The 45,899-nt window shown below is 38.0% G+C and carries 45 protein-coding genes, 1 tRNA gene, 1 other RNA gene and 1 pseudogene; 13 read left to right on the top strand and 35 right to left on the bottom strand.

The annotated features are described in order from the left end of the window. Positions 1–123 precede the first annotated feature (123 nt). The 5 genes and pseudogenes from CBF29_RS11565 to ftcD form a co-directional block, all read right to left on the bottom strand. Positions 124–594 (bottom strand): annotated as a pseudogene (locus tag CBF29_RS11565) (amino acid permease); the annotation flags it as partial. Positions 595–876: 282 nt separating this feature from the next. Further along, on the bottom strand, positions 877–1,437 hold the full coding sequence (locus CBF29_RS11560) for a HutD family protein (RefSeq protein WP_170170066.1): 561 nt from the start codon (positions 1,435–1,437) through the stop codon (positions 877–879). A gap of 1 nt (position 1,438) precedes the next feature. Next, a complete protein-coding gene (locus tag CBF29_RS11555; protein ID WP_126809881.1) occupies positions 1,439–3,115 on the bottom strand; it encodes a formate--tetrahydrofolate ligase in 1,677 nt (558 codons plus the stop codon). A gap of 17 nt (positions 3,116–3,132) precedes the next feature. Beyond that, the gene (locus CBF29_RS11550; RefSeq protein ID WP_126809880.1) at positions 3,133–3,759 is read right to left on the bottom strand and encodes a cyclodeaminase/cyclohydrolase family protein; all 627 of its coding nucleotides are present in this window, start codon (positions 3,757–3,759) and stop codon (positions 3,133–3,135) included. An 11-nt stretch (positions 3,760–3,770) separates the two neighbouring features. Continuing rightward, on the bottom strand, positions 3,771–4,670 hold the full coding sequence (ftcD, locus tag CBF29_RS11545) for a glutamate formimidoyltransferase (RefSeq protein WP_126809879.1): 900 nt from the start codon (positions 4,668–4,670) through the stop codon (positions 3,771–3,773). Positions 4,671–5,322: 652 nt separating this feature from the next. Between ftcD and glmL the strand changes: the two genes are divergently transcribed. Further along, positions 5,323–6,708 carry a methylaspartate mutase accessory protein GlmL gene (gene glmL, locus CBF29_RS11540; protein ID WP_170170065.1) on the top strand — a complete coding sequence of 462 codons (1,386 nt, stop codon included), beginning with the start codon at positions 5,323–5,325 and terminating at the stop codon, positions 6,706–6,708. A gap of 172 nt (positions 6,709–6,880) precedes the next feature. Here the strand turns inward: glmL and CBF29_RS11535 are convergent, their stop codons facing one another. Together CBF29_RS11535 and hutI are read right to left on the bottom strand one after the other, a co-directional pair. Further along, positions 6,881–9,916, bottom strand: coding sequence for an ATP-binding protein (locus CBF29_RS11535; protein WP_126809877.1), 3,036 nt, complete (start codon positions 9,914–9,916; stop codon positions 6,881–6,883). Between the two features lie 173 nt (positions 9,917–10,089). After that, a complete protein-coding gene (gene hutI / locus CBF29_RS11530) occupies positions 10,090–11,355 on the bottom strand; it encodes an imidazolonepropionase (protein WP_126809876.1) in 1,266 nt (421 codons plus the stop codon). Between the two features lie 216 nt (positions 11,356–11,571). Here hutI and CBF29_RS11525 point away from each other — a divergent pair, with 216 nt between their 5' ends. After that, positions 11,572–13,596 (top strand): urocanate hydratase, encoded by a 2,025-nt coding sequence (locus CBF29_RS11525; protein WP_126809875.1) that lies wholly within the window; start codon positions 11,572–11,574, stop codon positions 13,594–13,596. A 251-nt stretch (positions 13,597–13,847) separates the two neighbouring features. Here the strand turns inward: CBF29_RS11525 and CBF29_RS11520 are convergent, their stop codons facing one another. From CBF29_RS11520 to spxA, 5 genes are all read right to left on the bottom strand, one after another. Further along, a complete protein-coding gene (locus CBF29_RS11520; RefSeq protein WP_126809874.1) occupies positions 13,848–14,414 on the bottom strand; it encodes an NUDIX hydrolase in 567 nt (188 codons plus the stop codon). A 60-nt stretch (positions 14,415–14,474) separates the two neighbouring features. Then, a complete protein-coding gene (locus tag CBF29_RS11515; RefSeq protein WP_126809873.1) occupies positions 14,475–15,116 on the bottom strand; it encodes a uracil-DNA glycosylase in 642 nt (213 codons plus the stop codon). Between the two features lie 31 nt (positions 15,117–15,147). Continuing rightward, on the bottom strand, positions 15,148–15,831 hold the full coding sequence (locus CBF29_RS11510; protein ID WP_126809872.1) for a YjjG family noncanonical pyrimidine nucleotidase: 684 nt from the start codon (positions 15,829–15,831) through the stop codon (positions 15,148–15,150). A 65-nt stretch (positions 15,832–15,896) separates the two neighbouring features. Then, the gene (locus CBF29_RS11505) at positions 15,897–16,568 is read right to left on the bottom strand and encodes an adaptor protein MecA (protein ID WP_126809871.1); all 672 of its coding nucleotides are present in this window, start codon (positions 16,566–16,568) and stop codon (positions 15,897–15,899) included. Between the two features lie 120 nt (positions 16,569–16,688). Next, on the bottom strand, positions 16,689–17,087 hold the full coding sequence (spxA, locus tag CBF29_RS11500; RefSeq protein ID WP_126809870.1) for a transcriptional regulator SpxA: 399 nt from the start codon (positions 17,085–17,087) through the stop codon (positions 16,689–16,691). A 276-nt stretch (positions 17,088–17,363) separates the two neighbouring features. On the opposite strand from spxA, the gene trpS reads away from it, so the two are divergent. Both trpS and CBF29_RS11490 read left to right on the top strand, forming a co-directional pair. Beyond that, positions 17,364–18,374 (top strand): tryptophan--tRNA ligase, encoded by a 1,011-nt coding sequence (trpS, locus tag CBF29_RS11495; protein ID WP_126809869.1) that lies wholly within the window; start codon positions 17,364–17,366, stop codon positions 18,372–18,374. Positions 18,375–18,443: 69 nt separating this feature from the next. After that, positions 18,444–19,013: an ATP-dependent Clp protease proteolytic subunit gene (locus CBF29_RS11490; RefSeq protein WP_126809868.1), complete on the top strand. Its 570-nt coding sequence runs from the start codon at positions 18,444–18,446 to the stop codon at positions 19,011–19,013. A gap of 69 nt (positions 19,014–19,082) precedes the next feature. Here the strand turns inward: CBF29_RS11490 and lplA are convergent, their stop codons facing one another. The 3 genes from lplA to CBF29_RS11475 all read right to left on the bottom strand — a co-directional run bounded on the left by lplA (position 19,083) and on the right by CBF29_RS11475 (position 22,159). Further along, complete coding sequence (gene lplA / locus CBF29_RS11485; protein WP_126809867.1) at positions 19,083–20,087, bottom strand: lipoate--protein ligase; 1,005 nt, start codon at positions 20,085–20,087, stop codon at positions 19,083–19,085. A 29-nt stretch (positions 20,088–20,116) separates the two neighbouring features. Then, positions 20,117–20,854 (bottom strand): MBL fold metallo-hydrolase, encoded by a 738-nt coding sequence (locus CBF29_RS11480; protein ID WP_126809866.1) that lies wholly within the window; start codon positions 20,852–20,854, stop codon positions 20,117–20,119. Between the two features lie 219 nt (positions 20,855–21,073). Continuing rightward, positions 21,074–22,159: a M42 family metallopeptidase gene (locus tag CBF29_RS11475; protein ID WP_170170064.1), complete on the bottom strand. Its 1,086-nt coding sequence runs from the start codon at positions 22,157–22,159 to the stop codon at positions 21,074–21,076. A 211-nt stretch (positions 22,160–22,370) separates the two neighbouring features. Between CBF29_RS11475 and CBF29_RS11470 the strand changes: the two genes are divergently transcribed. Next, complete coding sequence (locus tag CBF29_RS11470; protein ID WP_126809865.1) at positions 22,371–23,039, top strand: hypothetical protein; 669 nt, start codon at positions 22,371–22,373, stop codon at positions 23,037–23,039. Positions 23,040–23,084: 45 nt separating this feature from the next. Here the strand turns inward: CBF29_RS11470 and nrdG are convergent, their stop codons facing one another. From nrdG to CBF29_RS11450, 4 genes are all read right to left on the bottom strand, one after another. Next, on the bottom strand, positions 23,085–23,687 hold the full coding sequence (gene nrdG, locus CBF29_RS11465) for an anaerobic ribonucleoside-triphosphate reductase activating protein (protein WP_126809864.1): 603 nt from the start codon (positions 23,685–23,687) through the stop codon (positions 23,085–23,087). A 37-nt stretch (positions 23,688–23,724) separates the two neighbouring features. Continuing rightward, complete coding sequence (nrdD, locus tag CBF29_RS11460; RefSeq protein WP_126809863.1) at positions 23,725–25,917, bottom strand: anaerobic ribonucleoside-triphosphate reductase; 2,193 nt, start codon at positions 25,915–25,917, stop codon at positions 23,725–23,727. 477 nt (positions 25,918–26,394) lie between these two features. Then, positions 26,395–27,489 carry an ABC transporter permease gene (locus tag CBF29_RS11455; RefSeq protein WP_126809862.1) on the bottom strand — a complete coding sequence of 365 codons (1,095 nt, stop codon included), beginning with the start codon at positions 27,487–27,489 and terminating at the stop codon, positions 26,395–26,397. Beyond that, positions 27,486–28,403, bottom strand: coding sequence for an ABC transporter ATP-binding protein (locus CBF29_RS11450; RefSeq protein WP_126809861.1), 918 nt, complete (start codon positions 28,401–28,403; stop codon positions 27,486–27,488). Before CBF29_RS11450 ends, CBF29_RS11455 begins: the two co-directional genes overlap by 4 nt. 476 nt (positions 28,404–28,879) lie before the next feature. Here CBF29_RS11450 and CBF29_RS11445 point away from each other — a divergent pair. Continuing rightward, positions 28,880–28,952, top strand: a tRNA-Thr gene (locus CBF29_RS11445). 113 nt (positions 28,953–29,065) lie between these two features. On the opposite strand, the gene CBF29_RS11440 is transcribed toward CBF29_RS11445, so the two are convergent. The 10 genes from CBF29_RS11440 to CBF29_RS11395 form a co-directional block, all read right to left on the bottom strand. Next, complete coding sequence (locus tag CBF29_RS11440) at positions 29,066–30,283, bottom strand: sensor histidine kinase (protein WP_126809860.1); 1,218 nt, start codon at positions 30,281–30,283, stop codon at positions 29,066–29,068. A 245-nt stretch (positions 30,284–30,528) separates the two neighbouring features. Continuing rightward, positions 30,529–30,888: a 50S ribosomal protein L20 gene (gene rplT / locus CBF29_RS11435; protein WP_126809859.1), complete on the bottom strand. Its 360-nt coding sequence runs from the start codon at positions 30,886–30,888 to the stop codon at positions 30,529–30,531. Between the two features lie 37 nt (positions 30,889–30,925). Then, entirely contained in the window at positions 30,926–31,129 is a 204-nt protein-coding gene (gene rpmI / locus CBF29_RS11430) for a 50S ribosomal protein L35 (protein ID WP_126809858.1), read from the bottom strand. Positions 31,130–31,155: 26 nt separating this feature from the next. Then, on the bottom strand, positions 31,156–31,677 hold the full coding sequence (gene infC / locus CBF29_RS11425) for a translation initiation factor IF-3 (protein ID WP_126809857.1): 522 nt from the start codon (positions 31,675–31,677) through the stop codon (positions 31,156–31,158). A gap of 286 nt (positions 31,678–31,963) precedes the next feature. Further along, the gene (locus CBF29_RS11420; protein ID WP_126809856.1) at positions 31,964–32,899 is read right to left on the bottom strand and encodes a metal ABC transporter substrate-binding protein; all 936 of its coding nucleotides are present in this window, start codon (positions 32,897–32,899) and stop codon (positions 31,964–31,966) included. Further along, the gene (locus CBF29_RS11415; RefSeq protein ID WP_126809855.1) at positions 32,896–33,747 is read right to left on the bottom strand and encodes a metal ABC transporter permease; all 852 of its coding nucleotides are present in this window, start codon (positions 33,745–33,747) and stop codon (positions 32,896–32,898) included. Before CBF29_RS11415 ends, CBF29_RS11420 begins: the two co-directional genes overlap by 4 nt. Further along, a complete protein-coding gene (locus CBF29_RS11410; RefSeq protein ID WP_126809854.1) occupies positions 33,731–34,480 on the bottom strand; it encodes a metal ABC transporter ATP-binding protein in 750 nt (249 codons plus the stop codon). Before CBF29_RS11410 ends, CBF29_RS11415 begins: the two co-directional genes overlap by 17 nt. Positions 34,481–34,614: 134 nt before the next feature. Beyond that, positions 34,615–34,797, bottom strand: a complete 183-nt coding sequence (locus CBF29_RS11405; RefSeq protein WP_126809853.1) for a hypothetical protein — start codon at positions 34,795–34,797, stop codon at positions 34,615–34,617. A gap of 12 nt (positions 34,798–34,809) precedes the next feature. Next, positions 34,810–35,484: an NAD(P)H-dependent oxidoreductase gene (locus CBF29_RS11400; RefSeq protein WP_126809852.1), complete on the bottom strand. Its 675-nt coding sequence runs from the start codon at positions 35,482–35,484 to the stop codon at positions 34,810–34,812. An 8-nt stretch (positions 35,485–35,492) separates the two neighbouring features. Then, positions 35,493–36,065, bottom strand: coding sequence for an LOG family protein (locus tag CBF29_RS11395; protein ID WP_211334291.1), 573 nt, complete (start codon positions 36,063–36,065; stop codon positions 35,493–35,495). Positions 36,066–36,520: 455 nt separating this feature from the next. On the opposite strand from CBF29_RS11395, the gene CBF29_RS11390 reads away from it, so the two are divergent. The 3 genes from CBF29_RS11390 to CBF29_RS11380 all read left to right on the top strand — a co-directional run bounded on the left by CBF29_RS11390 (position 36,521) and on the right by CBF29_RS11380 (position 38,138). Beyond that, a complete protein-coding gene (locus CBF29_RS11390) occupies positions 36,521–36,952 on the top strand; it encodes a LysM peptidoglycan-binding domain-containing protein (RefSeq protein ID WP_126809851.1) in 432 nt (143 codons plus the stop codon). A 403-nt stretch (positions 36,953–37,355) separates the two neighbouring features. Next, the gene (locus tag CBF29_RS11385) at positions 37,356–37,736 is read left to right on the top strand and encodes a YxeA family protein (protein WP_126809850.1); all 381 of its coding nucleotides are present in this window, start codon (positions 37,356–37,358) and stop codon (positions 37,734–37,736) included. A 96-nt stretch (positions 37,737–37,832) separates the two neighbouring features. Beyond that, on the top strand, positions 37,833–38,138 hold the full coding sequence (locus tag CBF29_RS11380; RefSeq protein ID WP_126809849.1) for a DUF898 family protein: 306 nt from the start codon (positions 37,833–37,835) through the stop codon (positions 38,136–38,138). Positions 38,139–38,409: 271 nt separating this feature from the next. Here CBF29_RS11380 and ffs read toward each other — a convergent pair. From ffs to lepB, 4 genes are all read right to left on the bottom strand, one after another. Then, an RNA gene (gene ffs, locus CBF29_RS11375) (signal recognition particle sRNA small type) lies at positions 38,410–38,507 on the bottom strand. A 34-nt stretch (positions 38,508–38,541) separates the two neighbouring features. Beyond that, positions 38,542–40,200 carry a MutS-related protein gene (locus CBF29_RS11370; protein ID WP_126809848.1) on the bottom strand — a complete coding sequence of 553 codons (1,659 nt, stop codon included), beginning with the start codon at positions 40,198–40,200 and terminating at the stop codon, positions 38,542–38,544. Further along, entirely contained in the window at positions 40,201–40,704 is a 504-nt protein-coding gene (gene tadA, locus CBF29_RS11365; RefSeq protein ID WP_126809847.1) for a tRNA adenosine(34) deaminase TadA, read from the bottom strand. A gap of 3 nt (positions 40,705–40,707) precedes the next feature. Then, complete coding sequence (gene lepB, locus CBF29_RS11360) at positions 40,708–41,277, bottom strand: signal peptidase I (RefSeq protein WP_126809846.1); 570 nt, start codon at positions 41,275–41,277, stop codon at positions 40,708–40,710. A gap of 301 nt (positions 41,278–41,578) precedes the next feature. On the opposite strand from lepB, the gene CBF29_RS11355 reads away from it, so the two are divergent. After that, the gene (locus CBF29_RS11355; protein ID WP_126809845.1) at positions 41,579–42,445 is read left to right on the top strand and encodes a PucR family transcriptional regulator; all 867 of its coding nucleotides are present in this window, start codon (positions 41,579–41,581) and stop codon (positions 42,443–42,445) included. A gap of 34 nt (positions 42,446–42,479) precedes the next feature. Next, positions 42,480–43,259, top strand: a complete 780-nt coding sequence (locus CBF29_RS11350; RefSeq protein WP_126809844.1) for a PHP domain-containing protein — start codon at positions 42,480–42,482, stop codon at positions 43,257–43,259. Positions 43,260–43,307: 48 nt separating this feature from the next. Here CBF29_RS11350 and CBF29_RS11345 read toward each other — a convergent pair whose 3' ends face one another. Both CBF29_RS11345 and CBF29_RS11340 read right to left on the bottom strand, forming a co-directional pair. Continuing rightward, positions 43,308–43,673, bottom strand: a complete 366-nt coding sequence (locus CBF29_RS11345) for a hypothetical protein (protein ID WP_126809843.1) — start codon at positions 43,671–43,673, stop codon at positions 43,308–43,310. Positions 43,674–43,741: 68 nt separating this feature from the next. Then, positions 43,742–44,431 carry a zinc metallopeptidase gene (locus CBF29_RS11340; RefSeq protein ID WP_126809842.1) on the bottom strand — a complete coding sequence of 230 codons (690 nt, stop codon included), beginning with the start codon at positions 44,429–44,431 and terminating at the stop codon, positions 43,742–43,744. Positions 44,432–44,880: 449 nt separating this feature from the next. Between CBF29_RS11340 and CBF29_RS11335 the strand changes: the two genes are divergently transcribed. Beyond that, a complete protein-coding gene (locus tag CBF29_RS11335) occupies positions 44,881–45,090 on the top strand; it encodes a hypothetical protein (protein ID WP_126809841.1) in 210 nt (69 codons plus the stop codon). A gap of 69 nt (positions 45,091–45,159) precedes the next feature. Then, positions 45,160–45,789, top strand: coding sequence for an AcpB/EbpR/MafR family transcriptional regulator (locus CBF29_RS11330; RefSeq protein WP_126809840.1), 630 nt, complete (start codon positions 45,160–45,162; stop codon positions 45,787–45,789). Positions 45,790–45,899 lie beyond the last annotated feature (110 nt).

The raw sequence follows: 45,899 nt of genomic DNA, 5'->3' as shown, positions 1-45,899 counted from the left end.
TTTGTCAAAATTGACGGCAGATTTTTTGCGCCTTTTTTTAGCTTACAATTTCAATTCGCTAAGATTCAGCTTGAAAAACATTAAAGCCATACTTTTTAAAAATCATATAATTATTCAGTAGGCATTAATTAGTGATAGAAAAATTACTAAAATGACACTAATTATCGTATTTTTTCCTTCAAGCGAAGGGAATGTTTGAATCAATAATTTAGCAAATCCTGCTGCCATTGCAGCCCATGCGATGATTGTTACAAACCATCCTAAAATTCCCACATTAAAGCCGACAAAATCTCCAAAAGCCGATTTAGCATATTGAAAAGCACCGCCATTTTTATTAAAATAGCCCGCTACTTCAGCAAAACAAACTGCTATCATTAACACTAGCAAAACATCAACTAGCATTGCGACCAATGAAGCCGGTCCTAAATCTTGGTAAATCGTTCTCGGAAGTAAAAATATTCCTGAACCGATAACCGCATTAATCCCGTATAAAGTCGCACCGCTTAAACTAAATTTTGCTTGTTCATCATCACTGGCAAATTCTTCTAGGTCTTTAATATCCGAAATCTCCGGAATCTGTTCCTCATTTTGCATATTACTACTCCTTGTACTGTTGATTACTCAACCATTGTAACTATTCCGTTTAATTAGTTTTAAAACAATACTTGAGTGTTGCGAAATGGCTTGGCACCTAATAATGGCCTAACAAAATGATCAAACAGTACTTTTTCAAATTTTCAGGTCGAATAACTCTATTAGGTTGAATACCATTCCCCATAATTTTGTATATGTTGCTATAAAACCATAGCTAACTATTTTTAAGCAGCCAAAAAAAATCAGTCAACAATTGATTATCTTCCAAATGGTTTAGCCCGTTTAAATGCAGCTAACATAAATCAGTTTAGATGATTCAACGGTTTCTAATATTTCTAAATCAAACGGCTGCTCTACTTTTGATATGTTGAGTGTTTCATCTTTTTTTAAGGAAAAAATCTGCCCATTGACCTTTAGAATACAGTCATCTAAAAAATACAAAAAACAGTCATTTTTTATAGCCATAGAGCCAGGTTGCAGGTCGAGGGCATACATTTCCCCAACCATCGTTTTTTTATAAATCAAATTAAAATCGATACATTGTCCATAGCTTGTTGTCGGAATGGAACCATCAAAGGAAAACACATCAAATGGTTTTAGTTCAATGACTTGTTCATTTTGTTTTAAGGTGATGCTGTCAGTTAAGGGCATTAATTTTCTTTTAAAATTTGGTAATGGCGTAAATTCTGATTGCTGCAATTCGATAACGGCACTTGAGATACGAAAATCAAACGCTCTCAATTCGTAATTTCCTCCAAACGGAGAAAGGAAAATCTCTCTTGTTTTTCCTCCGCTCCAGTTTGAAAGTTTATAGTCAGCTGATGTCAGATGAACGATTTCCATATTAAAATAGTCCGGAAATATTACCATCCACATCAACATCAATTCGTTCAGCTGCTGGTGATTTCGGCAGACCTGGCATGGTCATCACTGCACCAGTTAATGCCACAATAAATCCTGCTCCTGCAGAAATTTTTAAGTTACGAATAGTAACAGTAAAGTCTTTTGGCGCACCAAGTAACGTGGCATCGTCTGAGAATGAATATTGTGTCTTTGCCATACAAATCGGGTAGTCATCGAAGCCGTGTTCTTTCAACTCTTTAAGTTGTTTACGTGCACCAGCTGTTAATTCGACTTTAGCTCCGCCGTAAACTTTCTGTACTATTTTGTTTAGTTTTTCTTCGATTGAGTCTTTTGTATCATAAACAAAGCTAAAATTATTTTCCTTTTCAGCTAATTCAATAACTTTATTCGCTAAATCAACGGCCCCTTCGCCGCCTTTTGCCCAAACGTCAGAGAGTGATACTTCAACGCCTCGTTCTTCACATGCTTTTTCAACCGCAGACAGTTCAGCATCTGTATCCGTCGGGAATTTATTAATGGCAACAATTACAGGCATACCGTATACCTCTTGAATATTACTCAAGTGTTTTTCAAGATTTGGCAATCCTTTGAGAACAGCTTCTACATTTTCTGTTCCCAAATCAGCTTTTTTCACTCCGCCGTGCATCTTCAACGCTCTAATGGTAGCAACTAAGACGACGGCATCTGGTTTCAAATCAGCTAGCCGACACTTTATGTCAACGAATTTTTCTGCACCTAAATCGGCACCAAAGCCTGCTTCTGTCACAGCATAATCTGCATATTTCAAAGCAAGTTTAGTGGCTAAGACACTGTTACAACCGTGTGCGATATTGGCAAAAGGACCGCCATGGATAAACGCCGGCGAATGCTCCAGTGTTTGTACGATATTAGGCTGAATCGCCTCTTTCAACAAAGCTGTCATGGCTCCTTCAGCTTTTAAATCACCTGCCGTAACCGGCTTGCCATCAAAAGTGTAGGCAACAATCATTTTTCTTAATTTTTCTTTCAAATCAGTGATACTATTTGCCAGACAAAGAACTGCCATGATTTCTGAAGCAACTGTGATATCATAGCCATCCTCACGAGGCACGCCATTTACTCTTCCTTGAAGACCATTGACAATATATCTCAATTGTCGATCGTTCATATCAACGACACGTTTCCAAGTAATTCTGCGGCTATCGATGCCTAAAGAATTGCCTTGATGAATGTGGTTGTCCAGTAATGCTGCCAGTAAATTATTAGCTGCACCTATAGCATGGAAATCTCCTGTAAAATGTAAATTGATATCTTCCATTGGAACAACTTGTGCGTGTCCCCCACCGGCTGCTCCGCCTTTCACACCAAACACAGGGCCTAACGAAGGTTCACGTAATGCGATGGCCGCTTTTTTTCCGACTTTTGACAGCGCATCAACTAAGCCTACAGAGGTTGTTGTTTTACCTTCTCCTGCTGGAGTTGGAGTAATAGCCGTAACAAGAATCAGCTTCCCCCGTTCTGTGTTTTCTAAATCACCGATCTTACTAACATTTATTTTTGCTTTGTATTCACCATACAAAGATAAACTTTCTCTTGGGATGGATAGCTTTTCAGCAATATCCGTAATAGGTTTCATTTTAACTTGATTAGCAATCTCAATATCTGATAAATGTGTCATTTTTTCTTCCTTTCCGATTAAACAATTTTCTCGATGGCCTCATAAATTTCATCTGCTAAACTTGACCCCTCACTTAGCAAACGGGCCCCCTGCTCTTGATATTGTTCTACAAAAGCCGGATCTTTCACCCCTGATAGATTGATCAAAACATTGAGCCAAGCACCTTGCAAGGCAGATTTTAAGTTTAAAGCTGCAACACCTAGATCACTTGCTGCATTTGTATTTGATTTTCCAATCAGTTTTTTTGTTACGTTTAATGCTTCTATGGCAATCTCCATCATTTCAAATGGTGTCTGCGTCGCTCCTTTAAGCGCCTGCTGCATTGCCTCTTTACGCTCTTCTTTTTCTTTTTCTGTCTCTTTAGGCATTGAAAAAACGGCTGACACTTTATTGAACGCCTCTGTATCCTCATCGATAGCTTTAATAAAAGACGCTTGCAGCTGTGTCGTTTCTTCATGAGCTTCCTTTAGTAATGCCTCAAACTCTTCATATTTCTTTTTTCCAAAACTTAGTTCAGTCACCATTTTTGTTAAAGAGATACCCATGCTTCCAGCTAATGCTGAAGCAGAACCTCCACCAGGAGCCGGTTCATCAGAACCTAGGACAGTCATAAAATCTTTAACTTTCATATCAATCAGTTTCATTGTCAGGCCTCCTAGTTTAATAAGTGATTTTCTAAAATTTGTTTACCATAATCGAACTCTTCGATTTGCAAATAGTATTCTGCACAATCAATCAATGCCTTAGCCGGTGTCAAACCAATAACTTCGCTTCCGATAATATTGACACCAAAGCGTTTTGCTTCAAAACGAATCGTTTCAAATGCACGATATAATGGTGTGCCTTCGAAATTCACCATGTTCATGGAAACTTGTGCAATATTACGGTCTTCCAACATGACTCCAATACCTTTACAATATTTGAAACCGCCGCCTGATCCACGAACGATTTTCGCGATTTTATTAGCGATATCAATATTGTCAGTATCTAAATTGACATTGAATGCCACTAGCGGCATACGTGCACCTACAGCTGTTACCCCTGCTGTCGGATGGATTTTTCTTTCTCCAAAATCCGGCACCCATTCTTCTTCCAACAATTTTTCTGGCATGCCTTCAAATTGCCCTTTTCTTACTTTTGCAAGATTAGTTCTTGACGGGTTACTTGCGGATTCCTCGTACAAGAAGATTGGTATGTTTAGTTCATCATTGATTTTTTTAGCTACTTTTTTAGAAATCTCAACACATTCAGCGGTGGTTGCATCTTTGATAGGCACAAACGGCACAACATCTGTAGCGCCCATTCGAGGATGTTCCCCCTGATGCTTCGTCATATCTATATGTTCACTTGCATATTTGACCAATTGAAAAGCTACTTCCTGAATCCCATTTTCATCTCCGACAAGCGTGAATACGCTTCGATTATGACTTGCATCAGATGAATAATCTAAAAGTGTCACGCCTTGGATACTCTTGGCAATACTCACAAGTCCTTGTATTATTTTTTCATCGCGACCTTCACTAAAATTTGGGATACATTCGATTAACTTCGCCATTTAAAAACTTCCTTTCTTTTTTTAGCTTAGTTTTAAATTTTTAAGTAACAAAATAGATTCTTTTTTTGTATGGGTTATCAAGTCATACAAAAGATGCAGTTTTACACAGTTTAATTTCCTTGAAATTTAAGTTCTAGCCGTCAACTTTTTGTTAACGTTTCCATGCATGCTTAAACATTATCACGCTTATTCAACTTGGTCAATCGCTCAAAATTGCGTACTGACGCTATCTATCAATCTTTTAAGAAATTTATTTTACTCGAAATTTCAAGCGAATTTTCACTTTTTATTATTTAATTTGAAATTTTGACACTTTTTTGACCATTTTGTTTACACTAGGTGAATGGACACTTGTCAACGGAAAAAACTTTATGTGTTCATTAAACAAGAGCTTATTGCTCACTATAAATAACACTAAGGTTTTATGCCTTTTGTATGTCTGTGAAAAACGACAAAAAACGACCGTAAACAAAAAAAAGAACGCTAAACGGAATAAAAAAAAGAAAAATCTTTACGTCAAACTTTTTTTTAAAAGAAGTATCTCTAGGAATAATTAAATTATTTGACGTTTTATTGATTGTTAAATGAGAAAAGGATTAGAATTATAAGATTTTTCTAATCTAAGTTTTAAGATAGAATGGAGGCATCAAAATTGGAAAAGAATGTTTTACTTGTAGATTTTGGCAGTACCTATACTAAATTTACAGCAATAGATATTAAAAATTCTCAAATCATCAATCGTTTGACACTGCCTACGTCCCATGAAACTAACATTTCAACTTGTTTTAAACAGGGCCGGGAGTTTTTTGAACAAAAGGCACATATTGCTGATTTTGACGATATTTTCATATGCTCTTCTGCATGGGGTGGGTTTCGGATGATCGCAATCGGTCTAACTGACAGCTTAACCACAGAGGCGGCAAAACGTTCTGCATTAGGCGCAGGAACACGTTTGATAAAAACCTATTCTTACAAGTTGACCAAAGATCAGGTTGCTGACATAGACCATGAACAGGTTGACATCATACTCTTATGCGGCGGTACCGATGGCGGCAATCAGGAAATTATTTTGCACAATGCAACTATGTTGAATGATCATCTATCTTCCGGGACTATTTTAATTGCAGGAAATAAAGAGGCGGTCCCAAAAATCAAAGCTGCCTTCACCAATTCAAATCTAACTTTATTTTATACAGAAAATGTCATGCCAAAGGTCAATGTATTAAATCCTGAGCCTGTCAGAGAGATAGCTAGAGACATATTTATGGAAAAAATCATTCAAACAAACGGGATTGATGACATGGCAAAAATAGCTAGTTCTCCAATATTACCCACACCTGCTGCCGTACTAAAGGCTGCCGAGCTGCTTGCAGAAGGTTTGCCTGACGACAAAGGGATTGGCCCCAGCATGGTGATTGATATTGGCGGTGCGACAACTGATGTTTTTACAATCGGTAATCCTCCGATTACTGATGATAATACGTTTTTTGAAGGCCTAGAAGAGCCCTATGCCAAAAGAACTGTGGAAGGCGATTTAGGTATGCGTTATTCTGCTGAAAGTTTGTTAGAAGTCATCGGCATGGATGCATTTACAAAAATGCTGCCGTTTGATTCTAATCCAGGCACTCTACAAGAGGCCATTCATTACAGGACGCAACATCCAACGTTCATTGCTAAAACAGAACAGGATATAGAAATTGACACAGCTCTTGCCGCAAAAGCAGTTGAACTATCCGTCAACAGACATGCTGGCACGATACGATTTTCCAGAACACCTAATCGTACGATAAGCTATCAAAAAGGCAAAGATTTGCGTAATTTTAAAACAGTCATAGGCACAGGCGGGGTAATTACTTACCATTCGTCTCCAAAAAAAATATTAAAATTTGCTTGTTCAAACGGCAATGAATATTTAAAACCAGAAGCGCCGGCATTTTTCGTTGATAAACATTATTTGTTGTCTTCTCTCGGACTGTTATCGCAAAAATACCCGAAAACAGCGTTTAAACTGCTCAAACAAATGATGGTGCCTTGTTAATCCTTGTTTAAATACGCACTGTGACACAAAAGAGGCGTGTGATAGTCCAGATGGATATCACACGCCTATTCAAGTTTTAAACAAATTACTCCGTCATTTTTCTGTAAAAGTTGACCGTCAGACAGTGACTGTTATGTTTTAGCGACACGTTAATTTTACCGCTAATTCTTTTCTATCCTTTGCCCTTTATCAGCTGATTCAAATTATTGATTTCAAATTGATCCCTATAGGGGCTTAGATTTTCGAGTGCTTTTTCATAATAGTATTCTTCTTCTTTATCCAACAGTTTATTTAAATTAGAATCTGTTATCTTGTTCGTATTTAGCAGATGCTTGACAGTGGCTCGATAAAAATACAACATGCCGATGTCTCTTGGATTTTCCATTTGATTTTGAATGTCATTAAAGTTTATGATCGCTTCAGATACAGCTTCATAATTCCCTTCCAACAAATCAATCAATGCTAAATAAACACTTAGTTGTGTCTTTTTCCAAGGTGACGTTAAGTTCATGTGCATTTCATTAGAACGTTCCAGATACTTTCTTGCCTCTTTGTAATTCTCGGCTGCAAAAGCTGAAATTCCCATACCAACATAAAAAATAGCCAAGCTGGTATATAAATTTGTTTCTTCGCAAAGGACAATGGCTTTTTTATGATAGCTCATGGCCTTATCGTAATTTTCTCTCAACCTCTCGATTTCAGCTAAATAATCGTATGAAGCAGCAATATTACTTGCATACTTTTCTCGTACTTCATCAGAAATAGTAAAGATAGTAATCGATTCATGAAACAATCGTTCTGCTTCTTCAAGCTGTCCGATCATCAAATTATATAATCCTTTTAATCTCAAAAGAATACCAATAGATTCATGATCGTTCATTCTTATAGACATTTTCATAGCTAATTCGATATATTGAAGCATCTCCCCAGCATTATCCGTTTGAATAAAATAATAAATCATTTGTCTATAGGACTTCACAAATAGCGGGTCATTATGATATTCCTTTGCTTTACTGATTACACGCTGGATATTTTCGATACCTTTAGGATAATTCCCTAAATTGATAAAATAGCGTCCTTCCAGATACAGATACTTCATTAATAATTGTTGATAATCATCCCGTTCACCATACATTTCTTCGTTGTCCTTCAGAAATTTACCAATCTTTTCAAATTTTTCAAATTCCTTTTGCCACTCCAATGACTGAGGCTTAGCAGTTTTCTCACTTTGTTCGCTATAGATTGGAAATAACTCATGCTGGAATTTTAAAGAAATTTCTAACTTGTATAGTTCGTAGTCTAAGGATTTCAATTCTTGATCTGCATACTTATAATGATAAGCCACTGAGGATAATAAGTTTTTATCATTTGTATCTTTCCACTGCTGTTCAAATAAGCGAGCGATTTGTTCATGGGTCACACGTACTTTAGTCGCTGAAAGTTTTGAATAAATATATTCTTTAAGCTTCTTCTGTTTAAAACAAACATATATTTCTCCGGAGATTACCCGTTCTATTAAAATATTTCTTTCTCTTAAATTGGCTACTGCATTAGCTATCTGTGTGTAATCAGCCTCTAAAAGCGTATCGATGATTGAGATTTGAACTGCATCACGGAAAAACGAAATGATTTCCAACACTTCTTTTTCCATTGTCGGCAGCTGGGTCAAAGAAAACTCTAACTCTTCCTGCATTTTTGGTGTCATATATTCCAGTTTCGAACCATTTTTTAACTGTTTGACATATTCCATTAAGAACAAGGGATTTCCCTCTGATTCTTCATACAATCTATCATATAATTCGTAGCCATATTTTTGATCTGGAATCTGCCTTTCAACAAATGCTTTCACTGATTCCCTAGGAAACGGCTCTAATGACAACTGGATTAATTTGTCATAATGACTCACGGCATTGATGAAGTCCTTGATTTTCTTTTGATGATCCGTTCGCAAGGTCAACAAAAACATTATATCTTCATTATGCAGCAGAATACTCGTTAACAATTGCAGACTTCTCGGATCAATCCATTGAAGGTTTTCAATCCAAATAATGAGGAAATGGGTTTTTGAAACCTCTTTCAATACTGCCAACAAAAATTGAGATAAATAATTAATGTCTGCATCGCTGACGGATTCTTCAAACGAGGCATTGCGCTTATCAAAGAAACTAGGAAAAAACCTTCGGCACATCGCCTGCCATGCTTCTTCATTAATGATTTTTTGATTAATAATGATTTGATCCAATTGAGTGATTATTTCACGCCACATTCGCAAGGTAAAGCCTTGCTCCGTCTGAAAACACGTTACTTTTATCAACGTTTTCTTAGTGGCATTACTCAAGACTAACCGGCTAAGGGCTGATTTTCCGATGCCGTCATCTCCCTGAATAAGTACGGACTGAAACGGCTGTTTTTGAAAGAAACTATCAAGATTAGCTTCTAGCACTTCGATTTCCTTTGTTCTCCCAAAAAAACGATAATTTCTTGCCTTTTTTTGTTCTTTGTTACGTTTGACGATAGCCAATGTTTTTTCATAAATTGCCCGTGTTTCTTCACTAGGCTTGATACCCAATTCTTCGTCTAAGGTCATTGATAAACCATAATAAGTTTCAATAACTTTGCCATTTCTATGACTGTCTTGATAGAAGCGCATCAACATTTGATAATTACGCTCATCATATTCATCAATAGCAATGAGCCTGCCAATATTTTTTTCAACATCAATCAGATGGTTGTTTTCTATGTCTTGACTAACTTTCTGATAGCAGTTTTGAATAAATTTTTGTTCAAAGTAATTACGCATTTTCGTTACCCATAAATCAAAAATTTCAGAATCTTTCAAAAAATATCCTTTCAAGAAATCATCTTGATACTCATCTAAGTGATTGATTGGGTCTTCGAGAAACAAATCGACGTCACTTGGAGCGATTAACTCTTCATTGAGCTGTAAAATCGATTTATTCGGGGAAACAATAAATTCATCCTCTAGCTCTTTATTTGCCTGATATATCGTATTTCTCAAATTCTTTTTAGCACTTTTTTCTGACTTATTGGACCATAAAATCCCGGCGATTTCATCACGGCTAACCGGTCCATTAACAGATAAGTAATAAAACAAGGCATTGATCTTTGAAAATGCAAAAAAAACTGGCTGATCGTTCAAAAAGATCTGAGGGTTACCAAACATCACGCATCTCATTTTCTTTTTCATACTGTCACCTCTTTCTTTTATTGTACGATAATTCTCAGGAAAGTACACATTTCCTATCCAGTACCAATCACAGCTTGTTAAATCCTCTCCAGACGATTTCTAAGTAACGTAAAAAGAGATTCAGCCAAACATGACGAATCTCTTTTTAAGATGAAGAAAAAATCATCTATGATTTAAACTCTCTGACGTTCTTCTACCACTAATTCTCCATTTTTATAAACATGGCTAACTAAATTAGTTGCGAAAAAATACATAGGATAATCAATGTTTGGTGCATCAAATACAGTGATATCAGCTTGTTTCCCAACGTCAAAACTTCCAACACTCTCATTGCGGCAAACAGAATAAGCGGCATTAATTGTGACGGCATTAAAAACTTGAATCGGCGTTAGTTTTAACTGGAAACAGCCTAATTGCATGATAAATTGTAAATTTGCTGTCGGACAGCTTCCAGGATTACTGTCAGTCGTCAGCGTTATTGCCATACCTTGATCAATCATTTTTTTAGCTGGTGCGTAGGTATCTTCCATCAAGCTAAAGGTTGTCCCCGGCAAGATGTTTCCAATCACCTGAGCCTCACTCAATCTAGCAATATCTTCATCAGAAATGACCATTAAATGTTCTGCACTCACCGCATGTAAATCTGCTGCCACCTTTGATCCGCCAATTGATTCAATTTCGTCCGCATGAATCCTTAATTTAAAGCCCATATTTTTGGCAGCTTCAAGCAAGCGATAGGACTGCTCGGCTGTAAAAACATTTTTCTCACAAAATACATCACAAAATTCTGCTAGTGATTCTTCCTTGACTTTTGGAAGCATGTCATCAATGATGTGATCGATAAACTCATCAGCCTTCCCTTGATACTCTACTGGAACAGCATGAGCTCCCATAAATGTTGATACCAAATCGATGTCATGATCTTCATTTAATTGACGAACAACTTTCAACTGCCGTTCCTCAGTTTCCCAATCCAGTCCATAACCACTTTTGGCCTCCACGGTGGTGACACCATGAATAATCATCTCGTCTAATAAATGGGAGGACTTTTGATATAATTCGTCGAAACTCGCTGACCGAGTTGAATTTACAGTGCTTAAAATACCACCGCCAGCAGCCAATATATCAAGATATGACACACCGTTTAATTTTTTTGAAAATTCATTTTCTCTACTGCCGCCATAAACCAAATGAGTATGAGCGTCAATCAACCCCGGACTGGCAAATTTCCCCTGATAATCAACAATCTTTGTCTGATCGTTAATCAGCTCTTTTCTAGGCTTGCCCTCTCCCACCTCGAGAATTTTACCATCCTTGACAGCTATATAACCGTTTTCAATAATAGTCGCTTCACTCATTTCTTCCCCAAACAACGGATGCCCCTTGTCTATTGGACAAAAAATTTGATTAAAATTTACCAAAAGCAAATCTGCTGGCATGTTCCCTCACTCCTTCTGTTCTGTTTACTCTATTCTATTCTATAATAGAATGTCAAATTTCTGTCAAATTATTAAAAATACTTATCTAAAAGTGCTAATTAAATAAAGACACAAAGAAAGACAGTTTATTGACTTTTTTTAGTATACTAGAGGAGCAGTTATCACACATCCTATTTTTTCTAGAATTTAAGTTATTTGATTAAGGAGGAAAAATATATGGTAGATTTAAACCAAGTTGAAGAAGCAATGACGATTAAACTAGATGATGTTTTGCCTGAAAAAACAGTTTTTCAAGAAGGTATACGTCGTGCACCTGATCGTGGTTTTAGATTGACTAAAGATCAAACAATCCTTGCTTTAAAAAATGCTTTGCGCTATGTTCACCCCAAATATCATGATATTGTTATTCCTGAGTTCCTTGAAGAACTTCGGACTCGAGGTAGAATTTACGGATATCGCTGGTATCCCAAAGAAAGAATTTACGGAAAGCCGATTGATGAATATAAAGGAAATTGCGTCGCCGCAAAAGCAATGCAAGTCATGATTGACAATAATTTAGATTTTGAAGTTGCTCTTTATCCGTATGAATTAGTAACTTACGGCGAAACAGGTCAAGTTTGTTCAAACTGGATGCAATATCAATTAATCAAAAAATATTTAGAAGTGCTAACAGATGAACAAACTCTTGTAATCGAATCCGGACATCCCCTTGGCTTTTTCAAGTCTAAAAAAGATGCTCCTCGTGTGATTATCACTAACGGACTTTTAATCGGTGAGTATGATAACATTGATGATTGGGAAATAGCCGAAGAAATGGGCGTAACCAACTACGGTCAAATGACAGCGGGCGGTTGGATGTACATTGGACCTCAAGGTATCGTTCATGGCACATTTAATACTTTGTTAAACGCTGGACGATTAAAACTGGGCATCGCTGATGATGAAGACTTAAAAGGAAAATTATTTATTTCCTCAGGGTTGGGCGGCATGAGTGGCGCACAAGGAAAAGCGGGAGAAATTGCTAACGCCGTAACGATTGTTGCAGAAGTAGATAAATCCAGAATCGATACTAGACTAGAACAAGGGTGGATCAGTAATTTAGCTGAAACACCGGAAGAAGCAATGAGCATTGCAAAAGAATTTTTAGATAAAAAAGAGAAAACATCGATTGCCTATCATGGAAATATTGTTGACCTTCTAGAATATATCGATAAAGAGAACATTCATGTTGATTTACTATCTGATCAGACTTCTTGTCACAATGTTTATGAAGGCGGTTATTGTCCAGCTGACGTCACATTTGATGAACGAACTGAGCTTCTAGCTTCAGACAAGAAACACTTCAAAGAATTAGTTGATCAAACCCTTGCCCGTCATTACAAAGTAATCAAATCTTTAGTAGCCAAGGGAACTTATTTCTTTGACTATGGGAATTCCTTTATGAAAGCAATCTTTGATTCCGGGATTAAAGAAATTTCTAAAAATGGTATTGATGATAAAGACGGATTTATCTGGCCTTCTTACGTTGAAGATATCATGGGACCTTTACTCTTCGATTACGGTTATGGGCCTTTCCGCTGGGTTTGCTTAAGCGGTGATCATAATGACCTGATTGCTACGGACCATGCAGCAATGGAAGTTATCAATCCAGATCGTCGTTATCAAGATAGAGACAACTATAATTGGATCAAGGATGCAGAAGAAAATAAACTTGTCGTTGGTACAGAAGCACGGATTTTATACCAAGATTGTATGGGACGAGTAGATATTGCCCTTAAATTTAATGAAATGATACGTGAAGGAAAAATTGGTCCTGTCATGTTAGGCCGTGATCACCACGACGTATCAGGAACAGATTCTCCATTTAGAGAAACTTCTAATATTAAAGACGGTAGCAATGTTTGTGCCGATATGTCAACACAATGTTTTGCAGGAAATGCTGCCCGCGGAATGTCGTTGATAGCACTTCATAACGGAGGTGGCGTCGGTATCGGTAAATCAGTCAATGGCGGCTTCGGTTTGGTCCTAGACGGAACAAAAGAGACGGATGAAATCATTAAATCCGCTATTGCTTGGGACACAATGGGAGGTGTCGCCAGACGTAGTTGGGCAAGAAATGAACATGCCATCGAAACATCAATAGAGTATAACAAAATGAACACCGGAGACGATCATATCACGATTCCTTACCTTTCTGAAGAAAGCAAAGTCTCTGAAGCAGTGAATAAACTTTTTTCTTAATCAAATAGATAATCCTACTTTTACAAATGCTTCTATATAAACTAAAAACTGCCCGTGTAAGGGCAGTTTTTAATTTATGTCATAAAAGTCACTTTTTAGAAAATTCTTTTAAAATACAATTGTCATCATGAAAAAAGACTGATAAATCATATTCTGATTCATCAGTCCCATAAATTATAGAGCCGTTTAAAGCGTTATAGTTAGAGAATCATCATGAACACGATTTCCAATTGCTTTTCTTTTATTGACCATTATTTCCCCAAAATTTCCAACTTTTCATTTAACTTTTTGTAGACATTCTCTTGAAACCACCGCTCTGTGGAAGCCGCAACCGCATCGTCTAAAGCAAACCACTTCACCCCACTATTTTCATCAGGTTTAATAGACAAAGACGCCGTTTCATCTGCCTCGATTAAATAAGTTATGTTCAAGTGTAAATGAGAAGAAATATAAGCACCACGCTTCATGTGTCCGTCTACCGTCAACACCTCAAGGGAATAAATATCTTCAAGTACCGGAGTGAGCCGTTGCAGACCACTTTCCTCGCTGACTTCCCGCAAGGCAACATTCAACAGATTTTCCTCTCCATCAGCATGTCCTCCAAGCCAAGACCATGAATCATAAAGATTGTGATATGCCAGCAAAACTTTGTCTTTGTTCCGATTAACCACCCAAGCGGAAGCGGTCATATGTGCCAGCAAATTTTCCCTAAAAAAAATTTGGGGATAGTCTTCCAGACAGGATAGTATGATTCTTTTATCTTGCGCCTCCTGATGATTAAAAGGGATGTAATTATTAAGTTGTTCCTTTAAATCCACAGCAAAAGACCTCTTTTCCGTAGTTAGTCATTGTAATTGTTCCTTAAAGGATGAGCACTTTCAGATATTATTCACCAGGTGTCCCAATTTTTCCCAGTCCTGTTCAATCAAATTTTCTAAAGCAGGATTATAAAAGACGGCTGCTGGATGATATAACGGGAAAATCAGGTAGGTCTCCGCACTATTTTCATAAGTTGTTTTTTCTTGATTGACTTGTAAGATTGTACTTTCCATTAATTCCCCGTGAATATCTGCTATCTTATACTTTCCCCCTAGAAGTCTCTTGAGTCCGATATTTCCCATCGGCGCCAATATCTTCGGGCGGACAGTCTGTATTTCATAGTCCAGTAGCGATGCATGAATCCACACCTCTTGTTGTGTCGGTGCTCGATTTGGACGGCGCTCTTTTAACTTGCCGGTCTTTTTATCCAGTGAAGACACGATTTTGTACGGACGGTTTCTGACCGCACTGGTAATATATATATCTTCTCTTTTTAGGTCAGCTAATTCTAGCCATACATCCAGCTTTTTACCCGAACGACCAGTAAAAGGAATTTTGGTTTGTATCTCAATTTTTCCCGGCGCTTCGCCGACTAACATCAATGTGGCATTTCGGGATCCCTGACCCGTCAAAAATCCCGTTAAAGCCTTGCCCTGTGCCTTTTCTAAAACTTCAACAACCAATTTTTTAGGATAATCCATTTCACACACCTGCAATGTTTATCGACCTATGTCACACAATCGTCAGTACATCATCTAGCCGCGTAATATGATAGGTTGGCGTAATCTCCTGACTTCCCACAGTCTTCTTTTCCGTATACCAGCACGTGTCAATTCCCGCCTGATTGCCTCCTTTGATATCCGCAGACAATGAGTCCCCCATCATCAGTACTTTGGATGTATCTTTTTCCTCTATCCGTTCAAATACATGTTGAAAAAACTCTTTTGCCGGCTTCTGATAGCCCACCTCTTCTGAAATAAACAGCTGATTAAAATAATGACCTATCTTGGCCTTCTTGATTCTTCTATATTGTGTCACCGCCACACCATTGGTTACCATGTGGAGGTGAATCTTTTTTTCTTTCAGTTTATCCAAAGTTTTTAGCGCCTCGGGCATAAAGAATATCTTTTCTGATAAATGATGACGGAATCTTTGATCCATCTCATCCCCGTCCACCTTTTTCCCGCATAGTTGAAAAATATAAACGAAACGTTCAGACAGCACGTGCTCTCGCTGGTAAATCCCTTTTTCCAGCTCTTCCCATAGTTCTTTGTTTTTTATATGGTAGCGCTGGAAGATTTCCTGCTGCCACGGAACTTCTTCTTCTTCAAATAACTTCTTCAGCGCGTATTCTTCCGCCTGATCAAAACTCAAAATCGTATTATCCAAATCCATTAAGACTGTCGAGTAATTCATTAGTTAGCTCCTTGATTAAAAAATCCGTCCAAATAAATTGGACGGTTGAACATTGACCGGTTTAATTAAAAGTAATACTTAACTTGCTCCAAAGCATTGTACTCCATAATCGAATCCCCATGCTCTGCCAGAATTTCTGGTGTGATCTTACTCAAATGACTATACTCAAGCACTTTGGCAATATCTTCTTTGACTTGATTTTCTGACGTCTCTTCCAAGAAGAAAACACTGTGCAAAAAGTAGAACTCGTCCATTCTATAGAGATGCGTCTGCATATTATTAAACTTGCTAATCTTAGCCAATTCAATTAAATCTTCAAAGTCTTCAAAAACAACAACATAATCAATTGTCGGTGAGTCTATTTGATTGATTGCTTCATTCTCTTTAGGCAATTGTTCCACTGGTGTCCCTTCGACCATTTGCCTTCTCACGAATTCACTAAGAGACTCTTGATCGACAATATCAGGCATGTCAGCCGTCTCTCCGTTTTCTCCCATGAGAGCATTTTTACTGATAAACAGTTCCAATCCATTCCGGTTAGGCAAGACTTGAAACGTCACGGCATCGGTCTCCTGAAACTGCTCATCAATATCGACCTCTTCCAGAATACTGTAAAAAAAGTTTTCAATTTGTTTATGGTTTCCTAACAAATCCAAAAAAGTGATACCCCGCTCTTCTAAATCAGCGTTTTCTATCAGCACCCGGATCGTATTCTCATTGATGCGTTCCATTTCCATTTGACTACACCTCTCTTCTAACCTAATTATACTACAAATCTACTCATTAAACACATTGTAGCTTAATTCATCTAAAAGTAAAGAAAAAAAACCTCGTCTTAAAGACGAGGTTCGACATTCCTATAGTCCTGCCATTAATTGTGCATGACGCAATTCCAAAGCACGTACCTCTCTCGGTAAGAACCTTCTAATTTCATCTTCATTGAAACCAACTTGAAGCCTTTTTTCATCAATCATAATCGGTCGTCGTAATAGTCCCGGGTTTTTTTGCACAAGCTTCAACAACTCATCAAGAGGCAAGTCATCCAAATCCATATCTAACTTTTGGAAAACTTTCGATCGAGTCGAAATGATCTCTTCTGTCCCATCTTCTGTCATGCGTAAAATTTCTTTCAGTTCAGAAATATCCAGGGGTTCCGAAAAAATATTACGTTCTTTAAACGGAATTTCTTGTTCTACTAACCAAGCACGAGCTTTTCGACAAGATGTACAACTAGGAGATGTGTAAAGTGTTAACATAAAATCACTCCTTTTCGTGATCTCCATAACATTCCCAACAATGATACGAATATAACATATCACACAGTAATTATACCGTAATTAGTCCTTGAATTCCAGTTGATTCAGCAATTTAATCTGATTTATATTGAAATTTTAATATTTATCGTTACTTAATAAACATTAAAATAGTTTCTATTTGAATTATTTTTTGATTGAATGAATTTTTTTTGAATTTTCTTTTTATAAATAATCCAGTATAATGGACACTAGGAATGATAGAAAGGAACATTTTAGATGAAAACAATTTTTTCTGGTATTCAGCCCAGCGGTATCCCTACAATCGGAAACTATATTGGCGCTTTTCAGCAATTTACTCAACTTCAGCAGGACTACAATTGTTACTTTTGTATTGTTGATGAACACGCCATTACAGTGCCTCAGGAACGTTTGGCTTTAAGACAACAAATTTTAAATCTCTCTGCATTATATTTGGCAGTTGGCATCGACCCTAAAAAATCGGTTATTTTTATCCAATCCGAAGTTTCAGCCCATGCTGAAGCTGCCTGGATCGTTCAGTGTAATACCTATATCGGCGAGTTGGAACGGATGACTCAATTCAAAGATAAAAGTCAAAACAACGAAAAAAGCGGTGTTTCGGTGGGGTTGCTGACCTATCCGCCATTGATGGTTGCCGACATCATTTTATACAATGCTGATTTGGTCCCTGTAGGCGAAGATCAAAAACAGCACTTAGAATTGACGAGAGACTTCGTTGATCGTTTTAACAATCGCTACGCTGAAAAAAATCAAAGCATTTTGGTCAAACCCGAGGTGCATATTCCTAAACAAGGGGCTCGTATCATGAGTTTGGCAGATCCTACGAAAAAAATGAGTAAATCTGACAAAAACACTAAAGGTTTTATTTCTATGATGGATGCTCCAGAGGTGATCCGCAAAAAGATTCGCTCTGCTGTCACTGACTCCAGCGGAATCATTGAATATGATACAGAAAACAAACCCGGTATTTCCAACTTGCTGACGATTTATGCTGCCTTCTCAAATAAAACAATCGAAGAGTTAGTGGTTCAGTATGAAGGCAGCGGCTACGGCGAGTTTAAAAATGATTTAGCCGAAGCCATTGTAGCAGTACTTGAACCAATCCAAAAACGTCAAACTGAGATATTGAATTCTGGAGAACTGGATAAAATTCTCGATGAGGGAGCAGAAAAAGCACGCGTCGCAGCAAATAAAACATTGCAAAAAATGAAAAACGCCGTCGGTCTCGGCCGCAAGCCTCGCCGTTAAGCAAGTTGATTAAAAATTCTACTAAGAAGTGTTATAGTAAAGACAATGAATTATTGGAGGGACAAATCTATGTCAGAAAAAGATACGAAAGAAATGGACAATCTATTTGCAGAAAGACTGTTAAAATCTCGGACGATTTTTATCAGTGGTGGGGTAGACCAAGAGTTAGCAAAAGATATCTCCACTAAATTATTACTATTAGAGGCAGCCAGTGATGAGCCTATCACGATTTTCCTAAATAGTCAGGGAGGTCATGTGGAAGCTGGTGACACCATTCATGATATGATCAAATTTGTGAAACCTGAAGTTAAAATCATCGGGACTGGCTGGGTGGCAAGTGCCGGTATCACGATTTATTTGGCAGCAAAACCAGAAAATCGTTACAGTTTGCCAAACACCCGCTACATGATTCATCAGCCGGCTGGCGGGGTTCAAGGGCAAAGTACCGAAATTCAAATCGAAGCAAAAGAAATTGTTAAAATGCGTGAACGCATCAATCGCTTGATCGCTACGGCCACAGGACAATCTTATGAAAAAGTTGCCCAAGACACTGACCGCAACTTTTGGATGTCAGTAGATGAAGCAAAAGAATACGGTATTGTCACGCATCTGATTGAAAATCGGGAAGATTTAAAATAGTCAGTTAAAGAAACTACCATTAAAAAATATCCTGCCATAAAATCGGCAGGATATTTTTTAATTACCAGTCTAATATAAAAGTTCCAACAATTCTTCAGTTGCTACGTTGCCAAAGTATTTTTTAATATCCACTTTTTCGACCCATTCTTGTAAAGCCTCTTTATTGTATTGAATGCCTACTAACATTTCCTCAACATCAGAGATTTCCCCCAGTCCAAAAAAATCCCCATAGATTTTTGCTTCGTGGATTTTTCCTTCAGCAACATTTAAGCGCACTTCAATGGAACCAATCGCAAATCTCTGGCGTTTAATAATATCAAACTCAGGAGATTTCCCGAAATTCCAATCCCAGTTACGGTAGTAGTTGTCTGAGATTTCATTGATTTTTTCCCAGTCTTCTTCTGTTAAATGATAGGTGTTTACTTGTTCTTCAGAGTCTACCCCGAAAATTCTCAACAAAATATCCTGACGAAAAGCTTTGGTAGATAGATTTTGATAGTCATCATTTAAATATGGTTTGATATTGGTTACACGGGAGCGGATAGACTTGATACCTTTTGATTCGATTTTATCCTTGCGGACTTTCAGCGCATTGACAACTTCATTCACATCACTGTCAAACATGATGGTTCCGTGTGCGAACATCCGGCCATTTGTTGCATACATCGCATTGCCTGAGAATTTTTTGTCATCAATGACTAAATCATTTCGGCCTTTCAGTTGTGCCCCTGTGACTCCCATAGAATGCAGCGCTTCAATAATCGGGCGTGTCACCTTTTCAAAATTTCTGAAAGAAGAACCATCATCAGGCATGATAAAGCTAAAATTCAGGTTGCCAAAGTCATGGTACACTGCCCCGCCGCCGCTTAAACGACGCACCACATGGATATTATTTTGTTCAACATAATCTAAATTGATTTCTTCAATCGTGTTTTGATTGCGCCCGATAATAATCGACGGCTCGTTGATATAAAACAGTAAAATCGGCTCGTCTGCCTCTTTTTCCTGCAATAAATATTGCTCAATCGCTAAGTTGATTCTTGGGTCATTATTTTCATTTGGTACAAATAACATGTCATCTCTCCTATTTCTTCTCTTATTTCTTATAAAACTATTGTTAGGCCGGTTTCCGCCAACAGAACATCAACGCCTGTTCCAGCCGCTTCTTCTGCTTGGCTTTTTAACAGGGACAAATGAATTTCTTGCTGCAAATGACTCAACAAAACTTTGGGAACTCCGCCATTTTTGGCCATCTCTCCCACTTCCTTTGCCGTAAAGTGCACCGGATTATCCTCATTGCCGTTTAAAAAATAACTGTCAGCAATCAATAGATTGGTCCCCTCAATAAAATCAGTAAATTTATTCAGGTAACCAGAGTCGGCAGTGTAGACGAAATTTTTCCCGGTGGAAGTCTCTGTAATCCTCATAGCAAAACACGGTACCGGATGCCGAGTCCTTAAAAATCCAACTGTAAAAGGACCGATGGTAATCGGTGTCCGTTCTTCATAAGGTATCCCTTTACTCACTTTTGGCATCGTTAGAGCATCGAAATAAAACTCATGTTCCGTATGTCCATAGATTGGCAGCTCTGCATGACCTTCTGGCTGATTCAATTGACGATAATATTGCAGCACGCCTAGATCAGCTATATGATCATGATGGTAATGAGAAATAATCACAGCGTCCAGCTCCAAAGGTTCTATCGTTTCCCTCAGCATGTTAAACGTCCCGCTCCCCGCATCGATCAACAATGAAAAACCTGACGATTTCAGCAGATAACTTGAAGTGCCTTCTTTGTTCCATGGATATGCACCCCAAAAACCAAGAACAGTAATTTCCATCAATTATCCCCTCCTATCACAATAATTACTTTACCCCTTTTTGTCTTCGCTGGCTAACAATTAAACCGACGAAATTTGTTCAAAAAAACACAAATTTAATTTTCCTTAGTATATCGGGACTTCAAAAAAATTTACTGGCTTAAATTCAGACTTCACATACAATTTTGTATAAAATCGTTCAAAAAAGAAACGAGAGCCGTTTCTCGTTTCTCAAATAATTTATTCAAATGAACGGATTTTTTCTACGGTTTCTTTATCCAATCGCTTGACCACTTCTGTCACTAATGCAACAGTGTTAAGATAATCGTCTTCATGTATGATCGACGTATGGGAGTGCAAGTATCTGGTCGCTACAGTAATTGCGATGGCTGGGATACCGTCACGAGTAATATGTTGCGTACCTGCATCAGTCCCTCCCCCTGCAATTACTTCCAACTGATAAGGAATTTCCATTTCTTCTGCCACATCAATGACAAAGTCCCGTAATTTTTTATTGGGAATCATTGAAGCATCGTAAATCAAAATTTGCGGCCCCTTTCCTAGCTCAGACATTGATTCCTTTGGCGTCATTCCAGGAGTATCTCCCGCAGTTCCAGTGTCCAAAGCTAAAGCAATATCCGGATTCACTAAATGTGTACTTGTCCGAGACCCACGCAATCCGACTTCTTCTTGAACATTGCTTCCTGCAAATAAAATATTGGGGTGTCCTTCTTTCGCTAAGTTTTCTAACACTTTTAGAGAAACTGCTGTACCAATCCGATTGTCCCAAGCTTTTGCCAACATAAATTTAGTGTCGTTCATGCGACGATATTCTATATAAGGCGTGACCATATCTCCCGGACGAATGCCCCATTCTTTCACTTCAGCCTCATCTGCTGCACCGATATCAATGAACATATCGCTGATTTCATAAGGTTTCTTACGAGCTTCTGCCGTTAACACATGGGGCGGTTTGCATCCAATGACCCCGTGGAATATTTTTCCTGTACGAGCTTTGATTTCTACTTGTTGTGCGAGCATCACTTGGCCCCACCATCCGCCTAGCGTTTGAAATTTCAAGAAACCTTTGTCAGTCACTTGTGTTACCATAAAACCAACTTCGTCCATGTGTCCCATAATCATGACTTTGGGTCCTTCCTTATCCCCCGCACGACGCGCCACGATTCCGCCCAAGCCGTCAAACATCAGCTTATCTGCATAAGGTACGGCATATTTTTTAAATACTTGACGCACCTCTTCTTCATTACCCGGAACTCCTCTGGCACTTGTTAGTTCTTTTAACATTATTTCTTCGTTTGACTCCATCGCTATTGCCCCCTAATTATTTCTTACATTCATCAGTATAGCACTGATTAAGTGATAGAGAAATTATCTTTACTTTTAAAAATTGGTACTCAACCCACTAAACTTAAATCACCCGCTCTAATTAATAGCCCAATAAAGAAACTCATTTATAATAAAATCATAAAATGTTATAATCACATACATAACGTTCTGAAAGAAGGGGGGAAATGATATGTTCAAATTTAATTCTTTTAAAAGTTTGCTGATTTTAAACGGGTTTGCTATCTTTCTAACCCTCTTGGCTATTTTTTTAAAAGGAATCATCATTTTTTCTCCAGTCCCATCTGCTATCACCCCAGCTAATCCAAAAACAACTGAAAAAAGTCTGAAACTGGAGGAAACAGAATCTTCCGTTCAAACGAAAGATTCTGATAACCAGTCTGTTATTTTATCGGCAAACAAAGAAACCAGTGAGGAATATGAAGGTGAAATCACACAAGTTTTTTCAGTAAACGAGTCTTTTTCTGCCGATGGTTTGAATGTTACTATCAAAAACATCACACTGGCTATCCTGTCTAAGGAGAACATGGAGGAAATGGGAATGTTCGGTGATGGTTTACTTGATGTCACTTTCGAAGTCAAAAATCAAAGTCAGACTGATGTGCAAATTTATCCTTCACTGTTAAAATTTACTGTCAATAAAGAAAGCTATCCAGTGAACTCAAACCCTGTTCTCAGGGATGGAAATATTGCTGCTGGAGAAACTGTCAGCGGTAATGTCATTGCGCCAGTCTATACACTATCAGCGCCTGAGGATGTGAAAGAATTTAGTTTTAATTGGAAGACCACGCAAAATAAAATCAGCAATTCCGCTGAAGTGGTTGTTATTCTGAAAGAATAAAAACACTTAAAATCAACAGTTTCTCCTGTGATTTCAAGTGTTTTTTTATATCAATGCTGATTTTTTTATTTGCTCATAAGTATCTTCCGCGTCCACGCATTTCTCCCAAAGGACAATTTGCTGCGTTTCTAATGACTTTTTCACATCAATGATACGTTGGTTGCTGCTGCCGCGAAATTGCAACTTTAAATCTTTTTTCGCCAGTTCAAAACGACCGTCTACTAAAATATCTACTTCATGAAGCAATGCCACCTTGTCTTCTGTTTCCAGCAACAGCTCTTCAAAGGTATAGCCTGTCCATGCCCAAATATCTTTAGTATCACCAAAGGTCTGGCGCATACGCTGAACCAGGGATAAACAAATTTTCGTATTTAAAAACGGCTCTCCGCCAAGCAATGTCATTCCTTGGACATAGTTTTGCGACAAATCTTCCATGATTTGATCTTCAACTTCTTTAGTATATAACTGGCCATAGCGAAAACTTTGAATGGCTTTATTATAACAGCCTTCGCAAGCAAACAAACATCCGCTCACGTAAAGGCTGCATCTGACACCTTCTCCGTCAACAAAATTAAAAGCTTTATAGTCTGCATAATAATCTTGGCTATAGTCCGCTGACTCCCATTCTTTTGGTTGCGGATTTCTCATTCACTCACCTCAGTTAACCCTTCTAAATCCTGAAAAACTACTTCATATGTTTGACACGGGAAGAAATTTCTTTATGCCGTCCGTGAACCATTGGTCTTGCTTGCGGATTACCTAAATAACCGCAAGTTCTTTTCACTACATCACAGGTTTTTGGATTCTTGTTGCCGCAATTTGGACATTCAAATCCTTTTTCTGTTGGAGTAAAATCACCTTCATAATCACACTCATAGCAATGATCTATCGGTGTGTTTGTTCCAAGATAACCTACCTTATCATAAGCATAATCCCATACTGCCTCTAAAGCTCTTGGATTTTGCTGAAGCACAGGATATTCACAATAATGAATAAATCCGCCTGAACAATATTGAGGATAATCTTTTTCAAAATCAAGCTTTTCAAATGGTGTCGGATTTTTACGCACATCGTAATGGAAACTGTTTGTGTAATAATCTTTGTCTGTCACATTTTCTACCACACCAAATTTTTCTGTGTCCAACCGGCAGAAGCGGTCTGTCAAGCTCTCACTTGGGGTACTGTAGACACTAAAGTGGTAGCCATACTCATTTCCCCAATCGTCGGCATGACGCTTCAAATACTTCATGATTTCTAAGGTGAATTCTTTGGCTTCTGGATTGTTTTCCCAATTTCCGCCGTAGAAACTTGCTGCTACTTCGTACAAACCAATATATCCCATAGAAATCGTCGCACGTTTATTTTCAAATAATTGATTGACATCGTCGCCTTTTCCTAAGCGTTTGCCGAAAGCGCCGTACATATAAAGAATCGGGGCATTTTCAGGTTGAGCTTGACGACATCTCTCAATACGATACAATAAAGCGTCTTTCAATATTTGAAGTTTTTCATCTAAGACGGTCCAAAACTTCTTCTTGTCTCCGGCAGCATCCAAGGCAACTCTAGGCAAGTTCAAAGTTACGACTCCTAAATTCATCCGACCTGAAGTTACGTCTTGTCCACTATCATCTTTCCAGCCTTGCAAGAAAGAACGGCAACCCATCGGCACTTTGAAACTTCCAGTCAACTCAACGATTTTATCGTAGTTTAGAATATCCGGGTACATCCGTTTCGTTGCACATTCTAAGGCTAACTCTTTAATGTCGTAGTTCGGATCACTTGGTTTCAAATTCAAACCATCTTTGATCGTAAATATCAGTTTAGGGAAAATCGCTGTACGTTTTTCTTTGCCCAATCCTTGAATACGAATCTTGAAAATCGATTTTTGAATTTCTCGGGCAAACCAGTCTGTCCCTAAGCCAAAGCCTAGAGAGGTAAATGGTGTTTGACCATTTGAAGTAAATAATGTGTTGATTTCATATTCTAAACTCTGCATGGAGTCATAAATGTCTTTAGCTGTTTTAGCTTTAGCATATTCATCATGTTTACTTTTATCTTCGATCCACTGCTCAGCATCTTTCATGTGCTTGTTATAATTCTTTTCAGCAAAAGGAGACAACAATTCATCGATCCGGTCAGCAGAACAACCACCGTACTGACTAGACGCCACATTGGCAATAATTTGAGAAATCTGTGCCGCAGCCGTCTGGATAGATTTAGATGGTTCCACATCTGCATTACCGATTTTAAATCCGCTGTTGAGCATGCCTTCAAAATCGATCAAGCAGCAATTTGTCATTGGGGTATAGGGATGATAATCTAAATCATGGTAATGAATATCTCCTTTTTGATGAGCATTGGCTACGTGAGACGGCAACATTTGCAGCCCGATAGACTTGCCCACGATACCTGCTGTCAAGTCTCTTTGTGTGTTAAACACATTACTGTCTTTATTGGCATTTTCATTCACCAGCGTGTGATCCTTATTGATCAGTTTGCCAATTGTAAAGTTGATATCCGTATCTTTGCGTCTGGAAAAATCACGAGCCGTACGGTAATTAATATACTCCTCTGCTAAAGCATATTCTCTTTGATCAAGTAACGTTTGCTCTACAATATTTTGAATTTCATAAATTTTAATATCCACTTGAAAACGAGTAGCGATTTCTTGATCGACTAGCATAACGATTTCACGAATTCTTTCCTCTCCAAAAGGACGTAACTCTCCATGGATTTTTTTATCTGCTTTTAGTAAAGCCTCATAAATTTTTTCGTCATCAAAATCAACTAAACGACCATCTCGTTTCACGACCTTTATTTTATGAAGCATGTTGTGCATTTTTAAAAGTTCATTATCCTTATGTACAATATTTAGCATCTCTACCACCCTTTCACTCATAATATTCTATCGTACACATAAAGAAAAAGCAACTATATCTTGCGTTAAAATACACTTATTTTTAATAAGAAACACAACATATAGGGGTGAGACGAATCCTTCTGAATGGTGAAAACTCGCCTTAGCAGCCCGTCTTCAGCTCTAATAAAAGCTGAAAAAATAATTCTGATCTCACCATAACAAAACATTTTCCTCAGCCTAACCATCTTATCCTTGTCCCCCTTCAACAAACAGTTGAAAAATTCAGCGCCATGAAAAATCAGCCTTTCGACAAAATTATTTCCTTTTTATTTTTCCCTTTTCCCCCTACAAGACCGCCTTAACAAAAAAAATCGTAAAAAATGCTCCCAAAACATCAGTTTTCTCTGACATTTCAGAAGCAATTTTGTTTATAAATTTCAAATTCTTCACAAGATGACACTATTGAGAGTTTCCCTGCAAACCAACGGTCACGTCCTAAGTCAAAGCCACATCACGCTTATTAAATAGAAAGAGAGTTGCGGCATAAATCACAATAATATAGGCGATAATCCCGACCACTGTTGCCGTAATACTCAAATTCCCGCCTACATAATAGCTGGCATCGATGACCTGATTATTTAGTCCCAACAAATTAAAAATAATCCATTTCAGCCAATCATACTTTTCAATAATGGCAGGCAAAACTTGACCGAGAATACTTCCAGAGAATAAAATCCCCATGCCCACGCCCACAGCTAACGCCTGAGAGCGAATCACTGCTGAAAAGAAAAAGGCAATCGTGATATATAGAATCATCAGCAAGAAATTGCTGGCAAATAATTGCCCTGCGACTGTTAAAGCAGTTTTTGCACCTGTCATTACATCAAGAGGAGCATTCAACGGCTGGCTTGGCAACATAAATGAGAATAAAAATGCCGATGCCGCCATCACGAGAGAAGAAAGAACGCCATAAATAAGTGTCACAAAATACTTTGACCAAAGAATCTGTATTCTTGTATAGGGACGTATCAACAGTAATTTTATTGTTCCGCTGGTAAATTCAGCTGCAATAATCATACTGGCGACTACGACAGAAAAAAGTGTTGGCAGTACATAAATTTGACCGAACAGGCTGAAGAAAAATGCGCTGGTACTTCCTTCTTGCGGATTAGGAGGAGTTATACCGCGGTCATGATAAGCTTGATAATATTCCAACTGTTTCTTAGTCGATTTTAACAGTTCCTTCTCATGAACTTTAGGCTTGTCCTGATAATTTTCCAATTTATTGTTTAAAAAATCAATCGTCTCATCTAACGTCAAGGATACTTCTGCGACTTCAGCTTCACCGATGTCATCAGACTGCCAGTACTCATCCTCAGTCAGTAAGGTGCCGTCAGATTTTTTATACGCAGTCATTCCTCCGTTAAACTCAACAACCCCGTCCTCTTTGTAATACTGCTTCATAGACTCGTTACTTTTTGTAAACATAAACGCCATGGCGAACATACATAGCACTAAGATGATTTGCATCCCCCAGCTTGATTTCCGGCTGAATAATTTAATCAATTCGTTTTTTATCAATCCAATCATATTCCTTGTCCTCCATTCGTTAATTCAAGGAAGCGTTCTTCAAGAGAAGCAGTCTTGGCAAATACGGCAAAGATACCTACACTTTGAGCCACCAATGCTTCAATGACCTGAGGCACTTGCTGTTCAGACACCACCACTTCCAAACAGCCTTTTTCAGAATTTTTTGACGGCAAGGATAAGGACTGAAAAACGATAGCAGCAGCTGTGGTATCTGATACCTTAAAGAAATACTTCGAATGAGCTTCTTCTTCCACATCGCTGATTTTTTCTATATGAGTTAGTTCCCCTTTATCAATGATAGCAAAACGATCGGTGATTTGTTGCACTTCACTAAGCAAATGACTTGAAATCAATACCGAGGTGCCTTGAGCAGAAAGTTCTCGGATGATTTCACGAAATTCCGCCATCCCCTGCGGATCTAGGCCATTGGTAGGTTCATCTAAAATTAAAATTGCCGGTTTATGTAACAACGCCTGAGCCAAGCCCAAACGCTGCCGCATTCCCAATGAATATGTCTTAACTTTCTGATGGATCGCGTCGGATAATTTCACACGAGCAACGACTTCCTTCAGCCAATCTTCAGAAATATCTTTACGACTCATTCGAGCAAATTGCTGCAAGTTTTCCCATCCAGACAAGTGCATATAAAATTCCGGATTTTCAATGATTGCTCCGATTTCGCTGATAGTCCCTTTAAAATCTTCGCTGACATCTTTCCCATTAATCAATACTTTCCCGGAATTTCTTCGAATCAAGCTGACAATCGAGCGGATGATTGTCGTTTTTCCTGCACCATTGGGTCCCAAAAGACCAAAGACCTCTCCTTCAAATACTTCAAAATTAATACTGCGAAGAATTTTTTTCTTCCCTACTTGTTTCGACAAGTTTTTAACCTGTAAAACTGTCTTCGACATCTAACCCCTCCTCAAACTATGATTCATCCCAACTCGTATTATCTAAAAGCGACAGTGAACCATTGATATATTTCTTAGTATACGTCAAAAAAAGACGATAGAAATCCACCTTTAGTCCTAATCTATCTCTTATTTTGAAACAAAAGCGAAAATACTGTCAGCGGATACATACTTTCACGATTTCTAGTAAATAATTTTAAAAATATCTCAGGGCTCCCTGTAACGGTAATCAATTAATCTACGGCAAAAAATATTTCTTGAGATTGTCATGTTTTTCTAGCAATTGATTCATACTTTTTTCACATTCAAAAGTTATGATAGTGTCATACCAATCAAACAACCCTAACATTCTTTTCATTATTTACTCCTCCAAAGTAAATAAATCTCCTTTCCCCTGACGAAAGTCGGGGATTTTTTTGCAGAAAATTTCTCCATTTTATTCAAAAAGTGTTATAATCGTATACAGGTTTATTTTTGCCGACTTAGCTCAGATGGTAGAGCATCTGATTCGTAATCAGGGGGTCACAGGTTCGATTCCTGTAGCCGGCACTAGACAAAACATCCGAAATTTTCTTAACAGGAATTAACCTGATTTGAAAATACCGGATGTTTTTATGTGCTTTGTTTAAGATTTTCATTAAGATTGTTGGCAGCTTTTTTATTTAGATATTACCGATGAGAATCACTAAGGAAAACTCATTTTCGTTGTGAGAAATATCAAATGTCCCATTGTACTTGTTAACGACAGATTCTACTATTTTGAGCCCGTATCCATGGGCTTTTTTATTTTCCTTAGTAGTTATCAGCCCGTCTTTAGTCTCTCTGATGTCATTTCCTTTGTTATTCGTAATTTTATAGCTGAAATAGCCATTCTGGTATCTCGCCTGAATTTTCATTTTTCTCTCTTCGGGATTTTCAATAGTAAGGACCGCTTCCAGAGCATTTTCCATCGTATTGGCAAAAATGGTACAAAGACTGATATCATCGATTGCCGGCGCATCGTCAATTGAGATATTCAAAAAAGTGTCCACATGATGTTCTTGAAATTTACTGTATTTGGAATTGATGACCGCATTGACTAGACTATTCTCACAGAACTCTTTGCCATATGAGGACAATTGCAGCGACAGTTGATCAAAATAATCTTGTGTTTGTTTAAAGTCTCCCGCCTCTATCAACACCCCGATCACACTCAGATGATGATTCATGTCATGTCTGATTTTTCTTATTTCCAATTGATTGTCTGCTAATTCTTCATAATAAGTCTCTTGAAGTTTGAGTTGCTGATTTTCCAAATCGATTTTAACCGTATCAGCCATATAGCCAATCAGATAAATAATTCCCAGACTGGTTAAAATACAAGCCAAACACGCAGGATAAATCAAAACCGCCTGTTGCGGGGCGAATAAAATCAGGCTTTGCAATGAAATAAATGAAGCTAGACTGATTAATACCATGATCAGCCACATTCTATGATTCAGAAAGGTACTGCTGTTTCGAATACGATTTTTAAACAGTTTATATATTAGTACCCAAAATAAAAATTTCAATAAAAAGGAAGCAATATGCAAAAAACTATCCGTCACAGGATTCCCATTTAGCAATAACCACAGCTGAAAACCCAAATCATAGAATAGATAACTGCTGCCTTGCACCACTGGATACAAAATCACCGCAACAGAGATTTTTTGAACGAAAGTCCCCTCAAATGACAGCACAACCGCTAAAGAGAACAAAACGAAGAGCAGCATAATAACCGTAAGCCGTTCATTGGAATAGGAAGGAGTAGTCATGACAGAAACAAAACCGATTAATACAAGACCTTTCCAAAGATGGTTTTCCTTTAGCGGAAAAAAACTGCGAATAAGCAAATATAGCATATAAGCTGACCCAACCCCAAAACTCAGAGGCAAGGGGGAAATGACAATCAATTAGGCAGCGGTGATTGGCTGACGCTAAAGCTTGATGGCTTGATGATTTTACTCGTCGTTATTTTCCAACTAATCATTTACCAATTATCTTTGAAAAAAACTAAGCAAATCGTTCAATCTCATCGTCAATAAAAAGCACTACAATCAAAAAAAGGCTCTGCCAAAATGGGCAAAGTCTTTTTTATTAAAAGCCATTATTCAGCAACTGCTGCTTTTGCTTGATCAACAAGTGTAGTAAATGCTGCTGCATCATTCACTGCTAAATCAGCCAACATTTTACGGTTGATGTCAATGCCGGCAACTTTCAAGCCATGCATCAATTTAGAATAGCTCATGCCGTTCATACGAGCAGCGGCATTGATACGTGCGATCCATAATTTACGGAAATCACGTTTTTTCTGACGACGATCTCTATACGCATAGCTGTATGATTTCATCACTTGTTCTTTTGCTGTTTTATATAATGTATGTTTAGAACCGTAGTAGCCTTTAGCTAACTTCAGCACTTTTTTACGACGTTGTCGGGTTACATATCCACCTTTAACACGTGCCATTTTTAATTCCTCCTCAAGTTTTCGTTTCTTTTACATATTATTTTTTCATGTAAGTCAATTGTTGGCGAATACGTTTGAAGTCGCCTGCAGATACCATTCTAGGTCTACGCAATTGACGGCGTTGTTTCTTAGTTTTACCATGGAAACGGTGACTTGTGAATGCACGATATCTTTTTAATCCGCCGCCACCTGTACGTTTAACACGTTTAGCAAGTCCGCGGTGAGTTTTCATTTTTGGCATTTTATTTCCTCCTCAAAATCTAATCCTTACTTCTCTGTTTTTGGTGCTAACATTAGAAACATGCTTCTGCCTTCCATTTTAGGCCTTACTTCAACATCGGCAATATCTTTGATTTCTTCCGCAAAGCGTGACAAGACATCATGACCAATTTGTTTATGCGTAATGGCACGACCTCTGAAGCGGATAGATGCTTTCACTTTGTCTCCACTTTCCAAAAACTTCCGTGCATGGCGCAATTTAGTATTAAAATCATTTTCCTCAATGGTCGGACTAAGTCTAACTTCTTTAACATTAATTACTTTTTGCTTCTTGCGAGCCTCACGAGCTTTCTTTTGCTGCTCGTAACGATATTTCCCGTAGTCCATAATCCGAGCTACTGGCGGTTTAGCGTTAGGAGAAACAAGCACTACATCCAGATTCGCAGCTTCTGCTATCCGAAGAGCTTCTGTTTTACTCTTTACACCCAACTGTTCGCCGTCTTGAGAAATAAGTCGCAACTCACGTGCACGAATACCGTCGTTTACCATCATATCTTTTGCTATGGTCATTCACCTCTCTATGTTTTTCAGAGAAAAAATGCAGAAAAAAAGAGTTCTTTTTATAAAGAACCCGCAAATAGTCCTCACACAGAATTACTTGTCCTCTGCATAAGAAGTTTATCTAGCCCAGTGACTTTTATCAACTAAGGCGAGAAGCGGGAGCTTCTGCTTGATTTCTCGACCTTTCAATAATACCAGTTGTAAAACAGATTGTCAACAAAAAAATGCCTTCTCCTCTTATAAATAGCAGCAGATAAAAAAGCCTGAAGAAAAACATCTCCAAGCTTTCCTTGCTCTACTGAGAAAGACCTTCTGAAATTTTGTCAATATTCCATTTCATCATATCGTAATAATTGTCTCCTTCTGTGCCCTCTTTCGCAAGAGAATCAGTAAATATCGTTTCAAAAATTTCTACACCCGTTTCACGGGAGACGGCTTCCATTGTTTTAGGCGAGACACTCGTCTCAACAAATAATGCGGGAATATCATTTTCTTTGATAATTTTTGCGACTCTAGTAATCTGATCCGGTGTGCCTTGCGTGTCAGTATTGATTTCCCAGATATACTCTGCTGTTAGTCCATATTCTCTCGCAAAATATTTAAATGCCCCTTCACTGGTCACTAAGACTTTTTTATTTCCCGGTAGACTAGACAACTTTTCATGGGCTGTCTGATTCAGTTCTTCCAATTTTTTTATGTAAGCTTCCTCATTTTCAAGATAGATATCTTTATTTTTTCCATCCACCTTAATTAAATAATCCGTAATAGTCTCAACATAGCGAATGCCATTTTCCAACGACAGCCAAGCATGAGGATCTTCCTGTGTCTCCTGTCCCTTTTCTGACAAATACTCTGGAGTAATTTCTTCAGTTACTTGAAAAGTCACCTGTTCTTTACGACCGTTTTCAATTAGTTTATCAAACCAGCCTTTGCCAGTTTCTAAATTTAAGCCATTGTAAAAAATCACGTCTGCTTTTTCTATGGCTAAAGTATCCTCGGGCGTAGGCTCATAGCTGTGAGGGTCTGTTCCCCGAGGGACAATACTAGTCACACTCACTTTATCCCCGCCGACTTGCTCCACCATATCAGCAATCACTGAATAACTGGCAACTACTTGCAGGTGATCATCTGCAGGTGACGCATTTTCTGATTCATTTTTTTTAGTGCCGCAACTTGACAAAGCAAACATGCTGACGATAGTTAACAAACAAATATATACTTTTCTTCTCATCCAATAACCTTCTTTCTCTGCTTAAAAAATCCATTTTTGGGTGAAAATACAAACGAAACTCCAAAAATAATTGCCCCAATCAATACGATAGCCGCACTAGTGGGGATATTGTAGTTAAAGCTCAACAACACACCGCCTACACCGCTGATCACTCCCAGTAAAGACGCTCCAATGATCATGTGATTCAGATGTTTGGACCATAAGTAGGCTGTAGTCGCTGGTGTAACCAATAAGGCCACAACTAACACAATACCCACTTGAGACAACGCTGATACAGTAAAAATAGTTAATAAAAACATCAACAAGTAATGATAGAAATTCGTGTTCATCCCGTAGGTTTTGGCAACCACCGGATCAAAAGATGTCACAAAAAAACCTTTATAAAATACTGTGATGATTACCAGTACAATGATAAGAATAATGAAAGATTGTAAAATTTCATTTGGGGTCACAGCTAAAATATTACCAAATAAAATATGATTCAAATCTGTGCCGCTTTCGGCTTTTGTAATCAAAATAATCCCCAGCGCGAAAAAACTGCTCAAGATGATACCAATCGACGCATCCGTTTTTATTTTACTTTTTTTCGTGATAAATTCGATCAAGCCTGCCGCAAGCAGTCCAAAAAAAGTAGCACCAAACAACATATTGATACCCAGCATATAAGACACGGCAACTCCGGGCAATACCGCATGGGATAAGGCATCTCCCATCAGCGATAGTCTTCTTAACACAATAAAACTTCCAAGGATACCTGACGTAATCCCCAAAATCACAGATGCCAAGAGCGCCGTCAACATACTGACCGGCATATTAAAATAATCTGCCACACTAAACAGCCACTCCATGGTCTCCCTCCTTAGAAAATAGTACGTCGCCAAACTGCTGTCCGTAAGCTTTCTGGATATTCTTAATATTAAATGTTTTTTCAGTTTCCCCGGCACTGACGATTCTTTTATTCACAATTAGTAAATAATCAAAATAATTTTTCACCTTATTCAAATCATGGTGAACGGTCAAAATCGTTTTCCCGTTTTTAACTAATTCGTCTAGTACCTCATGAATTAACCGTTCGCTAAGCATGTCAATACCGGCAAAAGGTTCGTCCAAAAATAAAAAGTCTGCTTGTTGAGCCAGTGCTCTCGCAATAAACACCCGCTGCAACTGTCCGCCAGAAAGTGCATCAATTTGACGGTCAGCTAAATCTTCCAAAGATAATTTCTTCAAACATTCCAACGACATCTGCTTTTCTTTTTCACCTGGACGTTTAAAAAAAGACAATGTGGGAAATGTCCCTGTCAACACAGTTTCATAAACAGTAATCGGAAAAGTCAAATCAACATCGCTTCGTTGAGGCACATAGGCTATTTTTTTTTGAAATTTTCCAATGGATTCCCCGTCAATTAAAACTTCCCCATGACTTTTTGCAACAACCGACAGCATTGCCTTGAGCAAAGTTGATTTGCCGGCGCCGTTTGGCCCAATGATTCCCGTTGATTGATGCAACGGAATAGAAACATTAAGATTATTAAAAACGTTATTTCCAAAATAAGACACATCCAAGTCCTTCACTTCAATCATGTTACCCCTTCTTTCTCCTTGTATTGTATACCACAAAACTTTTTTAGGCAAGCCTTAAAATTAAAGGAGCGTTTTAATTCTTCCAATAAAAAAAGAGGAGATTCTCTCTCCTCTAAAGCCAATCAACTATTTTTTTATTCTTTCCACTTGTTTGGACTCCACATGACACCGTCAATCTCTCCGCGAAGTCTCTCGATACGAACCTCTTGCTCGTCAATCAGTTTCCCCAGCTCTTGCATCAAAGCTTTTTCTTGATAGCTTCCAGCTTCTGAGGTGAGTATTTTAAGTTCTTCCTCAATCCATTTATTTTGTTCCATATATTCATACCTCTAATCCAACTCATCTAATGTGGTTTTCAAGTCTTCAATTTCCTCTTGATTCGCAAGGAGTAAATCAACGAGGTGAGCGAGTCGTTGTTTTTGTACAGAGTCTGTTTTTTCTTCAGACAACTTTCGTAAGTGCCGGACAAACCAGTCTGTTCTTTCATTTAAAGATTCGTTCGGCAGAGTCAACAATTGTTGATAACGTACAAGCAATGCTTTTCTTTCCTCTTCTGTTTGATAATTAAACTGATGGATACTCAGCACGGGTAAATAATGCCACCCAAATTTATTCGCAACTGTCTGAAAAGGGCGCATTAACTCATCCATCGTCACTCTTTCCCTACCACCTGCGCGGAATTCTCTTTCATGTATTCCCGCAAGGACGACCAAACCAAAGTCTTTTCCTTTCCACCTATCAAACAAGTCTTCCTCTAGCACCTCATCCTGCCAATGCTTCAACATTGCCGGCGAGCTATACCAATACAGTGGAAATTGAAAAATTATTCGCTGATGTTGTTCAACGAGAAGTCGTTCCTCTTCTATGTTGATTTTACCGTCTGGATACAGGGTTTCTAGGTGGTGGACAGTAATATTTTTCTGACGGGTTATCCCCTCAAGCAAAAATTGCTGCGAGTGTGAACCGGCAATATCTGGATGTGAAATAATAATTAATGTTTTCAATTGATCACCTACTTGTCATAAACTCCGGTTTTTGGCGGCTGATAAGTTATAATGAAGTCATAAATCTCTTCCAATGAGTCTGAAAATAGCACCGTTCGCCGGTTTTCCTCATCTAGAAAACCTTCAGCTGTCATTGTATCAAAAAAACTTTCTAACGCATGATAGTAGCCGTCCACATTAAAAAAGACAGAAGGCTTACGGTGCAAACCGATGCGACTTGAAGAAATAGCTTCAGCAATTTCCTCCAAGGTTCCAAGTCCCCCTGGCATTGCCAAGAAGGCATCTGACAAATCCATCATCTTCTGCTTCCTCTGACGCATGTCGTCCACCATATACAATTGTGTTAAGTTATCCTGCGCCAATTCTTTATCTTTTAGGAAATTCGGCATGACACCAAAGACCTCTCGTTTATTTGTTAAAAGCCGCGTAGAAAGGATACCCATTAAACCAATTTTGCTTCCGCCATACACCAGATCATATTGATGGCGAGTCATCCATTCTGCCAGTTCTAATGCTTTTTCCCCATAAATAGGATTTTCTCCGACTGTTGAACCGCAGTAAACCGCAATACGCTTAATCATCTTCAAACTCCTTTTACTTAATTATCATCCTTCCGATGAAGAGACTTGCACCTTTTTAACGGAAGATGACCATCTCCTATGCTATCATCTTTTCGATAATTTTTTCTAAAAATTGCTCAAAAATTTAAAAAGTTTTGTATCCCTTCGGTGCAACTAAAGGATAATCGAGATAGCGCAGCAGGTAAGGTAAGCCAAGCAATGCTTGAATAAAATCTAAATAAAGAAGCTTTCGAGATAAGCACCTTGTGTCATAGAACGATAATTTCCTTTTTAAAGTCCACATATTTATCTAACTTTTTGTCTGAAAGATATTAATAATATTTTATTTATAGACTAATCTTATAAAATAGGCTCATAAAGAAATAAATTAATTAATCAATAACATTTTTATGTCTTTATTTTTAAAATAATTATTGTATAATGAACGGAGGAGAGTGAAGAGGAGCGAATTATTAATGGAAGAAAACAGGGAACATCTGTCCCGTCTGTCTGATAGAAGCCGACCAAGAAAAATGAACTCAAGTCGTTCAAATAAAGGATGGTTCTTATTTATCATTTTACTTTTAACTCTAAATAGTTTAGGAGTAGGCTACCTGATTTATCGACAAGAAATGCTTGAAAAGAAGGTTAACAACCAACTTAAAGCAGACCAAAAAGACACGGCTGAACCAAGTGCCAATGCACAACTAGAAGAGGTCGCAGAGCCTTCTGCAGTGGCGCAAAGCACCACCTATGAATCTGCTTCCCCTGAGATACACGTGGTACAACCTGGGGAGAGTTTGACTATTATCTCTGCTATGTATCAAATCAGCATAGACGATTTAATGACGTTAAACGGTTTGGAAAGCAATATCCTTTCTGCCGGACAAACATTAACAATCAAGTAAACACCTTGAGAGCAACGATAGCGAAGAAACACTCATTCTTGAAGTCTGGTAATGACGACACAGACTTCAAGATTTTTTGTTTTAATTGGTTCTCGATAACCAAAATCTAGGTAGAGATTCTTTGATGTTACCAACAACTAAAAGAAATTTATCAGGAATGCTTCCTCTCAAAAAATCATTCGGCAGTTTTCTATATTTTCAGCCATTGACAGTTGCCAGATGCTGCTGAGAGCACAGAAATCAACATTCATATACTTTAGCGATAGCAGCTAAAGTCCCTGAACATTAGACTCGGTCTTACTGTACCCAGTACCTAATAAAAAATGGTTCTTAAGTCCAATGTACTTTTTTTCAAGCTGGTATATTATTCTTAAGGAAATAAATAATAAAGGTGGCAATATCAATGAAAAAAGTAATTGTTTTAATAGGAGTTTTAATCTTGGGCGTTGTTGGCTGGAAAGGTTGGGATTATTATCAATCGACTTATGTGGGAAAAGACTACTTTGGGATTCTTGAAGCCCCTCTACCTGAAGAAACAACGATCGTAGATGATAGTGATCGGTCATTAGGCCAAGGATACAAATATACAGTCACTGCTTTTGATGAAGATGGCAACAGCCGGGAGCTGAATTTTAATATCATCGTCTCAGGTCAAAATGCAAACGGGTCCCCTTATGAGGCAGGAACTGTTTTTAAATTTAACGCTAGTGATAAACGTATCATTGAAAAAAAAGTAATCTCTTTGGATGACGTCCCAAAAGAAATTCAACCTATGCTTAAATAAAACGAAAAACCAACCAGTACGGTAAATACTGGTTGGGAATTTTTTTAAAATTTAAAGATTGTAAAAGATATTAGAACACACTGGAGGATGTAATCAATGAAAGAATCATATTTTGATGGTGGACTTGCTACGTATGTGGGGACAGCGATTTTGTCTTGGCTTATCACGGTTTTAACGCTGGGGATTTGTGCTCCTTGGGGGATTTGTATGATGTATAATTGGAAAATCAAACATACCGTGATTGATGGTAAACGCCTGTATTTTGACGGCACAGCTATGCAATTATTTGGAAATTGGATTAAATGGCTATTATTAACTATTGTCACATTAGGTATTTATAGTTTTTGGCTAAATATTAAACTGGAACAATGGAGAACTATGCACACACATACTATAAGCTAAAAAAAACACTCCTCAATCTTGACGGGTAAAGGCATGTTCAAATGAGGAAAGCTAAACTGATAAAAGTTTAGCTTTCCTTATTTGGCTAGCGTTCATAAATATTTTTGACCTTCATATTGCGAATAAATTGAAACAGTATTTTCGATTTTTGTTTAAAATCTGGTCAAACAAAAAACGGTCATCGTTGACCGACTAAATAATCTGAATTTATAAATGCAAATTTTATGCTACTTTGTCATTTTTACACACTTTAAACCTCTACAAACCTCGATTTAAAGACAAAAAAATAGGCACATGGTGACAACTGCGTAGTGCTGCTTCCTTCCAGACCTGACACGCTTGGCAATCTCACCATTGCCCTTAATCATTCTAACCTATTTTAAATAAAAAAGCTAGTCTTTTATCAATGCCATTGCCGGCTTTTCTCAAAAGCACTGGCGGACTCAATGGCTTGACGGACTATTTCCTTTGGATAATCCAGTCGTTCCAACAAGGCGATAGCATTTCTAGTTTGCGACGGCCCTTGATGCAAGCGATAGTCAAACGTGATGTCCCCGTCATCCATAACGACTTCACGAAAATGAATATTATGACATTTTTCCCCTAAAATTTCCGTCAATTCGATGTCATGAGTCGCCACATATCCCAAGCAATCCTGTCGGCTCAGCCACTCGACTATATGAGAGGATGAAGCGATCCTTTCGATTGTATTGGTTCCTTTAAGAATTTCATCCACAAAAGCGTAGCAGAAATGACCATTTTCAATCACACGAATAATACGTCTTACTGATTTTATTTCAGAAATAAAGTAGCTTTCTCCTTTAAAAATATCATCTTTGATCGCCATTGATGTATAAATTTCACCGGGGTGCATCTGCCAACTCTCAGCACATGCTATTCCGAACGTTTGGGATAAAATTGCATTGATTGCCACACTCTTGACATAAGTGGATTTCCCGGATGCATTTGAACCAGTCACCAAATTAAACTGTTCAAGAGAAACGTCATTGGCTACGGGTTCCGTCAACATCGGATGGTACACACCTTGCCCCTGAATTTTTTTATCGCTGATAAATTCACTCCTGCAGTAATAAGGCAGTAATTTCTGAAAATTGGCTACTGCAATGGCAGCATCTACAGCCCCTAACAATTCCACTAAAGCGGTTGCTTCTTGCCGATATTTTTTGATTTTATCTACCACGATATTGTAAGAGATAAAGGGAACCATAAACATCATGTTAAGATATTCAAAAAAAACTTCCGCATCTGTATCACCTTTTACTCGAAACGAAAAGCCGACTTTTCGGACGCTATTAAAAAGCTTCGCATACTCTGTCATCTCTTTCTTAAAAGGAAAGTCAAGTTTTTTCATTGTTTCTGGAGTAGATAAGACATTCACAAGGTAACCCATCACAACCAATTCTGTTTCCAATTTACCTTTGTAATAATAATAGGTGCCCATATTCACACAGACAAGAAATAGTGTTAGAACGCCAAAAACCACTTCAAACGTAAATAAAAATAATAAGAGAGAAACTAACGTTGCACCGCCTGCCAGATAAAAAAGCCAAGAATGTTTAATAAAAGACAGATCGTCATCATATAAATACTTCCAAACATGATTTTCATTTTTCTTTCCCACTTTAGCCAAAGCAAATTGCATCTTTTCTCTTTCCCCTTGATGCTCGTAAAAAAAATCCACGAGCTGGCGGAAATCTTTTTGCTCTTTCTGCCGATAATCATTTTGACGCAGCTTTGAATAAAGCCACTCGGCGCCTATACTGGAACGTGTGCCGTTGAGTACCTTAAATAAACGTGACAAGTCCAAGTCATACCACGTAGTATCGTCAAGCAATGCTGTCAAATTTTTCTTTTGGACGTGCAGTTGCCATACTTCATATAAACTATTTTCATCATCCACGTTTACTGCCGTTGACTTGGGCACTTTTCCCCATTCACGTTTTATTTTTTCTTTCAATCTCTGCTGATCTCTCCAGCTTACAAATAAGATAAAGCCCACTATCCCGATCGCGAGAATTCCCATCATTATTTTTTCATTCATCTACTCTTCCCCTTTTTTTCCCTTCTTTTTTTGTCGGAGTGCTCTAAAAAAGTTTTTCAGAAGTAACCGGCACTCTTCTTCCAGCACACCTTTTTCTACATACGCCCGATGATTCAATCGCTGGTCCGTCAAGAGGTGGTAAAGACTTTCCACACCGCCTCCTTTTAGGTCTGCGGCTCCGTAATACACTTCATCCACGCGAGATAGAATTAATGCACCGCTGCACATGATACACGGTTCCAGTGTCACAAACATTTGGCAGTCTTCCAGTCGCCAACTGCCAATCACATCACAGGCTTCCTGAATCGCCAGCATTTCAGCGTGAGTGATAGCATTTTGTGTGGTCTCCCTTAAATTATGACCTCGGCCGATGATTTCTCCTTTGTGGATAACCACCGCCCCAATAGGAACTTCGCCTTTTTCTTGGGCTAAACCGGCTTCTCGAAGTGCTTCTCTCATAAAAAATTCTTTTTCTTCAACTGTAAAAGAACTTGCCATCTTCATCTTCTAATCCACCACTCCAAGCTTTTCAAAAGGCAACAAGCGATAGTTCATGATTCTAAAAGTCTTGTCTCTTTCAACCGGTCCAATTTTCCGGCTATCTGTTGAATGTTGCCGATTATCTCCTAGAACAAAATAATGATTGGCTGGAATCACATACAGGCGTTCTGCATCGCCATAGTGAAAATCTGCTGTCAAAGATTCTCCCGCCCTGAGTTCAGCTTTTGATGACGTTAGATAAGGTTCCTCCACTAGTTGTCCATTAATAAACAACTGATCATTTTGATAGTATATCGTCTCGCCGGGCAAGCCCACCACCCGCTTGATATAATGGTCCTCGACACCTTGAGGAAGAAAAGTCACGATATCGAATCGCTCAACATCTCCTACATAGGAAGTTGTTACCAAATCTTCATCTTCTAATGTAGGCATCATTGAAACGCCTGACACTTTTACCGGACGAAAAAATAAAAACTGGATAATGATGAGTGTTAGCACCCCCAAAAAAAATAAGGTGTCTGACAGATTCCACCAGCTTCTATGTTTTTTCTTTGAACTATCTTGTCTTTTGATCATATTTTCACACATCCCTGTCCATTGATTATTGCCTTTAGAATTCATAACATCTGATGGCTGATTTTAGCGCTTGTCACCCTAGTTTACTATAGTTCGATTGGCAGAACAATTGAACATAGAACATTTTCACCTCCTCCCACAATGAGACTTCTTTTATTTCTCTAGGTATTTTTTATTTCTGCTTACTGTATTGCTGACAAATAGCTTTCTTGTTACCTATCATGTCAGATTGCAAAATTTTCCCGGGCATAATATGTTAAAATAAACGTAATGATATTTTCACGTTGAAAGGTGAGCACCTATGGACATTGCATTTTTAAAAAAAATATACCCAAACAGTTTTTTCACATCCCAAAAACCCGACCAGACTTATTTGGCAATCAAGACGGCGACGGACTACTTGGCTATTCCTCAAGCCGAATTAAGTGAGACGGAAGTCAAATTGTTGACTAACATCAAACAGGAGTACTTCGAACAAGGCACAGAATTGCCGGAAAACAACTGGCATCATTATTTATTTTTTGATGGGGCACTCCCCCCAGAAAAAGGAAATTTCAGAAGTATCCAGTTTCTTTTAAGTTCTGAAAATAAAGAGGAAAATAAAGAGTGGCTATTAGCCTTTGAAAATATGTTTAATCAACCTGTATCAAGTTTTTTTGTGTCTCCTTCATTCGGTGTCCTGATAGAAAAAGAAGATAAAAACCGCTACTCCTTGGAAGAAATCGAAGGGATTCTGAAAACATTAGAAAGTGATTTTGGCATAAAAGGCAAAGTTTTTGTCGGTGTCTTCCTGCCTTTGGATGAGGAGTTCAAAAAACTTTTCCATGAACAAATGACGATTTTTTTATCTGAACAAAATCAAATAAAGTATAATCAGGCTGTCCAAATAGCAGAGCTTTCCCTGTCCTACTTAACTAAGAAAAATTTTCAAAACAGCTCATTGATGACTTACTTCGCTGAAAAGATTGCGTTAGAACCAGAAATGGCGAAAATCATTGAGGCGCTTTGGCATAATCAGGGAAATATCAGTTCTGCCGCCAAAGAATTGTTTATGCACCGCAACACCCTGCGTTACCGTATCGAAAAATTCCATGAACAAACCTCCCTGTCCTTAAAGTCCATGGATGATCTTGTTTTAGCTTATTTGTTTGTCCAACATAAAAAATAATCGTTTAATTTCGATAAAAAAAGGAGTGGCTTATATGAACTATCATGACCAGCATTTGCATACATATTTTTCCTTTGATGCAGATGAAACATTTGAAAATTATTTAAAATATCAACCGGAGTATTTTGTCAGCACAGAACATTTTGATTTAAAAAATCCTGCAGAAAATTTTCAGGACAGTATTCCCGATTACAACTTGTATACAAAAAAAATCTCGGAATTGGAACAGTCTTTTCCGACAAAATTTTTAAAAGGCATCGAGCTTGGCATCGTTCCGGGACAAGAGCAAGAAATAATAGACTATCTGTCTACCAGACCCTATGATTTAAAACTGTTAAGTATTCACCAAAACGGCACCTTCGACTACATGGACGATATCGTCTTGAGCAAGGATAAAATCGCTGTGACAACAGAATATTTTGAGGCTATGACGCATGTGCTGACCAACTTCCATGAAGCAGACATTTTAGCTCATTTTGACTATGGCATCCGCCGCTTTGACTTTACAGTTAAAGAATTTGCTGAACATTTCGAGGACCAGCTATCCACAGTTTTTAAGAAAGTCATCGAAAAAGAAATGGCTTTGGAACTGAACTCAAAAAGCTTTGTAAAATATCAAAAAGAAAGTCTGTATGATTATGCTATTGCTCTCTATCAAAACCTAGGCGGCAAGTATTTCAGTTTAGGCTCTGATGCCCATCAGGCAGCCGACTATCAATTAGCCTTTGAGGAAATGTCAGCTAAACTAAAAGCCCATCACGTCAAAAGTCTCACATTGTTTATCGGGAAAGAACGCGTACAAATCCCATTATAAAAAAACGACTCTCATGGAAGCAGCCGCTTCAACATGAGAGTCGTTTTTTTATAGAATGGAAAAATTATCTAACAAACGGACAAACATTTTTTTGACTTCTTCTTTTAATTCTTGAATAGTCAATCCTTCAATTCGAATATTTTTTTTCCGTTCATCGACTTTCTCTAAAACTTTGGTCAAGGTTTCAATTTCCTGCGGGGACAAAGAATCAACAATTTTAATAAAGTTAGGATTATTACCCAAATTTTCAGCAACAAATTGTTTTAATTCTCTTTTCTTTTGGCGTTGTGTCAGTTGTCTATACACTTTTTTGGATGAAACAATTGCAATGCCTGCACCAACTGCAGCAACAACCCCTACACCGATTATTACTTTTGTAGAAGTGGCAGTGGCAGCACAAGGTGATTTCTTCATTGATTTCAACTCCTCTTTTTTAAGCGACTGAACTTCTGACTAAAAATACCTGTGTCCAAACTATCAACTCAATCACGACGATTGCCAAAAATCAACAGTAACCGGTAAAACTGAAGTGCTGTTGCCAAAGTACTTGCGACATAGGTTAACGCTGCCGCCGTCAATACTTTTTTGACCACAGCAAGCTCTTCCTCTGTTAATAAATTATCTGCCCTTAAAATTTGAATCGCACGGTTGGACGCATTAAACTCAACTGGCAATGTAATGATTTGAAACACTAGCACCAAGCCAAAACATAAAATACCGATTTGAATTAGTCTTCCAGATAAAAACATTCCCAGTATGATCAACGGAAATGACAAACTGGCACCAATGTTAACGACTGGTACGATGGCATTTCTTAATGCCAACGGAAAAAAATGTGTGTCATGCTGGACCGCATGACCGCATTCATGAGCCGCTACACCAATAGCAGCAACAGAACGTGAAGGTCCTACAGTTTCAGATAAATTTAATGTTTTTTCTCTTGGGTTATAGTTATCTGTCAGCGAGCCTCTGATTCTTTGAACAGCCACGTCATTGATATTAGCACTGCTCAAAATCTGACGGGCAACGTCGTCTCCAGTCAGGCCACTGCGATTGTTGACAGAACTATACTTTTCAAACGTCGCATTGACATAGCCCGAGGCTGCCATGGAGATGACCGCACCTATGATGACTAAAAAATAAGTCGGATCGAAATAAAAATATGGTAGCATACTTTCTTCCCTCCTTCTTTCCTTATGCTATATCCTAATTATACCGTGTCATGAAAGATAATCACACTATTTGCATTCTAGAATTTTTGTTTAATCATAATATCTTCCCCCCCTGGCAGACAAGCTCTTTTTCTAGGGCGGTTGCTTTCCCAGTACCAAAAAAAAATCCTTCCGTCCTTTCTGACATGGTCAATAGTTTTTATCTTTTCTACTTTTATCAAGCTAGTGTCTTTTTTACACCACTTTCTTATATGCACTAATTTTCTCAATACTGTTGCGCTCATTCAGTTCATTTCATTTGACATTTGAGACAATTATACATAGGATGAAAAATACTGTTATGCATATTTTATAGTAAAACGATTTAATTTCTAGTAATAAGATAAAGAAAAGGGTATATTAAACTTATATTTGTTTTTTAGTTATTTTGTTCTTAACGGGAGGATGCTATGTTTGTTTTTAAAAATATCAAGTTAGAAATAACCGACCAGTTCCTTAAAGTCACGATTGCTCATGATTTTTTGGAAACCATTTATTTTAAACAAGAACAAAAACGACAGTTCATACGTTTCTTCACCACACTGGTAGAAACAGCCTTACTTCATCCAAATTCTTTTAAAAACTATTATCTTGTCATGAAGGATATGCTGTCTGACTGAAACAGATATCTTGGACAAATGCCTCCTATGAAAGAATGGGTGATTTTCTATCGAAAGGAATGACACCGTATGCGTAAGCTACTAGATAATTCAACTAGGCGCAGATTGGCGATTTTAGAACAACTCAATGATAGTTCTAGCTGGATAAGTTCCAGTGAATTAGCTGAAAAGAATAACGCGTCATTGCGGACGATCAATAGTGATGTACAGTTTCTAAAAGAAAACTGGTATCCAAATATTATTATCGAAACGTCAAAAAAAAATGGCGTACGTTTAAGTACACCGCCCAGCAGTCACGCACAAATCATTTACCATGATATTGTCAAAAATTCAGAAGCTTTTATTTTGCTGGAAAAAATATTTTTTGACCCTACAATCAATCTGGAGGACTGGGAAGAACGAGTATACATCAGCCAGTCTTCTTTGCATCGCCTGGCCGGTCAAATCAGCCGGGCCATCAGAAAGTATGAACTGGTTCTAGATAAAAGACCTTTACATATAGCTAACATTCATGAAATTCATGTACGTTATTTTTTTACGAGTTATTTCAATGAAATTTATTTTATCCATTCTTGGCCATTTGACTTCAACCGTCAAAAAATCATAGCGTTAGCCGGATCTATTTTTGATCATTTTTTTGAATCATCTAAAGGACATCATGATGATATGCTGTTGATTTACTTAATGCCTACTGAATAATTATATGATTTTTAAAAAGTATGGCTTTAATGTTTTTCAAGCTGAATCTTAGCGAATTGAAATTGTAAGCTAAAAAAAGGCGCAAAAAATCTGCCGTCAATTTTGACAAA

Origin of the sequence: Vagococcus elongatus (assembly GCF_003987645.1) — a bacterium.
In the GTDB taxonomy this organism is placed as follows: domain Bacteria; phylum Bacillota; class Bacilli; order Lactobacillales; family Vagococcaceae; genus Vagococcus_A; species Vagococcus_A elongatus.
The sequence above is the reverse complement of the archived record's forward strand: the minus strand, read 5'-3'. Positions and strand labels throughout refer to the sequence as shown.

Coding starts and splice junctions, on each gene's coding strand:
- CBF29_RS11350 (WP_126809844.1), top strand. CDS start 42,480: ATGAACTATCATGACCAGCATTTGCATACATATTTTTCCTTTGATGCA.
- CBF29_RS11385 (WP_126809850.1), top strand. CDS start 37,356: ATGAAAAAAGTAATTGTTTTAATAGGAGTTTTAATCTTGGGCGTTGTT.
- spxA (WP_126809870.1), bottom strand. CDS start 17,087: ATGTTAACACTTTACACATCTCCTAGTTGTACATCTTGTCGAAAAGCT.
- CBF29_RS11440 (WP_126809860.1), bottom strand. CDS start 30,283: ATGCTATATTTGCTTATTCGCAGTTTTTTTCCGCTAAAGGAAAACCAT.
- CBF29_RS11525 (WP_126809875.1), top strand. CDS start 11,572: ATGGTAGATTTAAACCAAGTTGAAGAAGCAATGACGATTAAACTAGAT.
- CBF29_RS11550 (WP_126809880.1), bottom strand. CDS start 3,759: ATGAAACTGATTGATATGAAAGTTAAAGATTTTATGACTGTCCTAGGT.
- CBF29_RS11515 (WP_126809873.1), bottom strand. CDS start 15,116: ATGGATTATCCTAAAAAATTGGTTGTTGAAGTTTTAGAAAAGGCACAG.
- trpS (WP_126809869.1), top strand. CDS start 17,364: ATGAAAACAATTTTTTCTGGTATTCAGCCCAGCGGTATCCCTACAATC.
- CBF29_RS11355 (WP_126809845.1), top strand. CDS start 41,579: ATGGACATTGCATTTTTAAAAAAAATATACCCAAACAGTTTTTTCACA.
- nrdG (WP_126809864.1), bottom strand. CDS start 23,687: ATGAGAAATCCGCAACCAAAAGAATGGGAGTCAGCGGACTATAGCCAA.
- CBF29_RS11450 (WP_126809861.1), bottom strand. CDS start 28,403: ATGTCGAAGACAGTTTTACAGGTTAAAAACTTGTCGAAACAAGTAGGG.
- CBF29_RS11535 (WP_126809877.1), bottom strand. CDS start 9,916: ATGAAAAAGAAAATGAGATGCGTGATGTTTGGTAACCCTCAGATCTTT.
- CBF29_RS11480 (WP_126809866.1), bottom strand. CDS start 20,854: ATGGAAATTACTGTTCTTGGTTTTTGGGGTGCATATCCATGGAACAAA.
- CBF29_RS11475 (WP_170170064.1), bottom strand. CDS start 22,159: ATGGAGTCAAACGAAGAAATAATGTTAAAAGAACTAACAAGTGCCAGA.
- CBF29_RS11370 (WP_126809848.1), bottom strand. CDS start 40,200: ATGAATGAAAAAATAATGATGGGAATTCTCGCGATCGGGATAGTGGGC.
- CBF29_RS11340 (WP_126809842.1), bottom strand. CDS start 44,431: ATGCTACCATATTTTTATTTCGATCCGACTTATTTTTTAGTCATCATA.
- CBF29_RS11330 (WP_126809840.1), top strand. CDS start 45,160: ATGCGTAAGCTACTAGATAATTCAACTAGGCGCAGATTGGCGATTTTA.
- CBF29_RS11395 (WP_211334291.1), bottom strand. CDS start 36,065: ATGATTAAGCGTATTGCGGTTTACTGCGGTTCAACAGTCGGAGAAAAT.
- CBF29_RS11490 (WP_126809868.1), top strand. CDS start 18,444: ATGTCAGAAAAAGATACGAAAGAAATGGACAATCTATTTGCAGAAAGA.
- CBF29_RS11390 (WP_126809851.1), top strand. CDS start 36,521: ATGGAAGAAAACAGGGAACATCTGTCCCGTCTGTCTGATAGAAGCCGA.
- CBF29_RS11560 (WP_170170066.1), bottom strand. CDS start 1,437: ATGGAAATCGTTCATCTGACATCAGCTGACTATAAACTTTCAAACTGG.
- CBF29_RS11335 (WP_126809841.1), top strand. CDS start 44,881: ATGTTTGTTTTTAAAAATATCAAGTTAGAAATAACCGACCAGTTCCTT.
- CBF29_RS11405 (WP_126809853.1), bottom strand. CDS start 34,797: ATGGAACAAAATAAATGGATTGAGGAAGAACTTAAAATACTCACCTCA.
- infC (WP_126809857.1), bottom strand. CDS start 31,677: ATGACCATAGCAAAAGATATGATGGTAAACGACGGTATTCGTGCACGT.
- CBF29_RS11470 (WP_126809865.1), top strand. CDS start 22,371: ATGTTCAAATTTAATTCTTTTAAAAGTTTGCTGATTTTAAACGGGTTT.
- CBF29_RS11420 (WP_126809856.1), bottom strand. CDS start 32,899: ATGAGAAGAAAAGTATATATTTGTTTGTTAACTATCGTCAGCATGTTT.
- CBF29_RS11510 (WP_126809872.1), bottom strand. CDS start 15,831: ATGAATTACTCGACAGTCTTAATGGATTTGGATAATACGATTTTGAGT.
- CBF29_RS11345 (WP_126809843.1), bottom strand. CDS start 43,673: ATGAAGAAATCACCTTGTGCTGCCACTGCCACTTCTACAAAAGTAATA.
- CBF29_RS11555 (WP_126809881.1), bottom strand. CDS start 3,115: ATGACACATTTATCAGATATTGAGATTGCTAATCAAGTTAAAATGAAA.
- CBF29_RS11415 (WP_126809855.1), bottom strand. CDS start 33,747: ATGGAGTGGCTGTTTAGTGTGGCAGATTATTTTAATATGCCGGTCAGT.
- rplT (WP_126809859.1), bottom strand. CDS start 30,888: ATGGCACGTGTTAAAGGTGGATATGTAACCCGACAACGTCGTAAAAAA.
- lepB (WP_126809846.1), bottom strand. CDS start 41,277: ATGATCAAAAGACAAGATAGTTCAAAGAAAAAACATAGAAGCTGGTGG.
- ftcD (WP_126809879.1), bottom strand. CDS start 4,670: ATGGCGAAGTTAATCGAATGTATCCCAAATTTTAGTGAAGGTCGCGAT.
- CBF29_RS11410 (WP_126809854.1), bottom strand. CDS start 34,480: ATGATTGAAGTGAAGGACTTGGATGTGTCTTATTTTGGAAATAACGTT.
- CBF29_RS11505 (WP_126809871.1), bottom strand. CDS start 16,568: ATGGAAATGGAACGCATCAATGAGAATACGATCCGGGTGCTGATAGAA.
- lplA (WP_126809867.1), bottom strand. CDS start 20,087: ATGTTATTTGTACCAAATGAAAATAATGACCCAAGAATCAACTTAGCG.
- tadA (WP_126809847.1), bottom strand. CDS start 40,704: ATGAAGATGGCAAGTTCTTTTACAGTTGAAGAAAAAGAATTTTTTATG.
- nrdD (WP_126809863.1), bottom strand. CDS start 25,917: ATGCTAAATATTGTACATAAGGATAATGAACTTTTAAAAATGCACAAC.
- hutI (WP_126809876.1), bottom strand. CDS start 11,355: ATGCCAGCAGATTTGCTTTTGGTAAATTTTAATCAAATTTTTTGTCCA.
- CBF29_RS11380 (WP_126809849.1), top strand. CDS start 37,833: ATGAAAGAATCATATTTTGATGGTGGACTTGCTACGTATGTGGGGACA.
- rpmI (WP_126809858.1), bottom strand. CDS start 31,129: ATGCCAAAAATGAAAACTCACCGCGGACTTGCTAAACGTGTTAAACGT.
- CBF29_RS11455 (WP_126809862.1), bottom strand. CDS start 27,489: ATGATTGGATTGATAAAAAACGAATTGATTAAATTATTCAGCCGGAAA.